Origin of the sequence: Synechococcus sp. W65.1, from assembly GCF_047461615.1 — a bacterium.
GTDB lineage: Bacteria > Cyanobacteriota > Cyanobacteriia > Thermostichales > Thermostichaceae > Thermostichus.
In genome coordinates, this window is record NZ_JANSHI010000017.1 from 1 (window position 1) to 46,082 (window position 46,082).

The 46,082-nt window shown below is 59.4% G+C and carries 45 protein-coding genes; 25 read left to right on the top strand and 20 right to left on the bottom strand.

The genetic code is table 11. The annotated features are described in order from the left end of the window. Nucleotides 1-62 precede the first annotated feature (62 nt). A complete protein-coding gene (purH, locus tag NW806_RS09485) occupies nucleotides 63-1,676 on the top strand; it encodes a bifunctional phosphoribosylaminoimidazolecarboxamide formyltransferase/IMP cyclohydrolase (protein ID WP_414410943.1) in 1,614 nt (537 codons plus the stop codon). 10 nt (nucleotides 1,677-1,686) lie between these two features. Here purH and NW806_RS09490 read toward each other — a convergent pair whose 3' ends face one another. The 4 genes from NW806_RS09490 to NW806_RS09505 all read right to left on the bottom strand — a co-directional run bounded on the left by NW806_RS09490 (nucleotide 1,687) and on the right by NW806_RS09505 (nucleotide 4,455). After that, the gene (locus tag NW806_RS09490; protein WP_414410916.1) at nucleotides 1,687-2,442 is read right to left on the bottom strand and encodes a transporter substrate-binding domain-containing protein; all 756 of its coding nucleotides are present in this window, start codon (nucleotides 2,440-2,442) and stop codon (nucleotides 1,687-1,689) included. 50 nt (nucleotides 2,443-2,492) lie between these two features. Then, nucleotides 2,493-2,849, bottom strand: a complete 357-nt coding sequence (rplT, locus tag NW806_RS09495; RefSeq protein ID WP_414404758.1) for a 50S ribosomal protein L20 — start codon at nucleotides 2,847-2,849, stop codon at nucleotides 2,493-2,495. Between the two features lie 80 nt (nucleotides 2,850-2,929). Further along, on the bottom strand, nucleotides 2,930-3,130 hold the full coding sequence (gene rpmI, locus NW806_RS09500; RefSeq protein WP_414395125.1) for a 50S ribosomal protein L35: 201 nt from the start codon (nucleotides 3,128-3,130) through the stop codon (nucleotides 2,930-2,932). 92 nt (nucleotides 3,131-3,222) lie between these two features. Continuing rightward, nucleotides 3,223-4,455 (bottom strand): class I SAM-dependent methyltransferase, encoded by a 1,233-nt coding sequence (locus tag NW806_RS09505; protein WP_414410917.1) that lies wholly within the window; start codon nucleotides 4,453-4,455, stop codon nucleotides 3,223-3,225. A 61-nt stretch (nucleotides 4,456-4,516) separates the two neighbouring features. On the opposite strand from NW806_RS09505, the gene glcD reads away from it, so the two are divergent. Then, nucleotides 4,517-6,007: a glycolate oxidase subunit GlcD gene (gene glcD, locus NW806_RS09510; protein WP_414410918.1), complete on the top strand. Its 1,491-nt coding sequence runs from the start codon at nucleotides 4,517-4,519 to the stop codon at nucleotides 6,005-6,007. Here glcD and NW806_RS09515 read toward each other — a convergent pair. The 3 genes from NW806_RS09515 to NW806_RS09525 all read right to left on the bottom strand — a co-directional run bounded on the left by NW806_RS09515 (nucleotide 6,004) and on the right by NW806_RS09525 (nucleotide 9,091). Next, nucleotides 6,004-7,869, bottom strand: coding sequence for an AAA family ATPase (locus tag NW806_RS09515; protein ID WP_414410919.1), 1,866 nt, complete (start codon nucleotides 7,867-7,869; stop codon nucleotides 6,004-6,006). The genes glcD and NW806_RS09515 overlap by 4 nt on opposite strands. A gap of 83 nt (nucleotides 7,870-7,952) precedes the next feature. Continuing rightward, the gene (locus NW806_RS09520) at nucleotides 7,953-8,501 is read right to left on the bottom strand and encodes a phycobiliprotein lyase (protein ID WP_414395120.1); all 549 of its coding nucleotides are present in this window, start codon (nucleotides 8,499-8,501) and stop codon (nucleotides 7,953-7,955) included. A gap of 47 nt (nucleotides 8,502-8,548) precedes the next feature. Then, entirely contained in the window at nucleotides 8,549-9,091 is a 543-nt protein-coding gene (locus NW806_RS09525; RefSeq protein ID WP_414410920.1) for an HNH endonuclease, read from the bottom strand. Between the two features lie 119 nt (nucleotides 9,092-9,210). Between NW806_RS09525 and NW806_RS09530 the strand changes: the two genes are divergently transcribed. Next, nucleotides 9,211-11,412: a glycoside hydrolase gene (locus NW806_RS09530; RefSeq protein WP_414410921.1), complete on the top strand. Its 2,202-nt coding sequence runs from the start codon at nucleotides 9,211-9,213 to the stop codon at nucleotides 11,410-11,412. Between the two features lie 17 nt (nucleotides 11,413-11,429). Next, nucleotides 11,430-12,380 carry a prolyl aminopeptidase gene (gene pip / locus NW806_RS09535; RefSeq protein WP_414410922.1) on the top strand — a complete coding sequence of 317 codons (951 nt, stop codon included), beginning with the start codon at nucleotides 11,430-11,432 and terminating at the stop codon, nucleotides 12,378-12,380. A gap of 42 nt (nucleotides 12,381-12,422) precedes the next feature. Here the strand turns inward: pip and NW806_RS09540 are convergent, their stop codons facing one another. The 6 genes from NW806_RS09540 to pstS form a co-directional block, all read right to left on the bottom strand. Next, on the bottom strand, nucleotides 12,423-12,599 hold the full coding sequence (locus NW806_RS09540) for a hypothetical protein (RefSeq protein ID WP_414410923.1): 177 nt from the start codon (nucleotides 12,597-12,599) through the stop codon (nucleotides 12,423-12,425). A 450-nt stretch (nucleotides 12,600-13,049) separates the two neighbouring features. Next, nucleotides 13,050-13,877: a TlyA family RNA methyltransferase gene (locus NW806_RS09545; protein WP_414410924.1), complete on the bottom strand. Its 828-nt coding sequence runs from the start codon at nucleotides 13,875-13,877 to the stop codon at nucleotides 13,050-13,052. 65 nt (nucleotides 13,878-13,942) lie between these two features. Continuing rightward, nucleotides 13,943-14,770 carry a phosphate ABC transporter ATP-binding protein PstB gene (gene pstB / locus NW806_RS09550; protein ID WP_414395110.1) on the bottom strand — a complete coding sequence of 276 codons (828 nt, stop codon included), beginning with the start codon at nucleotides 14,768-14,770 and terminating at the stop codon, nucleotides 13,943-13,945. A 34-nt stretch (nucleotides 14,771-14,804) separates the two neighbouring features. Next, complete coding sequence (pstA, locus tag NW806_RS09555; protein ID WP_414410925.1) at nucleotides 14,805-15,704, bottom strand: phosphate ABC transporter permease PstA; 900 nt, start codon at nucleotides 15,702-15,704, stop codon at nucleotides 14,805-14,807. 6 nt (nucleotides 15,705-15,710) lie between these two features. After that, entirely contained in the window at nucleotides 15,711-16,679 is a 969-nt protein-coding gene (gene pstC / locus NW806_RS09560; protein WP_414410926.1) for a phosphate ABC transporter permease subunit PstC, read from the bottom strand. Between the two features lie 24 nt (nucleotides 16,680-16,703). Then, entirely contained in the window at nucleotides 16,704-17,780 is a 1,077-nt protein-coding gene (gene pstS, locus NW806_RS09565; RefSeq protein ID WP_414410927.1) for a phosphate ABC transporter substrate-binding protein PstS, read from the bottom strand. Nucleotides 17,781-18,118: 338 nt separating this feature from the next. Here pstS and rplI point away from each other — a divergent pair, with 338 nt between their 5' ends. The 8 genes from rplI (at nucleotide 18,119) to glmS (ending at nucleotide 27,527) form a co-directional block, all read left to right on the top strand. Beyond that, nucleotides 18,119-18,580 (top strand): 50S ribosomal protein L9, encoded by a 462-nt coding sequence (gene rplI / locus NW806_RS09570; RefSeq protein WP_414346619.1) that lies wholly within the window; start codon nucleotides 18,119-18,121, stop codon nucleotides 18,578-18,580. Nucleotides 18,581-18,689: 109 nt separating this feature from the next. Then, complete coding sequence (gene dnaB / locus NW806_RS09575; protein WP_011430392.1) at nucleotides 18,690-20,465, top strand: replicative DNA helicase; 1,776 nt, start codon at nucleotides 18,690-18,692, stop codon at nucleotides 20,463-20,465. 142 nt (nucleotides 20,466-20,607) lie between these two features. Then, nucleotides 20,608-21,501, top strand: coding sequence for a universal stress protein (locus NW806_RS09580; protein WP_414404744.1), 894 nt, complete (start codon nucleotides 20,608-20,610; stop codon nucleotides 21,499-21,501). A gap of 23 nt (nucleotides 21,502-21,524) precedes the next feature. Continuing rightward, nucleotides 21,525-22,331, top strand: coding sequence for a nickel pincer cofactor biosynthesis protein LarB (gene larB / locus NW806_RS09585; protein WP_414395101.1), 807 nt, complete (start codon nucleotides 21,525-21,527; stop codon nucleotides 22,329-22,331). Between the two features lie 242 nt (nucleotides 22,332-22,573). Continuing rightward, nucleotides 22,574-23,386 (top strand): TerC family protein, encoded by an 813-nt coding sequence (locus NW806_RS09590; protein ID WP_414410928.1) that lies wholly within the window; start codon nucleotides 22,574-22,576, stop codon nucleotides 23,384-23,386. 256 nt (nucleotides 23,387-23,642) lie between these two features. Next, entirely contained in the window at nucleotides 23,643-24,380 is a 738-nt protein-coding gene (locus NW806_RS09595) for an ABC transporter ATP-binding protein (protein ID WP_414395097.1), read from the top strand. Further along, nucleotides 24,380-25,606 (top strand): MlaD family protein, encoded by a 1,227-nt coding sequence (locus tag NW806_RS09600; protein WP_414410944.1) that lies wholly within the window; start codon nucleotides 24,380-24,382, stop codon nucleotides 25,604-25,606. Before NW806_RS09595 ends, NW806_RS09600 begins: the two co-directional genes overlap by 1 nt. Before the next feature lie 73 nt (nucleotides 25,607-25,679). Next, nucleotides 25,680-27,527, top strand: a complete 1,848-nt coding sequence (glmS, locus tag NW806_RS09605) for a glutamine--fructose-6-phosphate transaminase (isomerizing) (RefSeq protein WP_414410929.1) — start codon at nucleotides 25,680-25,682, stop codon at nucleotides 27,525-27,527. A 23-nt stretch (nucleotides 27,528-27,550) separates the two neighbouring features. Here glmS and kaiC read toward each other — a convergent pair whose 3' ends face one another. Genes kaiC through NW806_RS09620 form a run of 3 tightly spaced genes read right to left on the bottom strand, consistent with a single transcriptional unit; the run spans nucleotide 27,551 to nucleotide 30,349 of the window. Next, nucleotides 27,551-29,140, bottom strand: coding sequence for a circadian clock protein KaiC (gene kaiC / locus NW806_RS09610; protein ID WP_414395094.1), 1,590 nt, complete (start codon nucleotides 29,138-29,140; stop codon nucleotides 27,551-27,553). A 16-nt stretch (nucleotides 29,141-29,156) separates the two neighbouring features. After that, a complete protein-coding gene (gene kaiB, locus NW806_RS09615) occupies nucleotides 29,157-29,459 on the bottom strand; it encodes a circadian clock protein KaiB (RefSeq protein WP_414395092.1) in 303 nt (100 codons plus the stop codon). 2 nt (nucleotides 29,460-29,461) lie between these two features. Next, a complete protein-coding gene (locus NW806_RS09620) occupies nucleotides 29,462-30,349 on the bottom strand; it encodes a circadian clock protein KaiA (RefSeq protein ID WP_414410930.1) in 888 nt (295 codons plus the stop codon). Nucleotides 30,350-30,527: 178 nt separating this feature from the next. On the opposite strand from NW806_RS09620, the gene NW806_RS09625 reads away from it, so the two are divergent. Genes NW806_RS09625 through NW806_RS09645 form a run of 5 tightly spaced genes read left to right on the top strand, consistent with a single transcriptional unit; the run spans nucleotide 30,528 to nucleotide 34,444 of the window. Beyond that, the gene (locus NW806_RS09625) at nucleotides 30,528-31,460 is read left to right on the top strand and encodes a nucleoside hydrolase (protein WP_414395089.1); all 933 of its coding nucleotides are present in this window, start codon (nucleotides 30,528-30,530) and stop codon (nucleotides 31,458-31,460) included. A gap of 15 nt (nucleotides 31,461-31,475) precedes the next feature. Next, complete coding sequence (gene pgsA, locus NW806_RS09630) at nucleotides 31,476-32,045, top strand: CDP-diacylglycerol--glycerol-3-phosphate 3-phosphatidyltransferase (protein ID WP_414410931.1); 570 nt, start codon at nucleotides 31,476-31,478, stop codon at nucleotides 32,043-32,045. Continuing rightward, nucleotides 32,002-32,529 carry a crossover junction endodeoxyribonuclease RuvC gene (gene ruvC, locus NW806_RS09635; protein ID WP_414410932.1) on the top strand — a complete coding sequence of 176 codons (528 nt, stop codon included), beginning with the start codon at nucleotides 32,002-32,004 and terminating at the stop codon, nucleotides 32,527-32,529. Before pgsA ends, ruvC begins: the two co-directional genes overlap by 44 nt. A gap of 53 nt (nucleotides 32,530-32,582) precedes the next feature. Continuing rightward, a complete protein-coding gene (locus NW806_RS09640; RefSeq protein WP_414395084.1) occupies nucleotides 32,583-33,230 on the top strand; it encodes an LON peptidase substrate-binding domain-containing protein in 648 nt (215 codons plus the stop codon). A 26-nt stretch (nucleotides 33,231-33,256) separates the two neighbouring features. Continuing rightward, nucleotides 33,257-34,444 carry a GNAT family N-acetyltransferase gene (locus tag NW806_RS09645; protein WP_414410933.1) on the top strand — a complete coding sequence of 396 codons (1,188 nt, stop codon included), beginning with the start codon at nucleotides 33,257-33,259 and terminating at the stop codon, nucleotides 34,442-34,444. Between the two features lie 4 nt (nucleotides 34,445-34,448). On the opposite strand, the gene NW806_RS09650 is transcribed toward NW806_RS09645, so the two are convergent. Beyond that, nucleotides 34,449-35,123: a response regulator transcription factor gene (locus NW806_RS09650; protein ID WP_414410934.1), complete on the bottom strand. Its 675-nt coding sequence runs from the start codon at nucleotides 35,121-35,123 to the stop codon at nucleotides 34,449-34,451. A gap of 158 nt (nucleotides 35,124-35,281) precedes the next feature. On the opposite strand from NW806_RS09650, the gene NW806_RS09655 reads away from it, so the two are divergent. After that, nucleotides 35,282-36,022 carry a rhomboid family intramembrane serine protease gene (locus NW806_RS09655; protein ID WP_414404733.1) on the top strand — a complete coding sequence of 247 codons (741 nt, stop codon included), beginning with the start codon at nucleotides 35,282-35,284 and terminating at the stop codon, nucleotides 36,020-36,022. Between the two features lie 43 nt (nucleotides 36,023-36,065). Next, nucleotides 36,066-36,629: a Uma2 family endonuclease gene (locus NW806_RS09660; protein WP_414410935.1), complete on the top strand. Its 564-nt coding sequence runs from the start codon at nucleotides 36,066-36,068 to the stop codon at nucleotides 36,627-36,629. A gap of 24 nt (nucleotides 36,630-36,653) precedes the next feature. On the opposite strand, the gene NW806_RS09665 is transcribed toward NW806_RS09660, so the two are convergent. Next, the gene (locus NW806_RS09665) at nucleotides 36,654-38,246 is read right to left on the bottom strand and encodes an NAD(P)H-quinone oxidoreductase subunit 4 (protein WP_414395156.1); all 1,593 of its coding nucleotides are present in this window, start codon (nucleotides 38,244-38,246) and stop codon (nucleotides 36,654-36,656) included. A gap of 332 nt (nucleotides 38,247-38,578) precedes the next feature. Here NW806_RS09665 and NW806_RS09670 point away from each other — a divergent pair, with 332 nt between their 5' ends. Further along, nucleotides 38,579-39,613, top strand: coding sequence for an adenosine deaminase (locus NW806_RS09670; RefSeq protein WP_414410936.1), 1,035 nt, complete (start codon nucleotides 38,579-38,581; stop codon nucleotides 39,611-39,613). Nucleotides 39,614-39,669: 56 nt separating this feature from the next. Then, nucleotides 39,670-39,948 carry a membrane protein insertion efficiency factor YidD gene (gene yidD, locus NW806_RS09675; RefSeq protein ID WP_414404731.1) on the top strand — a complete coding sequence of 93 codons (279 nt, stop codon included), beginning with the start codon at nucleotides 39,670-39,672 and terminating at the stop codon, nucleotides 39,946-39,948. Nucleotides 39,949-39,963: 15 nt separating this feature from the next. Here the strand turns inward: yidD and NW806_RS09680 are convergent, their stop codons facing one another. Then, nucleotides 39,964-40,338 (bottom strand): RidA family protein, encoded by a 375-nt coding sequence (locus NW806_RS09680; protein ID WP_414410937.1) that lies wholly within the window; start codon nucleotides 40,336-40,338, stop codon nucleotides 39,964-39,966. A 143-nt stretch (nucleotides 40,339-40,481) separates the two neighbouring features. On the opposite strand from NW806_RS09680, the gene NW806_RS09685 reads away from it, so the two are divergent. After that, nucleotides 40,482-40,850, top strand: coding sequence for a phenylpyruvate tautomerase MIF-related protein (locus NW806_RS09685; protein WP_414410938.1), 369 nt, complete (start codon nucleotides 40,482-40,484; stop codon nucleotides 40,848-40,850). Between the two features lie 50 nt (nucleotides 40,851-40,900). Here the strand turns inward: NW806_RS09685 and gshA are convergent, their stop codons facing one another. After that, complete coding sequence (gene gshA, locus NW806_RS09690; protein ID WP_414410939.1) at nucleotides 40,901-42,037, bottom strand: glutamate--cysteine ligase; 1,137 nt, start codon at nucleotides 42,035-42,037, stop codon at nucleotides 40,901-40,903. 95 nt (nucleotides 42,038-42,132) lie between these two features. On the opposite strand from gshA, the gene NW806_RS09695 reads away from it, so the two are divergent. The 3 genes from NW806_RS09695 to NW806_RS09705 all read left to right on the top strand — a co-directional run. Next, nucleotides 42,133-43,572 carry an NAD(P)/FAD-dependent oxidoreductase gene (locus tag NW806_RS09695; protein ID WP_414410940.1) on the top strand — a complete coding sequence of 480 codons (1,440 nt, stop codon included), beginning with the start codon at nucleotides 42,133-42,135 and terminating at the stop codon, nucleotides 43,570-43,572. Continuing rightward, nucleotides 43,569-44,858, top strand: coding sequence for a hypothetical protein (locus NW806_RS09700; protein WP_414410941.1), 1,290 nt, complete (start codon nucleotides 43,569-43,571; stop codon nucleotides 44,856-44,858). Before NW806_RS09695 ends, NW806_RS09700 begins: the two co-directional genes overlap by 4 nt. 142 nt (nucleotides 44,859-45,000) lie before the next feature. Beyond that, nucleotides 45,001-46,082 (top strand): hypothetical protein (locus NW806_RS09705; RefSeq protein WP_414410942.1); only part of this gene is annotated, 1,082 nt, incomplete at its 3' end.

Below are 46,082 nucleotides of genomic sequence, written 5' to 3' on the forward strand. Positions count from 1 at the left end.
TGGCAAGGGCGCTATCCTATGGCGTGGAATCCAGAGGCCACCAGCGTATCTACCGACAACCTATGCCTACTCAGCCCTTCCCCCCTTTGGCCCTCCTCAGTGTCTCTGATAAAACTGGCCTTATCCCCCTGGCTGAGGCGCTTGTCCAGGAGCACGGCTTTCAACTCCTCAGCAGCGGCGGTACGGCCAAGGTGCTCTCTGAAGCTGGGATCCCAGTTACCCCCATCTCGGCCCACACCGGTGCGCCGGAGATTCTGGGGGGACGGGTGAAAACGCTGCACCCCCGCATCTACGGCGGCATCTTGGCTCGCCTGGAGCGCCGCGAAGACCGGGCAGACTTGGAGGCGCTGGGGATCCCGCCCATCCAACTGGTGGTGGTCAACTTCTACCCCTTCGAGCAGACGGTGGCCCAACCCGGAGTGACTCTGGAGGAGGCTTTGGAGCAGATTGACATCGGCGGGCCGACGTTAGTGCGGGCAGCGGCCAAAAATTATCCCTATGTTACGGTGCTCACGGATCCCAGCCAGTACCCTCAGTATTTGCAACTGCTCTCTAGCTCCTCCAGCGAGGCGGAACGGCTGGCCTTTCGCTTCCAGTGTGCCCGCCGCGCCTTTGAGCGGGTCTTAGCTTACGACCGCGCCATCGTCAACTATCTGGCCCGCTCAGAGCTGTCCCAACCCTCTCAACCTCCAGCTTCTGCAGGCGCTGCTGAACAGGTTTTTCACCTGCAAGGGATCCCGTGGCAACGCCTGCGCTACGGGGAAAACCCCCACCAGGCTGCCACCTGGTATGTGGTGGATGCGGCTGCCCCTGGCTGGCATCGAGCCAAGCAGCTGCAGGGGAAAGAGCTAAGCTACAACAACCTGCTGGATCTGGAAGCGGCCCGCGCCCTAGCGGCAGAACTGAGCATAGGACTTGCCAACGGCTCTAAGCCAGCGGTAGCGGTGGTTGTCAAGCACAACAACCCCTGTGGGGTAGCCGTTCGCCCAACCCTAGCTGCCGCCCTGGAGGCTGCTTTGGCTGCCGATCCCGTTTCCGCCTTCGGGGGCATCGTTGCCCTCAACCAAACCTTGGATGCGGAGACCGCCCGGCGGCTGGCGGAGCCTTTTTTGGAGTGCGTGGTCGTCCCGGGCTGCACGCCTGAAGCGGCAGAGCAACTGGCGGCCAAAAAGAACTTGCGGCTTTTGGTTCTGCCGGACTTTGAGGTGGGGCCAGCCCAAACCATTCGCACCTTGGCCGGCGGCTTTCTGGTGCAAGAGGCCGACCGGCTGCAGGGATCCGTTCGCCAACCCTCCTGGCAGGTGGTGACCGAGCGCCAGCCTACCCCCGAGGAGTGGGCGGATCTGGAGTTTGCCTGGATAGTCTGCAAACACGTGAAATCCAACGCCATCGTCGTTGCTCGCCAGGGGCAAACCCTCGGCATTGGAGCAGGCCAGATGAACCGGGTGGGGGCCGTCGAGCTTGCCCTTCGCCAGGCCGGTCCACGGGCCGCGGGAGCGGTTTTGGCCAGCGACGGCTTTTTCCCCTTTGCCGACAGTGTCGAGGCGGCAGCCCGCGCTGGGATCCGCGCCATCATTCAGCCGGGAGGCAGCATCCGCGATGCCGACTCCATTGCCGCCGCCAATGCTGCGGGTATCGCCATGGTCTGCACTGGCATCCGTCACTTTTGGCACTGAGGTCAAGAGCTCAGGGCAGACCCCAGGCTCTGGCCCGCTCTGCCAGCCAGCCCTCGGCACGCAGGTTTTCTAGCTCGCGGCGCACCCGCAGCCGCAATTCAGCGTGCTCTAGCCCTTTGGGCATGGCAATCCCCAGCCCCACCGCCCCCAGGGGGGATCCCAAGAACTGAAACTGGGGGTGCTCCGCCAGCCACCCGGCCAGCACCGACCGGTCTGCTGTCCAGGCCTGCACCGATCCTTTCAAGAGCAACTCCGCCCCTTCCTGATAGGAATCCACCGGCACCAACTCGACCCCTGGAAGGTAGCGATTGAGGTGAGGAATAGCAGCAGATCCGCGCAGGACGGCAACGCGAGCGCCGCGTAGCTCCGACCAGCTTGTCCAGTTCTGGGAGCGGGCCACCACCAAGCTGGGGCCATCCTGATAGTAGGCAGAGGTAAACTCCACCTGGCGGGCCCGATCCGGCGTGATGCCAATCTGGGCAGCGGCCAGATCCACCTCCCCCGCGGCCACTGCCTGCAGCCGCTCCACGTTGGCCACCGGCACCAGCTCCACCGCCTCTCTTGACCCCAGGAGCCGGGATCCCAGCTCGCGGGCTAGCTCAATCTCAAACCCCTGCAGCCTGCCCTCGGGATCGCGAAAGCCCAGCGGCCTCAAGTTGTCTTTGACTGCAACTCGCAACTGTCCCGAACGGACAATCTCCGGCCAAGGGCGGGCGGCGGCAGGGCTCCCCCTTCCCAGGCAAGCCAAAGCTAAGCTGGCCGCCAAGCAAGATTTCTGGATTGCCGCGGCCAACGGAGACCAGGATCCCATTCCCCCTAGGAAGCGCGGGACTGGCGGGCTGCTTCCACCACCTGGGTAAAGGCCTCGGGATCCAGGAAAGCCAGGCGGGCCAGCATTTTGCGGTTGAGCTGGATATTGGCTTTTTTGAGGCCGTCGATGAACTCGCTGTAGCGCAGGCCCTGGGCGCGGGTGGCCGCATTGATGCGGGCAATCCAGAGGCGGCGGAAATCCCGCTTCTTGCGGCGGCGATCCCGGTAGGCGCTGCGCAGGGCTTTCATCACCTGCTGGTTAGCCGTGCGGAACAGCTTGGAGCCAGCTCCGCGGAAGCCTTTGGCCAGCTTGAGGATCTTCTTGCGACGCTTGCGGGCAACGTTGCCGCGTTTAACTCTCATAGCAGTAACCCAATACCGGCAAGTACACCTTGCAATTGACAAGCCCAAAGACTTTTGGCTGGGCCGCAACCGGTGAGGACCTAGTGGGCGTTGGGCAGCATCAGGCGCACGTTGGCCAGATCCTGTTTGCTCACCAGGGCCACGCCAGCCAACTTGCGTTTGCGGTTGCTGGTTTTGTGCTCGAGCAAGTGGTTGTGCCCCGCCCGGCGGCGCATAAACTTGCCGTTGCCGGTGAGGCGAAAGCGTTTTGCGGCGGCCTTGCGAGTTTTGATTTTGGGCATGGGAGTGAGCTGGAGCAAAGTCACAGCCTTCCAGCATAGGGTAGAAAGGCCTGGGGGAGCAAGTTTTCTCCGCGACTAAGTGGCGAGGGCGCTCAAAAACCGTTCTCTTGCGGCTCCAACAGCAGCACTTGCCAGCGCAGCAACTGCTGTAGCTGCGACCAGCTTAGGGGAGAGGCTAGGCTCTCTTGAATGGCTTGGACGGTGCGGATCCCGTCTACCTGCTGCAGGAAGGCAAAGGCCTCCTCGCTTAGGGAAATGGCCTCGTAGGCGTAGTTGAAAATGCTCCGCCCCGGCCACAGGCCCAGGCAGGGGCTGAGGTGGGCCACAGCTGAGGCCACAGCTTCTGGACTGGTCCATTCCCAGCGGGGGAGGGGGGGCCTGCCAAGAAACAGCTCGTAGTGGGCCACCACCGGGTCCAGCAGCTCAATCAAGCGGTAGCGCTCCAGCTCCGGCAGTTGAGCCGCCTGGGCCAGTAGGGCCTCGTCCTGGCCCAACACCCGTTCCAGCCGCCAGAACTCGGGGTTGGAAAAGCGCAGAAACTGCAGCCCTGAAGCCCGAATGAGCTCAAACAGGGTCTCAATGTTGTAGTCCACCTCCTGCGGGTGCAGGTACATGTCAGCAAAGCACTCGTCGTCCACGTTCTCGAGGGCCCAGCGGGCCTGTTCCTGCTGCTGGATGCGGTTGCTTGCTGGCAGGATCTCGAAAAGGCGGCGACCTACCTGGAGGCCCTTTTGCAGTTGCTCGGGGGAGGCGAGAGGTTGGTGTTCGGAGCCGGTGACCAAGAGGCGAATGGCCTTCTGCATCAGGCGAATCTCATGGCGGCCCAGCTCGCCGTAGACAAACAAATGCAGGATCCCGCCAGGAGCTAGTTTGCTCGCCAAAGCCTGCAGCCCCGCCACCGGGTCCGGCAAGTGGTGGAGCATGCCCACGCAGTTGATGAAGTCGAACTGCCCTGGCAGCCGGTCGATGTCGTAAACGTTGAGCTGGCAAAACTGCACTGGCGGCGCCTGGGAAGCCCGACAGCGAGCCTCGGCAATTTCAAGGGCGCGGCTACTTAGGTCAAAAGCCCAGATTTCGGCGTTGGGGTTCTGGTGGGCGATATACTCCGTCCCTACTCCGGAGCCGCAGCCGGCATCCAAGATGCGCACCTTGCGCCGGCCCGGATGGGATCCCGTGCAAAAGGCATAGGCCTGGGGCCAACTCCAGCGCCAGTTCCACCCCGGCGGGGGAACAGTGCCGATGGGCTGCGGTGGGAAAGGGTAGAGCTCGTAGAGCTGCCGCACGTGCTGGAGGATCTCTTCTGCACTGCGGGAGGAGGGCTGCATAGGCGCTGTCGGGTTAAGCTGGACCTCAAGACTCCGGAGACGATATCCCCCTGCAGTTTAAATGGTTGTCCGCTCCTCTCACCTTTTGCAAACCGGCCTGACTTTCGATTGGATCAAGCTGACGGCTGAGCTGAAAAAGGTTTTGGATCCCAAGCGGGTGATTAGCAAGCCGGAGGAGCTGCTGGTCTACGAATGCGACGGGCTGACCAGCTACCGGCAAAGGCCGGCTCTAGTGGTATTGCCGCGCACAACAGAAGAGGTGGCCCAAGTGGTAAAGCTGTGCAGCTGCTACGGGGTGCCCTTTGTGGCGCGGGGATCCGGCACTGGGCTATCGGGGGGAGCGCTGCCTGTGGAAAACAGCGTCGTCATCGCTACCACCCTGATGAAGCAAATCCTGGAAATTGACTTGGAGAACCGCTGCATGGTGGTGCAGCCGGGGGTGATTAACGCCTGGATTACCCAGGCAGTGGCTGCCCAAGGCTATTTCTATGCCCCGGATCCCTCTAGCCAGTCAGTTTGCTCCATCGGCGGCAATGTGGCGGAAAACTCCGGCGGCGTCCACTGCCTCAAATACGGTGTAACAGCCAATCACATTCTCGGCCTGACGGTGGTGCTGCCGGATGGGGAGGTGGTGCGCTGGGGGGGCAAGATCCCGGAGATGCCCGGCTACGACTGGGTGGGCCTGTTTGTCGGCTCCGAGGGCACCCTGGGGATTGCTACCGAGATTACCCTGCGCTTGCTCAAGGCGCCAGCCCAGGTGCAGGTTTTGCTGGCGGATTTTAACAGTGTCGAGGCAGCAGGAGCTGCCGTTTCCGACATCATCGCCGCCGGGATCATCCCTGCCGGCCTGGAGATCATGGACAACTTCAGCATCAACGCCGTTGAGGATGTGGTGCAGTCGGGCTGCTACCCACGGGATGCGGCGGCCATCTTGCTGGTGGAGGTGGACGGCCTGGAGCTGGAGGTGGAGGAAGCCAGCCAGCAGGTAAAGGACCTGTGCCTAAAAAACGGGGCGCGCCGGGTGCAAGTTGCCTCCAGCCCAGAAGAGCGGGCGCGTCTGTGGAAGGGGCGCAAGGCAGCCTTTGCCGCCATGGGCAAGCTCAGCCCCAACTACTACGTCCAAGATGGGGTGATCCCCCGCAGCCAGCTCGCCTATGTCCTGAAGGAAATCGAGCGCCTCAGCCGCGAGTACGGCTACCCGGTGGCCAACGTGTTTCATGCCGGCGACGGCAATCTGCACCCCTTAATCCTCTACGACGAGTCAGTGCCGGGATCCCTAGAGCAGGTGGAAAAATTGGGGGGCGAGATCCTCAAGCTCTGCGTGCGTCTGGGGGGCAGCATTTCTGGCGAGCACGGCATCGGTGCCGACAAGCGCTGCTACATGTCGGAGATGTTTACGCCCACAGACTTGGAGAGCATGCAGTGGGTGCGGCAGGTGTTCGACCCGCAGCGCCTCGCTAACCCTGACAAGATCTTTCCCACTCCCCGCACCTGCGGCGAGGCAGCCCACGCCCACCGGCAACCGGAATGGCAAGGGATCCCCGTTTTCTAGCTAACCTGTCGCTGCTGCTGCAGCTCGGCAAAGGCCTGGGCAAAGTCTTCCTGGCGGATGACCAGAGCCTTGGGATCCACCTCCTCAGAGGTGGCCCGGTGGCGGCGGATGGCAGCGATGGCGGCGCGGTTGCTCAATAGAGCAAGATCGGCCCCACTCCAGCCTTCCGTGCGCTCGGCCCACACCTCCAGATCCACATCTGGCCCTAGGGGCCGCCTGCGGTTGTGCACGGCCAGGATTTCCCGCCGTGCGGCGCGGTCCGGCAGTTCCACGCTTAGGTGCAGCTCCAGCCGGCCAGCGCGGGTGAGGGCGGGATCCAAACTGGCTTTGCGGTTGGTAGCAGCCACCACCAAGACTCCCTGGCTGGGGCGGATCCCATCCAGTTCGGCCAGCAGTTGCCCCAGGACGCGGTCGCTGACGCCGCTATCTCCGGAGTAACTGCCCCGCGCTGGCGCCAGGGTGTCGATCTCGTCGATGAAAATCACGCAAGGAGCGCACTGGCGGGCACGGGCAAAGAGTTCCCGCACCGCCTGCTCGGAGGATCCCACCCACTTGCTCAAGAGCTCTGGGCCGGAGACAGCAATGAAGTTGGCCTTGGCCTGGGAGGCGATGGCCTTGGCCAAGAGGGTTTTACCCGTGCCGGGCGGCCCGCTGAGGAGGATCCCTTTGGGCGCATGGGCCTGGGCCCGCTCGTAGAGCTCTGGGTGCAGCAGGGATCCCTCAATGGCCTCCTGCAGCACCTGCTTGGCCTGCTCCAGGCCGCCAATTTGATCCCAGCTCACCTGGGGCGACTCAACTTCCACTGAGCGCAACACCGCCGGCTTCACCTGTTGCAGAGCTTCCTGAAAGTCCGCTGCCGTTACTTTCAGGGATTCTGGGATAGGGGATTCCAGATCCGGCACCTGGCGCCGTAAGGCCGCATAGGCCGCCGCCTGGCACAGGCCGCGCAGATCTGCCCCCACAAAGCCCAGGGTTTGCTCTGCCAGGCTATCTAAATCCACATCCTCTGCTAGGGGCATGTTGCGAGTGTGAATGGCGAGAATTTCCCGCCGCCCCTCCCGACCCGGCACCTTGAAGACAATCTCGCGGTCAAAGCGCCCCGGTCGCCGCAGGGCCGGATCCAGGGCTTCGGGCCGGTTGGTAGCCGCTAGCACAACAATGCCTTTTTGGGCCACAAACCCGTCCATTAGCCCCAGCAGCTGGGCCACCAGGCGTTTTTCCACCTCCCCCTCAACGGTGCTGCGGTTGGGCACAAGGGCGTCGATTTCGTCGATAAACAGCAGGCAAGGGGCAGACTTAGCCGCTCTCTCAAACAGCTGCCGCAGGCGCGCCTCCGCCTCGCCGTAGTACTTGCCCACTAGCTCCGGGCCAACCACGGCAATGTAGTTCACCCCCAGACTCTCGGCCAGGGCGCGGGCCGTCAGGGTCTTGCCAGTGCCAGGGGGGCCAACCAACAACACCCCCCGCGGCGGCTCTAGCCCCAACTTGGCCAGTAGCTCGGGTCGCTTGAGGGGGATCTCCACCAGCTCCCGCAAGGCTTGGAGTTGCTCCTTGAGTCCCCCCACGTCCTTGAGGCGCAGCCCCGACCTCGACTCTGGGCGCTCAGCGGAGATTGGCCCACTAGCCTCGGGGGCTTCCTGGAAGCAGGTTGCAGCCATCCCCTGGAGCTTGCTGCTCCAGCCGGGATCCCCTGTCTGGAAGTGGCGGGGGATAGAACCAGAGCGAGGGATGGAGGTCGATAGAGGCCGGGTCTGGATGCGGATCTCGGTTCGCAGTTCTCCACTTTGCTTTTTCTCCTCCAGCTTTTGGGCCAGCTCGATCAACTGCTCTATGCCCTGGATAAAGTTGCTGAGATCCACCATAGCCGGGCTTTCCCCACCAGTTGACCTGCCAATGGACTCCTCCCCAGCCTTCCAGCCAACTCCCAAAAGGGGGAAGCTGGCGCCTAAGCCGCCGCTGGGCTGGGAGAGGGGCTGGGCGGGAGTTTGCGCACCTCAGAGCAGAAGGAAGCCATGCTAAAGCCGCCGAAGCGCTTGACAAGGCTAGTCCGCAGGCGCAGGTTGGGGCTGGCAAACCAAATGCGCTCCTCCGACTCAGTCATCTCGTACTCGGTGTAGAGGGTGAGGGCGCCATCGGCTCCCATCACGTAGGTACCGGCCACCGGCACTTTCTCGGCATAGCCTTGATCCCGCAACAGTTGCCCGCGCATGGGGTTGTCAGGATCAGGAATTGGGACCAGCACCACCTCGCCCTTGTACTCTTCGTTGTCCCAGTCCTGCTCCCCATTCCACTGGACTCTCGCCGCCCCCACAGCTCGCCGTGGATCTACCTTGAACAGTTCGCAAACCCGAATGACTTCCGGATCGGTTGCTGCCAGGGTAACAATTTGCAGCTGCGACCTTCCCCCTTCAGAGCGGCGAAAGGCCAGGTGATGGCTGGTGCGCTGACACATCCACTCGCCAGCGCTGAGGGCAAAAAACTCCATTACGGTCATCATGGCCGACGCGGATCCTCATCGATAGCAACCGGGATTTGCCGATTCTAGCTTGGGCTGTAGCCAGAGATTTGCTCTTGCCGAGTTTGCTGTTGCCGCCAGAACTGCTCTGCAAAGGCCACGGTCGGATGGAGGGGAGCTCGCGGCTTACTGCGCAGGATCATCCCTGCCTCTTCAGGGGTGCGGTCGCCCTTGCGCTGGTTGCAGCGCTCGCAGGCAGTCACCACATTGTCCCAGGTGTGGGAACCACCGCGGGAAAGAGGGATAACGTGGTCTAGGGTCAGGTTATGGGTGCTGCCGCAGTACTGGCAGGTGTAGTGATCCCGCCGCAGAACCTCGCGCCGAGTAACAGGAGGCACCCGCCAGGGCCGCTCTTTGCCCTTGATGGTGAGGCGAATGTGCTCAGGCACCTCGATGACCCGGCTGGGGGAGCGCACCTGCCACACCCGCACATCCATCATCCTCAGCGGCTCTGCTTTGCCTGTTAGCAGCAGTACAATCGCCCGCTTAATATTGACCCGGCTGATGGGCAAATAGTTTTGGGAGAAGACGACAATCGACTGTTCTAGAACGTTGGTGGCAGCAGTCATAGCCTGGCTTTTCCATCTGCCGCCATTGTCTTGGGAAATTGGGCCAATGGCAAGTTGGTTCTCTAGAGACCTGGACAGATGGGCTACTATCCGGGTGATGGTTGGAGCCCGTGCCTCCCATGACCCACCCGCTGTATGTTGCCCTGGTTTGGCACCAACACCAGCCCCTCTACAAAAGTCCGCTGGCAGGCAAATATCGCTTGCCCTGGGTGCGCCTGCACGGGATCAAAGACTACTTGGACTTGGTTTTGCTGCTGGAGCGCTATCCCCGCCTGCACCAAACGGTTAACCTGGTGCCTTCTCTGATTGTGCAAATTGAAGACTACGTGGCCGGCTCGGCCTTCGATCCCTATTTGGAACTGACCCTCTCCCCCGTTGAAAAGCTTACCCTAGAGCAGCGGCGCTTTATTGTCGAGCGCTTCTTCGACAGCCACTACCCCACCATGATTGAGCCCTACCCCCGCTATCGCCAACTCTACGAACAGCGGGAATCGCAGGGGATCAACTGGTGCCTACAGTACTGGACACCGCAAGACTTCAGCGACCTCCTGGCCTGGCACAATCTGTCCTGGTTTGATCCCCTCTTCCACGAAGATCCCGAGATCGAGGGCTGGATCAAGATGGGATCTGGCTTTACCCTTTCGGATCGGCAGCGGATCTACGCCAAGCAGCAGCAGATCCTAGCCGCCATCCTGCCCCAGCACGCCAAGTTGCAAAGTAGCGGCCAACTGGAGCTGACCACCAGCCCCTACACCCACCCCATCTTGCCTCTATTGGTGAGCGAGCGCTCGGCGCGGGTGGCTCGGCCTGGCCTGCCCCTGCCCCGCTACCCCTTCCACTGGGAGCAGGATGTCCACAGCCAGCTGGAGCGGGCCAAGCAGATCTACCGGGAGCGCTTTGGCCGCGAGCCGCGGGGGTTGTGGCCTTCCGAACAGGCGGTCAGCCCCGCTATCGTGCCTATCGTGCGCAAGCAGGGCTTTGAGTGGATCATCTCTGACGAGGGAGTGCTGGGCTGGAGCCTGGGCCAGCCCTTTCACCGCGACGGTCAGGGCCATGTCCTCGAGCCGGAAAAGCTCTACCGCCCCTACCGTCTGGAGAGCGAGGCAGGGGATCTGGCCATTGTCTTTCGGGATCACCGCCTTTCCGATCTCATTGGCTTTAGCTACAGCGCCATGCCTGCCGACGCTGCCGCCAAGGATCTCATCGGACACTTGGAGAACATCCGCAACCGCCTGCCTCCCGAACAGCCTTGGCTGGTCACCATTGCTCTGGATGGGGAAAATTGCTGGGAGTACTACCCCCAAGATGGCCGGCCCTTCTTGGAAAACCTCTACGCCCGCCTCAGCCAGCACCCCGCGCTGCGCCTAGTGACGGTCTCGGAGTTTTTGGAGCAGTTTCCCCCCACCGAGTTTCTGCCCGCAGAACAACTGCACAGCGGCTCCTGGATTGAGGCCGACTTGACCACCTGGATTGGGGATCCCGTCAAAAACCGCGCCTGGGAGCTCTTAGCCCAGGCCCGTCAGGTGATTCAAGATCACCCCCGCGCCAACCCCCAAGCCTGGGAAGCTCTGTGGGCCGCCGAGGGATCCGATTGGTTCTGGTGGTTTGGGGCAGGGCATTCTTCCGCCCACGACGCCGTTTTCGACCAGCTGTTTCGGGAACACCTGCAGGCAATCTACGTCGCCCTGGGGGAGGCGGTGCCGGCGGTGCTGCAGTTTCCCCTCGAGGATCACGACGGCCTAGGGGATCGGCTGCCGCAGGGGTTTATCCATCCCGCCATCAACGGCCGTCCCAGCGAACGGGAGTGGAGCCAGGCCGGGCGGGTGGAGATTAGCGCCGCCAGGGGTACCATGCACCGCAACAGCGCCGTCCGCCGCCTCTGGTATGGCTTCGATCACTTCCACCTCTATCTGCGGCTGGATTTTAACTCGGTGGTGCAGCGGCCCAAGCAATTGCTGGTGCTCTGGTTTTATCCCAACTGCATTACCCTTAACAGCCCCATCCCCCTGCAGGGACTGCCCGCCGAAGCCCCTCTTAACTACCTCTACCGCCACTTGTTGAGGCTGTCGCTGCCGCCCCCCAGTCAACGCCCGGCGGAGGTAGAGGCTCAACTTCTCCAAGCAGGGGAGTACCACACCTGGCACTCCCTCAGCCATCAGGTCAAGGCCGTGGTAGATACCTCCCTGGAGGTGGCCATTCCCTGGAGCAATTTGGGCGCCCAGCCAGGGCAGGAGCTGCAGTTTGCCATTGTGGCTGCTGACGGCGAGACCTTTCTGGAAGGGATCCCGCCCAAGGCCACCATTGCCCTGCGCAGACCCTAGCAAGAAGTATCCCGCCTATGCAGCGCGAGCTTTACCCTCCCATCGAGCCCTACGACCAGGGCTTTCTGCCCGTCTCTTCCCTGCACACCCTCTACTACGAGCAGTGCGGCAACCCAGAGGGCAAGCCAGTGGTGTTTTTACACGGGGGGCCAGGGGGTGGGATCGAGCCCCTCTACCGGCAGTACTTTGATCCCCGCCGCTGGCGGGTGGTGCTGTTTGATCAACGCGGCTGCGGCCGGAGCCGCCCCTACGCCGAGCTGCGGGAGAACACCACCTGGGATTTGGTAGCCGATATTGAGAAGCTGCGCCAGCACTTGGGCATTGAGCGCTGGTTTGTCTTCGGAGGGAGCTGGGGCAGCGCCCTCGCCTTGGCCTATGGCCAGACCCACCCCAACTCCTGCCTGGGCTTTATCCTGCGCGGTATTTTCCTGCTGCGCTCCTTCGAGATCCGCTGGTTTTACCAGGAGGGGGCCAGCTACCTTTTCCCCGATGCCTGGCAACACTACCTCGAGCCCATTCCCCCCGAGGAACGGGGTGACCTGCTGGCAGCCTACTACCGCCGCCTTAACGACCCCAATCCGCAGGTGCGCCTGAAGGCAGCCCGTGCCTGGGCCATCTGGGAGGCCAGCACCAGCAAGCTTATCCCTAGCCCTGAACTCATCGAGCGCTTTGGCCAGGAGAGCTTTGCTGAGGCCCTCGCCCGCCTCGAGTGCCATTACTTCATCCACCGCGGTTTTTTGGAGACAGAGGATCAACTCCTCAAGGGGGTAGAGCGCCTGCGCCACCTGCCAGCCGTCATCGTCCAGGGGCGCTACGACGTCGTCTGCCCTCCCCTTTCCGCCTGGGAGCTACATCAGGCCTGGCCAGAGGCAGAGTTTCACCTGATCCCCGACGCTGGCCATTCCATTACCGAGCCCGGGATCCGCACCGCCCTCCTGGCGGCCACCGATCGCTTTGCCCAGCTCTAAGAACGGCTGCAAAGAGGGCCTGCCGTTGCCTAGCAGCAAGCCTCAGCCTGACTCAAACTGAAGGGCTTCAGGATCTACGTAGTAGCAGCGGGCATTGTCCGCACAAATGAGCGCCCAGCCGTTGCAGTTAGCATCGACTAGGATGTACTCCGATTGCGGGATAAAATGACCCTGGTGGTTGCGCGTCTCCTCCCTAATCCAGACCGTCTGATAGTTCATCCCAACGTCCCTCCAACTCCTCCTCAAAAAGACTCAAGAACAGGACTTAACCTTGCTGCAAGCAGTGGCAAAGCTAGGCAAAAACTAGAGGTAACAAACCCAACCTCTCCTCGAGGTTCAGTAACCGAGCGCTCGAGGGTAGGTTAGCTAGGCAATACCTTTAACTGGGTAAGAGAAGTCTAGCACTGCCTCTATGAGAAGAGCGTTAAGAGTTACAGACTAAGGCAAAAAGCTCTGGATTTTCGTAAACTCTTGTTGCAAAATTGGCTCGAGCCCGCTTAGGCTTCTTCAAATGACCCGTGGTGAATCCTGCAACCCATTGAGGCGGCGATTCCCTCCCTCCGTCAAGTTGGATTTGACACCAGCAATCTGCTACCAGCCTGCCCCTGTTTTTTTCAGTTCCAGCGCCGCCAAGGTCAAGTCTACCCCGGGTTTTAGCTCAGCGCGGAGCTACGGGCATAGAGCTGCTCTTGCCCGCTCGCTCATCTGCTGAAGTGCACCGAGGTCGGGGAGAGGGATCCCTTCCCCTTCAGCAAGCCATAGCCAGTACTCGATGTTGCCGGCAGGGCCAGTGATAGGCGACCACGTATAGCCCTGCACCCGCCAACCGCGACTCACTGCCGCCTGCATCACCGTCTGGAGCACGCGAGCGTGGATAGCCGGATCCCGCACTACCCCCCTTTTGCCCACCTGGCCTCGGCCCGCCTCAAACTGCGGCTTGACTAGCAGCAAGGCTTCCCGCGGCGAGCGCAACAGCTTCCACAGAGGATCCAACACCTTAGTCAGGGAAATAAAGGAGAGATCCACCACTGCCAGATCCGGCCAGTTGGGAGTGGGCACCTCGGTTCCGTAGAGATCGGCTGGCTGAAGATAGCGCAAGTTAGTTCGTTCCTTAAGGATTACCCGCGGGTCAGTTCGCAAAGACCAGGCCAATTGGCCATAGCCCACATCCACCCCATAGACCCGCTGCGCCCCTCGTTGCAGGAGGCAATCGGTGAAGCCCCCAGTGGAGATGCCAGCATCCAAACAGATGCGACCCTGGACTTGAATGGGAAAAGCTTGCAGTGCCCCCTGGAGCTTTTCTCCTCCTCGCGAGACAAAAGCAGACTTGGCCTGGATGTGGACTACAGGATCTCCGCTTACCCACGTCCCGGCTTTTTCCGCCCGTACTCCGTTGAGGAAGACTTCTCCCGCCAAGATAGCCCGCTGCGCCTGCTGGCGCGAAGAAAAATACCCTCGCTCCACCAGCCAGGTATCCAGGCGGACTCGCTCGGCCATGCACTAGCCACTGGCCTTCCACTCCATCAAGATAGACGACCGGGATCCCTTCTGTCAGCCGCGACTTAGCCAAAGCGCCCGCTCACATACTCTTCCGTCTCGCGGTTGGCGGGAGAGTTGAAGATCTTCTCGGTGCGGTCAAACTCTACCATTCTTCCGTAGCGGATCCCTCTCTCGTCAAGTTCAGTGTTGAAGAAGGCAGTGAAGTCGGACACGCGAGCTGCCTGCTGCATGTTGTGGGTGACGATGATGATCGTGTAGCGACGGCCCAATTCCTTAAGCAGCTCCTCAATGCGCAGCGTAGAAATAGGATCCAGCGAGGAGCAAGGCTCGTCCATTAGAATTACCTCCGGCTGAATGGCCAGGGTGCGGGCAATGCAGAGGCGCTGCTGTTGTCCCCCGGAGAGGGAAAGGGCGCTCATCCTCAACTTATCTTTCACCTCATCCCAGAGAACGGCCTGGCGCAGTGCCCGCTCCACGAGCTCGTCCAGATCCCCCTGGTAGCCATTAATCCGGGGCCCAAAGGCAATGTTGTCGTAGATGGATTTGGGGAAGGGGTTGGGCTTCTGAAACACTAGGCCAACCCGCCGCCGCACCTCAGAGGGATCCACATCCGGGTCGTAGATGTTTTTCCCGTGGAAGATAACGGAGCCTTCTACCCTTGCCCCTGGGATTAAGTCATTCATGCGGTTGAAGCAGCGCAAAATAGTGCTCTTGCCGCAACCTGAGGGGCCAATGAAGGCTGTGATGTGATTTTTCGGGATCTTCAGAGAAACCTGCTTAACCGCCAGGTGGGAGCCGTAGTAGACGCTCAGATCCCGCGTCTCTAGTTCAACCTCCAACCGGGTGGATTGCTCAGGAGAGCCCGACTTGTCAGAGAGTGGAGAGCGCATAGGAGTGTTGAAAAAGATAACGTCGCTGCAAGGCTTAGATAGTGATGGCTTCTTGGCGACGACTCACAAGGAGTCGGAAACTGACGGTGGTGATCAGGGCCAAAATCACCAGAGCCAAAGCCCCTCCCCAGGCAAGCTTCTGCTGGTTTTCAAAGGGGACAAGGGCAAAGTTGTAGATCAACACAGCCAGCGAGGCCACTGGCTTCAACAAACCGCTGGGCCAGAGAAAGCTAAACAAAGCCGTGAAGATCAAGGGCGCCGTCTCACCAGCAGCGCGGGCAATGGCCAACGTCACCCCCGTCAGGATCACCGGCAGAGCCGCTGGCAACACCACGCGAAACACCGTCTGCACTCGCGAAGCCCCCAACGCATAGGCAGCAGCCCGCGTATCGGCCGGCACCAGGCGCAGCGCCTCTTCACAGGACAAAATGATGATAGGCAGGGTCAGCACCGATAGAGCCATCCCGCCGGCAAGGGCCGAGAAGGTTTTGGTGGAAAGCACCAGCACCCCATAGGCAAACACCCCGGCAATGATGGAGGGAACCCCCGTCAACACCTTGATAATGAAGCGCAGAAAGGAGGCCGCGGGGCTGTTTTTGCCAAACTCCGAGAGATAGATGGCTGCGAATAGACCAATGGGGAATGTGATAGAGATAGCAATCGACACCACAATAATCGTCCCCAGCACCGCATTGCCAAATCCGCCCACCTGATCGCCCGGAGGAGGGGGAAGCTGGGTCAGCGTCTGCCAGCTCAGGCGCTCGATGCCCCTGGTGAAAACGTAGTAGAGGATGAGAGCCAGCACAAAAATGGCGAAGATGCTGGAGGTAGCTGTCAGCGCTGTCATTCCTACATCCAAGAAGATGCGCTGCCAGGGCTTCGCTCTGCGCTTAAACAAATTGCCTTGCTCTACCGCCTGCACTTGCGCCGTCATGTTCCTCTACTCCCGCGAAGCTGTTAGCGCGAACTTAACACGGCGTATCATCAGCTCCGCCGCAATGTTAACCACCAGAGTGATGGCTAACAGAATCAAGGCCACATACATAAGTGCTGCAACCTGCTCGGGGCCCGCTTCCGCAAACTCGTTGGCCAATAGGGCTGGGATGTTGCTGGCAGGAGCCAGAAGCGAGATGCTAATGCCGCGGGCATTCCCAATCAGCATCGCTACTGCCATCGTCTCCCCTAGGGCGCGTCCCAAACCCAAAACCACCGCTCCCAGGAGGCCACCAATTGCTGCCGGCAGCACGACACCAAAGATGGCTTCCCAGCGAGTGGCTCCCATCGCATAGGCAGCCGCCCGCAACTCTGGCGGAACGGACACCAGCACTTCCCTGGCGATGGCAGTAATGATGGGGATGATCATGATCCCCAAGACAACCCCCGCTGTCAGCATCCCAGGCCCTACTGGTGGTGTGCTGAAAATGGGCAGCCAGTTGAAGTGCTGGAACAAAAACATCTGTACAGGGCGGAAGAAGGGGATGAAGATAAACAACCCCCAAATGCCGTAGACCACACTGGGAATGGCTGCCAGCAGCTCCACCACGATGATCAAGGCTGTGCGCAAAGGCTTGGGCAAAAAGTCCTCGCTCAAAAAGATGGAGATGCCAAAGCTTAAGGGAACGCCCACGATCAGAGCAATCAGAGAAGTTACCAGTGTGCCGTAGATCTGGGGCCAAGCACCGTAGTTGTTCACAACAGGATCCCAGGTGGTGCCCCAGAAAAAGCCCAGCCCGAACTTCCGAATGGCAGGTAGCGCCTGAATCCCAATCTCCAGGGCAATCCACAACAGTAGGAAAGCCGAGAAAAAGACGGCGATCCGCGTTGCCCAAATAAATAGCCAGTCGCGCCAGCGCTGGAAGACGGGCCGGGGCCGAAATAGAGAACTGCTCTCCGAAAAGGTAGTGGTCATCTGCTGGGTAGGGGGTACAAACCTCTACGGAGTGATGCTTTCCAGGGCAGCCAGAGCTTTCTTCCGCGTTTCCTCTGGCAAGGGCACATAGCCCAACGGCTCCGCAAAGGATTGCCCTTCGGTGAGGCCGTAGCGAAGAAACTCTTTGACAGCCTTGGAGGTTTCAGCTTTGGGATAGGCTTTGTAAGCCAAGATCCACGTGTAGCCCACAATGGGGTAGGAGTCTTCCCCTGCGGGATCTGGGTCAACCCCCAGCAGCCGCTCGTCGAGCTTGATTCTCGCCAGCGCTGCCTGCTCCGTCTCAACTTTGGGGGTGACGAACTTGCCTGCCCGGTTTTCCAGGCGAGCGATATTTAGGTTGTTGAGCTTAGCAAAGCCGTACTCCACATAGCCGATTGAGCCAGGAATCTGCTTGATTTGTTCAGAAACGCCTTCGTTACCGCGAGCTCCCACGCCAGTTGGCCAGTTCACGGAAGAGCCACGGCCCACTTTTTGCCGCCATTCGGGGCTAATGGCGTTGAGGTGGGTGGTAAAGATGTCGGTGGTGCCACTGCCATCAGAGCGGTGCACAACAGTAATCGGCAGATCTGGGAAAGTCACGCCTGGGTTAAGGCCAGCCAGCAGCGGATCGTTCCAGTTCTTGATCTTGCCCAGGAAGATATTGACCAGCGCCAGGCGAGAGAGGCGAATTTCAGGACCTACGCCGGGGACGTTATAGGCTGCCACCACTGCCCCGCCCACCATAGGCACGGCCACCATGCCCTTGGGAGGTTTGGCTTCACCCTCAACCTGGCTAATCTCCTCAGGACGCGGCACGCTATCGGTGGCGCCGAAGTCGACAGTGCGGGCCACAAATTGCCGACGGCCAGCGCCGCTTCCCACCGATTGGTAGTTGACTTGGATGTTGGGGTTTTTCTTGCCAAATTCTTGGGCCCACTTTTGGTAGAGGGGGGCCGGGAAGGTAGCTCCAGCGCCGTTGATTATCGTCTTCTGCTGGGCAAACGCTCGCTGCCAGCCGGCCTGACTTGCCGCAAAACCAGCAGCAACTGCCGACAAGGACTTGAGGAAAGAACGACGACTCAAGGAATGCGACATCAACATACAGAAGATCTCTCCACTGAAGAGCGTGTCCTAGCCCAGGTCAAAAAGCTGCAACTGCGAAACCTAACTCCAAGAGTTCAGTCCACCGGGCCGAAGAAAGCACAGGATCTCGTTGAGACCCCAACCCTTGCAACTCAGCCGTTAAATGTAACGTAAGGTCAACCCTTTTTTGGTTAACAAGAGGTTAAATTCAGGTTATTTCTAGGCCCAGCAGCCGAGGTCGCGACTGTCGGGCTTAATCAGGGTAGAGACCCCAGGGGGAGGCTGGGGCTGGGCTGACATTGGTCGGGGGAATGCCTAGAATAGAAGGCTGTCAAGAGAGTGGGTGCCTTCCTCCTATGGCAAAAGATGTGCAGGTGATGCTGCGCCAGGCGGTTCCTGGGCTCGGCAAGCCGGGAGAGGTGGTGAGTGTCAGGCCGGGCTATGCCCGCAACTACCTTTTCCCGCGGCAGATGGCGGTGCGGCTTACGCCTGGACTTCTCAAGGAGCAGCAGATGCGGCGGGAGCAGGAAGCAGCCCGCAAGCTGGCTGAGAAGCAACAGGCGGAAAACTACAAAAAGGCTTTGGAGACGATTGGCCGTTTTGTCATCCGCAAGAAGGTGGGCGAAAAAGACCTGCTCTTTGGACAGGTAACTGCCAGCGATATTGCCGAGGTGGTGCTGGCTACCAGTGGCCTCGATATTGACCGCCGTAACGTCTTGCTCAATGAGGAGATTAGGAAAACTGGGGTTTACCTGGTGCAGGTGAAGTTACACCCCGAGGTTACTGCTACGCTACGCATTCAGGTCACGCCTGAGTAGAAAAGAGGTTCTGGTTCAGACGGCTATGCCCACTTGGCCCGCTGCGCTAGGGTGTGCAGCCTAGCAGTCGGAGAGCGGGGAAAGCTTGGTTTTTCTACCCTGGCTGGTGGTGATTAGCGATTACGACCTGACCGGTGGGGATCGGCTTCCGCCTCAGAACATAGAAGCGGAGGAGGAGATCTTGGGCGGCATCCTCCTTGACCCTGAGGCGATGGCGCGGGTGGCGGAGCTCTTGCGGCCTGAGATGTTCTACCTCTCCGCCCACCAGGAGATCTACCGGGCTGCTCTGCAGTTGTACAGCCAGGGCCAGCCCACTGACCTGACCACTGTTTCTGCCTGGTTAGCAGATCACCAGCTCTTGGAGCGAGTGGGAGGAACGGCGGCAATTCGCCGCCTAGTGGAGCAGACGGTTAGCAGTGTCAACATCGACCAGTATGCCCGTCTGGTGGTGGACAAATACATGCGCCGCCGGCTGATTCAAGTCAGCAACACCTTGGCGCGTCTGGCCTACGACACTAGCCAGCCTCTCCCTCAGCTCCTGGATCGAGCCGAGCAAGAGGTGTTCAGCCTCACCCAGGAACGGGTGCAGCGCAGCCTTGTTCCAGCCTCGGAAGTTTTGGTAAACATCTTCTCAGAGTTGGAGGAGAGGTTCCAGAGCGGGGCTCAGATCCCTGGGATCCCGACCAAATTCATTGACCTCGACAACCTGACCCAGGGCTTGCAGCGGTCGGATTTGGTCATCCTAGCCGGCCGTCCCTCGATGGGAAAGACCAGCCTGGCTCTTAACATTGCCCAAAATGTGGCTGCCTACGTCAAGCAACCGGTGGCCATCTTCAGCCTGGAGATGTCGCGGGAGCAACTGGTGCAGCGGCTCTTGGCCAGCGAGGCGCGCATTGATAGTAGCCGTCTGCGATCCGGGCGCATCAGCGAGAATGAGTGGCAACGCCTGGGGCAGGCGATTGGCTTTTTGTCGCAACTGCCTTTGTTTATCGACGACACGCCCAACTGCACGGTTACAGAAATTCGCTCTAAGGCGCGGCGTCTGCAGGTGGAGCAAGGAGGGACGTTGGGGTTGGTGTTGATCGACTACTTGCAGCTCATCCAGGGATCTGAGTCCGACAACCGGGTGCAGGAATTGTCGCGCATTACCCGCGGCCTCAAGGCGCTAGCCAAAGAGCTGATGGTGCCGGTGCTGGTGCTATCTCAGCTCAGCCGGGCAGTGGAGTCGCGCTCAGACAAGCGTCCGCAACTGGCAGATTTGCGGGAGTCGGGTTGTCTAGCCGGCGATACCCGCGTGAGGGACGTGGATCGCGGCAAGATCTGGCGGCTGGAGCAACTGGCAGCCCTGCCGCCTTCAGCAGAACTGCCGCGCCTGCTTAGCCTCAATGGGCGCGGGCGGCTGGTGCCCCAACAGCCAGTGAGGGTATTTTGCAGTGGGCGGCAGCCCACATGTCTTCTAAAAACCCGCCTCAACTTTTCCATTCGTGCCACTGGCAACCACCCCTTCCTAACTCGGGACGGCTGGAAAACCCTCGACGAGCTGCAACTGGAGGAGGAGGTGGCGGTGGTGGTGCAGGAGGGGTTGATCTGGGATCCCGTCGTCTTCATTAGCGAGCCGGGGGAGCCGCAACCGGTTTACGACATCGAGATGCCCCGCCACCACAACTTTGTGGCCAACGGCCTGCTGGTGCACAACAGCATCGAGCAGGATGCCGACGTGGTGATGATGATCTACCGGCCCGAGTACTACGATCCCAACACCAGCGATCGCGGAATTGCGGAGGTAATTGTTGCCAAACACCGCAACGGCCCCACGGGCACGGTGCGCCTTTTGTTTGAAAGCCAGTACACCCAGTTTCGCAACTTGGCGGATCCCTATCGGTGAGCGAAAGCCGCAGCAGAAAAAGCCGCAGCAGAAGTAGATCGGGACTCCTTTCAAGGACAGGTCCGGGGTGCGAGGTGTTAGCCTGAGATTGCCCCCCTAGGGCAGGTCGCTGTTGCTGGCTACCCCCTCTGCCTAAAGCCATATGTTCAAAAGCCTGTTGATCGCCACCGATTGCCGCGATGGACTGCAGCGTTTTGGCAAATGCCTAGAAGAGCTTTACCTGAATGGGATTGAGCGCGTTGCTTTTGTGCATAGCGTTGCCCGGCAGGACGACGACATTGGCCTTCCCGAAGACCTCACCCCCAAAGTGCAGGCGCAACAGGCTCGCTTACAAGAGGTGTTGAGCGCCGTTCCTGCAGGGCTGGAAGTCGAAGTCTTGGTGCAGGCGGGCAAGGCGGTGGATCTGATTTTAAGAGGGATCCAAACCTGCAGCTCCGACTTGCTAATCACAGGCATGGGGATCCACAATCTGCTCACCGAAAAACTGTTTGGAAGCACCACCTTGGAGCTGCTGCCGAAGCTGACCATCCCGGTAATGGTGATGCGTCCGCAACTCATCGCCGCCTTTACTCTGGAAGAATTGCGCCTTCGCAGCCGCCACCTATTTCGCTCTCTCCTAGTGCCTTTTGACTTTGAGGAGCCCCGCCGGCAGCTCCTCAGCCGTCTTGGCCAACTGCTGCCAGGAACTTCCCAGTGTCAGGCCATTACGCTGCTCTATGTGGTGGATCCCAGCGCCCGCCGCAACCAGGGATCGCCGGCAGAAGAGCTCAAGCGCAGGGCCGAGGCCGACTTGGCCCGGCTAGTCGAACCGCTGGTCGAGCAGGTAAAACCGGTGCAGTTGCGGGCTTTGGTGCGGGTGGGATCCCCGCTTCAGGAAATCCTAGCCACCGCTGCTGAGGAGGACATGACCGCCATTGCCACCGCCTCCCCACGGGTGGGGACCTTTTGGGAGTGGTCAATCCGTAGCCTCACCGGCGAGATTCTACGGCAAAGTTGGCATCCGGTGTTGTTTTTCCCGCGCGGTTCCTTGGCGTAGTAGAGCTGCCCAACCCCCCTTCTATGCCGCTTGACCAAACCTTGAAGGAACTGTTCCAGGCGGTGGCTCAGGGGAAGCTCTCTCCCGAGCAGGCCCTGCAAGCCTGTCGCTTCCTGCCTTTTGAGGCGGTAGGAGACTTCGCCCGGGTGGATCACCATCGCCTTCTGCGCACCGGCTTTCCCGAAGCCGTGTGGGGGCCGGGCAAAACTCCCGAGCAGATTGCCCAGATTCTGGAGCGGCTGCACCGCCAGGGATCCCTAGCTTTGGCCACCCGCGTCGATCCCTCGGTCTATGCCCAAGTTCGCTGCCGCTTGCCCCAGGCCCAGTATTCTCCTGTAGCGCGCTTGTGCTGGATCCCTCCCCAAAAGGTGCATAGCTATCCCGGCCAGATTAGCGTGATCTCCGCTGGCACTGCCGACGTGCCGGTGGCTGAAGAGGCCGCTCTCACCGCCGAGCTCTCCGGGTTTCAGGTCAACCGCCTCTGGGATGTGGGAGTGGCCGGGATCCACCGCCTGCTGCACCACCGCGCCGCTCTGGAAGCCGATGTGCTCATTGTAGTGGCAGGCATGGAGGGAGCCTTGGCCAGCGTGGTGGCGGGCCTGGCAGACTGTCCGGTAATCGCTGTGCCCACCAGCGTTGGCTACGGGGCCAGCTTCCAGGGCTTGGCTGCCCTACTGACCATGCTCAACTCCTGTGCGGCGGGAGTGGGAGTAGTGAACATCGACAACGGCTTTGGGGCGGCCATTTTGGCAGGCCAGATCCTGCGCTGTGGACAGCGGCTAGCGACGCGATTGCCTTCGCCTGCAACCCCTGGAGATAGGGAAGGTTAAGAAATGTAAAACGATCCTGAGCTGGACAAGCTATACTCGGGCCATAGCTATGCTGGAGCTTTGAATTTCTCCGCTGGGAGGAAGCTGAGGGGTCGAGCCTTTCTCCAGCTACCCTTCTTGGGGCACTTCCTCAACGACCACAAAAATCTTCCGAAAGGGGGGTTATGGACGTAGGATAGCAGTCTGGGGTTGGCTGCACGGGACGAACGACTCTTTGACCGGAGCACAGGAAGCTCGCTGCTATGTCAATCAAGGCAATAGACACCGCTGTGGCTCTTGTTCAAGGGATAATTCAGTCCTTTAGTTGGGCGGATCTCTTTTTGGTGGTGGCTCTGGTGTTTTTGGAAGCAGCCCTCTCTGCCGATAACGCTGTCGCCTTGGCTGCTTTGGTCAAGCATTTGCCCACCCCCCAGCAGCAGAACCGGGCTTTGCGCTGGGGCATCGTCGGCGCCTATGGCTTTCGTATTGCCATCGTGTTTGCAGCGGTGTGGTTGGTCGAGTACCCGCCCGCGCGATTCTTGGGGGCCTGCTACCTGCTCTGGCTGGCCTGGCAACATTTTCGCGGGGAAGAAGAAGGCCCAGCACAGGACATCACTCGCCAGGCCAATTTTTGGCAAACGCTGGTCATGGTGGAGCTCACCGACCTTGTGTTTTCCTTCGACAGCATTGCTGCTTCCGTGGCCGTCTCCCGCAAGGCGTGGGTGATCATCCTTGGCGGCATCCTCGGCATTACCCTGATGCGCTACATGGCCTCTTTGTTCTTGCGCTGGCTGGATGAGTTTTCCCGCCTGGAAGATGCTGCCTTTGCCATCATCGCCCTAGTGGGAAGCCTCATGCTGCTGGAGGTGTTCTTCCCCCAGATCGAGATCCCGGACTGGGGAATGGTGGTGGCTGTGTTCCCTGTGTTTGTCTGGGGCTTCTCCCAGCGCCGCAGTCCTTCTCCCCCAGCCGTGGCCCAGCCAGATTCGGCTCTGCCCCGTTTAACAGAGGAGATCCCTGCCAGCTTAGCCGCTCTTGCTGAAGTGGAGTCTGCCGCCGAGCTACAGTTGGACTAAATCGCCAGCAGGTTGTCCGGGCAGGGGAAGGGCCTTGTAGACTAGCAGTGGAGGCAAGCCACCGGAGGAACGTACCCTGATTCCGCAGTTTTGCCGGAAGTGGTGGACAAAGTGCTGCCAGCAAGCCATTGCCACAAGCAAGGACAACCACCAGAAGCCCCCAGCAGGGGTAGAGGGTGGACACTCTCCAGCCAAGGTAGACGAGCCGATCCCTCTGGTAGAGCTGCGGCAGGTCTCTAAGCGCTTTGGGGCTACGGTGGTGCTGGATCGGATTGACCTCAAAGTGTACCGGGGCGATGCCCTAGGACTGGTGGGGCCTTCCGGTACTGGCAAGTCGACCCTGTTGCGCATCATCGCGGGCCTAACGGAGCCCGACGCTGGCGAAGTGCTCTGGTGCGGTATTCCTTTGCCAGAGATTCAGGCCGGCCACCGCACTCCTCCTTTGCGGCTGGGCATGGTATTTCAGCAAGCGGCTCTATTCGACTCCCTAACGGTGGAGGAAAACGTCGGTTTTTTGCTCTACGAGCACTCGCGGCTGCCGCGAGCCCGCATTCGGGAACTGGTGGCGGCCAAGCTGGAGGCGGTGGGGCTGGCGGGTAAGGAGAACAGCCTGCCGGAAGAGCTCTCTGGGGGGATGCGCAAACGGGCTAGCTTTGCCCGCGCCATCATAGAGGATCCCTCTCTGCCCCAAGACGAGCCGCAACTGCTGCTTTACGACGAGCCCACAGCGGGCCTGGATCCCATTGCTTCCACCGTAATCGAAGACCTCATCCGGGATCTGCAACAGGTGAAAAAAGCTTGCGAGAGCTACATCGTCGTAACCCACCAGCACAGCACCATCTACCGTGCCACCGACCGCGTTGTGCTCTTGGCCCAGGGGCGGGTGCAGTGGGAGGGATCCGTGCAAGAGATTGAGACGAGCGACAACCCCTTTGTGCGGCAATTCTTCAGCGGTAGTGTAGAAGGGCCAATTCAAGTGGCAGGGCAGGTGTGATGCGTTCGCGAGCCATCCGAGAAGGGGCAGTGGGCCTGTTGATCTTGGCGGGGGTTCTGATCTTTGCCGGGCTGTTTCTGTGGATCTACAACCTGCGCTTTGGCAGCCGCGGCTTTCGGTTTACCGTTACCTATCCCGGCGTGGCCGGCCTGGCGGAGGGCTCTAGCGTGCGGCTGCGGGGGGTAGCTGTGGGCCGGGTGGAGCGCATCGTGCCTCAGGCAGCTCAGGTGGAGGTCCAGGTGGCCATCGACCAGCCCTTGATCATCCCTCGCGATGCTCTGTTTATTACCCAGCAAACAGGGTTGGTGGGGGAGACGGTGGTGGACATCTTGCCTAGGGGGAGTGTCGAGGGGGCAGTGGGATCCCCCCTAGCTGCCGATTGCGACCGCAGCCAAATCATCTGCGATGGCGATGTGGTGGAGGGCACACCGGGGGTGGATTTTGGCCAGTTGCTGATTCGCCTGGAGCGGTTGCTTGCACGGGTTGACGATGATGAGGTTTTTAGCACCCTTAACGCCACCCTAGAAGGGATCACCCGCGCTGCCGACAGCGTGGCCAACCTCTCGGAAACCCTGGAAGAGCGGGTGGCAGCCCTGCGCACGGAAGATCTGGACTTGTTGGAATTTACCAAGGCGGCTAGAGCAGTGAGCCAAACTGCCACAAGTCTCCAGGAGGCTGCCGACCAGTTCACGGCCCTGCTTCTAGAAAATCGCGCCTCGCTCCAGGCCGCCCTAGAGAATATCCAGCAGGTGAGCGCCGATCTGGAGGCGATGTCGAGCGCGGTTCGCCCGCTGCTTACCGATCCGCAACTGCAGGAGGAGGTGCGCCAGATCCTAGTAGGGGCACGAGTAACGGCGGAGAACACGGCCAAGGCCACTGAGGATCTGCGGCAGCTTGCGGCTGCCCTAAGCGACCCGGGCACCCTAGCAACCTTGCGCCAAACCCTGGACTCCGCCCGCATCTCCTTTCAGAACGTGCAAAAGATCACGGCTGACATCGACGAGCTTACCGGGGATCCCCAGTTTCGCCGCGCCCTGCGAGAGCTGGTGTTGGGGCTGAGCAACTTGGTTTCCAGCGCCCCTTCCAACAACGGGATTCAGCCCGCTGCTGCCCAAGTCGCGCCCGTTTCTTTTACCCTCGCCCCTATGGGGCAGCAGCCGGTTCCCCAAGAGGAAGCCAAGATCCCTGCCGAGATCCGCTCCCCTAGCAGCGGCAAAAGCCATTGAAGGGATCCCGAAGCTGGGGTAGGCTTTGCGGGTATAGGACGCCGCGCCGTTGACCAGGGTTGAGGTGTGAGGAATGTGTGGCATTGTCGGCTATGTGGGCTTTCAGTGGGCTGCCCCCATTCTGGTGGAGGGCCTACGCACCTTGGAGTATCGCGGCTATGACTCCGCAGGCATTGCCACCGTGGATCCAGAAGAAGGCTTGAGGATCGTGCGGGCCACCGGCAAGCTGCACAACCTGGTGGTGAAACTCACTACAAACATGCCCACAGCCAAGGTGGGGATTGGGCATACCCGCTGGGCCACTCACGGCGGCATTAGCGAAGAAAATGCCCATCCCCACTGCGACGTCCAGGGGCGCGTCGTGGTTATTCAAAACGGCATTGTGGAGAACTACCTGGAGCTAAAGGAAGAGCTGCTGCGGCGAGGGGTTACCTTTCGCTCCCAAACCGATACCGAAGTCATTGCCCAACTGCTCGGCCTCTACGTCGAGGAGCTGGGATCCTTTGAGGTGGCCTTTGGCAAAGTGATGGGACGGCTGCGGGGAGGAAATGCCGTGGTGGCTTTGGATCGGGAGGCGCCGGATCGGCTGATGGCCGCCCGCCTGGGCAATGCCGGGGCTGTGGTGATTGGGGAGGGGGAAGGGGAAAATTTTGTGGCCTCAGATCTGCCCGCCATCATCCGCCACACCCGCAGGGTGGTGTTTCTGGAAGATGGAGAGATGGCCATCCTCACCGACTCCAGCGTGCGCTATCAGCGCATTACCGGCGAGGAGCTGCGCAAAACCCCCCTTACAGTGGCCTGGGATCCGGTCTCGGCGGCCAAGGGCGGCTACAAGCACTTCATGCAAAAAGAGATCCACGAGCAGCCGCGCACCATCACCGAGACGCTGCGGGGGCGGGTGGATCTGGAAGCAGGCCGGGTGAACTTGGAGGGGCTGGCCCTGACAGAAGTGCAACTGGCTCAGGTGGAGCAGATCCACGCTGTGGCCTGCGGCACTGCCTGGCACGCCTGCCTGGTGCTCAAGTACTTCATTGAGAGCCTGGCCCGCACCCCGGTGCAGGTGGACTACGCTTCCGAGTTTCGCTACCGCCAGCCGGTGCTGCGTCCCCACAGCCTGCTTTTGGCTCTTACTCAATCCGGGGAGACGGTGGATACGCTGGCAGCCATGAGCGAGGCCCGCAGCCAAGGGATCCCCACCCTAGCCATCGTCAACGCCATCGGATCCCAGGCCACCCGCCTGGCGGATGCGGGGGTTATCTACATCCACGCCGGGCCGGAGATCGCCGTGGCTTCCACCAAGGTCTTTACCGGCATGTTGGTGGCAGGGTACCTGCTGGCCCTGCAACTTGCCCAGGCCAAAGGGATCCTCAGCCCAGCCCAGATCCGCTCCCACCTGCAAGCTTTGATCGAGCTGCCAGCCAAGATCAGCCTCTTGTTGAAAGACGCCGCCCTCTACGACCACCTGGCGGAACAGTACCACCATGTCACCGACATGCTCTACCTGGGCCGCTGGGTCAATGCCCCCATTGCTCTAGAGGGGGCGCTAAAGATGAAAGAAGTGAGCTACATCCATGCCGAGGGCTACCCAGCAGGGGAGATGAAGCACGGCCCCATTGCTCTCATCGACGAGCGCATGCCAGTGGTGTGCATTGCCACCCGCGATCCTGTCTACGAAAAAATGCTCTCCAACATCGAGCAGGTGCGGGCGCGGGGCGGGCGGGTCATTGCTCTAATTAACCCGGAAGATACCCAGGTGCGGGAGAAAGCCGACCACGTCATCGAGGTGCCCAGCACCACTCCTCTGCTGTCAGCGGTTTTGAACGTCATCCCCTTGCAGTTGTTTGCCTATGCCATGGCCCTCCGCCGGGGAGCCGACGTGGATCAGCCGCGTAACTTGGCCAAGTCGGTTACGGTTGAATGAGCAGCGTTTGGTGAACCTTTCACCTAATCTAGGTTTTGCACAATTCGGGAAAGCTCACTTCTCTCGTCCACACTGATTCGGGTCGGGGATCCGCTGATAATCCGCTCGTAGCCGCGGAAGGAATCGCGAATTTCAATGCCCGAGTTGGAGATGACGTACTCGCGGATGCCCTTGTCGTGCCAAGATCCCCGCATCTTAAAGACGTTGAGGGCCCGCGCCATCTCGCCCCGAATCTCCACGTACTGCAGCAGAATAATTGTGTCGGTAATGGTGGAGATGTGGGACTCAGTGATGGAGTGGGATCCCATGAATTGGTCAGTAGTGTTGGTGAAAAAGCCAGTGATCTCCTCCTGCTTGGCTAGGCTAGTTACACCAATAACAAACTGCCGAAAAGCATCTTGGCTTACGCCCCGCGCCAGCGCCGAGAGGGAGTCAATGGCCATGCGGGAAGGTTTGAAGGCCATCATCTCCGCTTTGATCCGCTGCAGATGGTCTTCCAGACCAGCAGACTCGGGGTAGGCGCAGATGATCTTGAGGAGGCCCTGCCGTTCAAACCCCTCTAGGTCGATGCCCCAGGAAGAGGCATTGCGGGCAAGCTGCGCCCGCGACTCTTCATAGGCAAAGAGAAGGCAGCGCTCCCCATTCAGGCAGCCCCGCTCGAGGAACTTGCTCACTAGCGAAGTCTTGCCAGTTCCCGTGGCGCCGGTGGCCAGGATAATTGAGTCCTTGAAGAAGCCACCGCCACACATTTCGTCCAGCTTCTCAATTCCAGAAGAGATGCGCACATTGGAAGAGCGCTGAGTAAGTTGCATCGCCCCCAAGGGGAAGATGCTGATCCCCTCGTTGGTGATGGTAAAGGGATATTCGCCCTTCATGTGGGTGGTGCCGCGCAGCTTCAAGATCTCGATGGTGCGCCGCCGTTTTTCTCCTTCCAGGATGTTGCGCAGGATTACCACGTTGTCGGAGACAAATTCCTCCACCCCGTAGCGAGCAATTGGGCCGTACTCGTCCGTGCGCTCCGTGGTCATGACGGTGGTGACGTTGGCCTGCTTGAGGCGGGCCGTCAAGCGGAAGAGCTCCCGCCGCACCACGCCGGCAGGGTCGTACTGCTGAAAGATGGCGGTCACCGAGTCGATGGCAACCCGCTTGGCCTTGTATTTGCGAATGGCGTACTGGATGCGTTCGATGAGGCCAGACAAATCGAAGTTGCCGCTGACCTCGTAGCCCTCCGGGTCTGGAGAAGCATCCAAGATAAAGAGCTGACCTTTGTCGATGAGGGCCTGCAGATCCCAGCCAAAGCTGGAGGCGTTGCGGATAATGTCGGCAGGGGTTTCCTCAAAGGTAACGAAGATTCCCGGCTCTTGGTACTTGACGATGCCGTTGTAGATAAATTGCAAGGCAAACAGGGTCTTGCCCGTACCCGAGGTGCCGCTGACCAGGGTGGCGCGCCCCAGGGGCAGGCCGCCGTGGCTGATGTCTTCAAAACCTTCGATGCCCGTTTGCTTCTTGGGGATCCCGCGCAGCTCTGGGCTGCCGTTGCGGCGGCTAAGGATCTCCTCGGCAGCATTCTCCTGCAGGTTTTCCGGCCCAGAAGGTTCCAATGGCTGGCTCATCCTGCTCTCTCTCCTCTTAATCCTCTTCGTCCGCTTCTTTGCAGAGTAGATCTAGGCCGATGAGCACCTTCTCGCGGTTGGACAAGTCGCCAATGATCTTCCGTACCGGCGGCGGCAAAACCTTGGTCAGGGTTGGTGTCGCCAAGATCTTATCCTCCTCTGCCAGTTGCGGGCTCTTCAAGACATCGATTACCTTCAGGCTGTAGACGCCGCCGAACTCCTTTTCTAGGATCTCTTGCAAGGTGTTGAGGGCGCGCAGAGAACTGGGCGTATTGCCCGCCACATAGAGCTTGAGGACATAGGCTTTGCGACTGGACATGGCTAGGGATCTCTTGGAGCAGGTTTGGGAAGGGAGCGGCGGTACATTTCACTGAGGTGAGCCATCACGTCGATGAGGGTGAGGCGGTAATCCAGCAGGATCTCTTCGCTGCGACCCTCCAGCTTCAGTTGTTTGGCAAAATCCTCCATCAGGTTCATGTGCAGCTCCAAGAGTTGGGCAGCACTGATGTCGGCAAAAAAGGCAAGCGCCACCAGCTCGTCAATGCGGGCATTGACCGTCTCAGGAGATTGGAAATAGTCCAAGACAATGGCCTGGTAAAGATTGCGCAGCCGCCGCATGAGGGCCTGTTGCTCCTCAGGGGGCAGGTGGCGATAAAACAGGGCTGGATCCCGATGGTAGTACACCCCGGCATAGCCCAGCCGCTCCCGCAGCTTTTCTGCCAGCCGCTGCTGTTGCCGGTAACTGTCCTCAGGGTGGGGGAGGGCTGGGGGCAAGCTGCAGATGGGAGAAACCTGGAGAAAGAAGGCAATGGCCCGACTAACAAGCAGCTCCAAGGTGGAAGGGGAAGTCGGGGTCGGGGGGCAAAGCAGCTCTTGGGGCGAGACAAGGCGAACCAGGGTAGCGTTGTGGTAGAAAAATTGCTCTCGCTTCAGCAAAGCTCTGGCCTCTGGAGAAAGGGGAGGCGCGGCGGAGAGGCTGGCAGCTTTTTCTGGTTGGAGCTCGGCCGCCTCTGCAACCATAGCCACCACGGCTGGCAACAGCAGCCCCTGCTTGCAGAGCTGTTGGCCTAGCGCCTCCAGCGTGGGTAGCCGCTCCAGGGCTACCAAGAGCACCAGGCAGTCTGGATGGCTTTCTTCCTGTTGCAGGGCTTCCAGGAGAGTCTGGGGATCCTGGAAAACCTCAGTTACAAAACGGTCTGGCGGCAGCAAAACCTCTAGCGCCAGCTGCTTTCCTCCAGCCGGCTCCCAGGCGAGCAAAAAGCAAACGTGCAGCGGATAGGCGCTGGTCTCCAACAGGATATAACGATAAGAACTGTCTCTAATCTTAAACTTCCTAAACTGCCTGGAATCTGCCTCGCGCTCAAGAAGCCTACACTGGGGGTGCCCCATGCTGCCTTTGATTATCGACTGTGACCCTGGCCAAGACGACGCTGTAGCCCTGCTGCTGGCGCTGGCCTCGCCTGAGCTAGAGGTGCTGGGCATTACCACGGTAGCCGGCAACGTCTCTTTGGAGAAGACTAGCCGCAACGCCCGGCAGATCTGCGAGTTGGCCGGCCGCCCGCAGGTGGGAGTTTATGCCGGCTGTCCCCGCCCGCTGTTGCGCCCCCTGGAAACCGCGGAGGAGGTGCACGGCAAAAGCGGGATCGACGGGGCCAATTTGCCAGAGCCGCAGATGCCGCTGGGATCCCAGCACGCGGTGCAGTTTCTCATGGAGACCCTTAGGGGGGCGCAGCAGCCCGTAACCTTGGCGTTGTTGGGCCCGATGACCAACCTGGCGGTGGCCCTAGTGCAGCAGCCCCAGATTGTGGAGCGCATCGGGCGGCTGGTGTTTATGGGAGGATCCGCTTTTGAGGGCAATGTCACGCCGGCTGCCGAGTTCAACATCCTCACTGATCCCCACGCCGCCCAGATTGTCCTCAGTGCCGGGATCCCCGAAGTCGTCATGCTCGGCCTAAATGTTACCGGACAAGTCCTCAGCACCCCAGAGCGGATCGAGCGCATCCGCGCCCTGGGCACTCGCGTTGGGCAAACGGTGGCCGACATGCTTACCTTCTACGGCAAGTTTGATGTCCGGCGCTACGGCCTGCCAGGAGGGCCCTTGCACGATCCCTGTGTCATTGCTTACCTCCTGCAGCCGCAGTTGTTTGAGCTCAAACCCTGCTATGTAGAGGTGGATACCGTCAGCCCGCTCAACCTGGGCCGGACGGTGGTGGATCGCTGGGGCCTCAGCGGTCGCCCGGCCAACGTGCAGGTGGCTTTTGGGGTGGATGCAGAAGGGTTCTACCGCCTGCTCACTGAGCGCTTGGGCCGCTATCGCTAGCTAAAGAGGAAAACAATGAGCCAGACCCCCCCAGCTCCCTTTGGCAAACCGGCGTGGCTAAACCTGCCCACGGCTTTTACCCTGTTGCGCCTAGTAGGGATCCCCTTCATCCTGGGGGGACTGAGCCTGAGATCCCCAGAGGGGGAAAGACTGGCCCTCTGGGCGTTTCTAGGGGCAGCGGCAACCGATTGGCTGGATGGCTACCTGGCCCGCCGCTACGGGCTGGTCACCGACCTCGGCAAGGTTTTGGATCCCTTGGTGGATAAGCTGCTGGTGCTGGCGCCGCTGCTGGGCCTGGTGGAGCTGGGGCGGATCCCGGCCTGGGGGGCTTTCCTGTTGGTGGGGCGAGAGCTAGCCATCGCTGGCTGGCGGGCCAACCAAAGTCAGGTTCACAGCGCCAATTTCTGGGGCAAAGCCAAGACGGCAGTCCAAATCCTGGCCATTGCCCTGCTCATCCTCAATTGGCCGGGTGGGATCCCCTGTTTTTGGGTGGCGGTGGCCCTTACCCTGATTTCGGGGCTAATCTACTTGCGCAGCAACCATGCCGCCGCAACCTCTTCCCCCGCAAAGGACTCCCTGGCCTGACAACCTTCCCGAGCAGCGCATCCTCGGCCTCGACCCCGGCTTGGGGACGGTGGGCTTTGGCTGCATTCTGGCCAGATCCGATGGTCTCCAGTCTCTGGACTACGGCATCATCAGCACGCCCGGGGAGCAGCCCATCCACGAACGGCTGCAGATTCTCTACGAGGATTTGAGGGAGCTCCTGCGGCAGCTGCAGCCTCACCAGGTGGCCCTGGAAAAGCTCTTTTTCTACAAGATGAGCAACACCATCCCCATTGCCCAGGCGCGGGGGGTGATTTTGCTCGTCTTGGCCCAGCATCAGCTAGTGCCGGTGGAGTTTACCCCCGCCCAGGTGAAGCAAAGCCTAACAGGCTATGGCCGCGCCGACAAACAGGCCGTACAGGCTGCCGTGGCCCGCGAGCTCAACCTGCCCTGCTTACCCCGTCCCGACGACGCTGCCGATGCCCTAGCCCTTGCCATCACCCTCTGGCACCACCGCTTTGCCTAGGGCTTTTTCGGGATCGCTAAACTAGACTCAGGAGCGCAAAATACAAAAGCCTTATGCCTTCCTCTTCTGTGGATGTTTGCGAGCTGCCCCTATTTCCCTTGCCAGAGGTGGTGTTGTTTCCAGGCCGTCCCCTGCCGCTGCACATTTTTGAGTACCGCTATCGCATGATGCTCAACACCATCCTGGAGACGGATCGGCGCTTTGGGGTGCTGATGTTCGATCCCCAAAAGGGATCCCCTGTCCAAGTGGGCTGCTGTGCAGAGGTGGTGCAGGTGCAAAGGCTGCCGGACGACCGCATGGATATTATGACCGTGGGACGGCAGCGCTTCCGCGTGCTGGACTACGTGCGGGAAAAGCCTTTCCGGATTGGGCTGGTGGAGTGGATTGAGGACGAGCCCCCCCAGGGCGATCTTCAAGACTTGGTCGCTCAGGTTTCTACTCTGCTCCAAGAGGTGGTGCGCCTCTCCAGCAAGCTGATGGAACGGGAGGCGGCACTGCCAGACTCGTTGCCCACCGACCCTGTAGAGCTATCCTACTGGGTTGCTAGCCACTTCCATGGAGCCCCTCGCGATCAGCAGGCGCTATTGGAAATGGTCAGCACTGAAGCTCGGCTGCGGCGGGAAGCCGAGATCCTCGAGTCCGCCTGCAAGCACTTGGCTGCCCGCACTGCCCTCAAGGATCTCTTTTCCAAGAGTTCTTGAAGTTGCCCAAAAAGCAGAGCAGGTCAATGTCAACGGGCTTGCAAGTGCGCTGGTGTCACGATATCCGCCAGATCCCTGCCTCTAGTTGGCACGCTCTGCAAACGGAGCGCACCTCTCCCTTTTTGGAATACGAGTGGCTATACAGCTTAGAGGCTTCCGGCTGTGCCGGCCGCAACACGGGTTGGCTGCCTTGTCACCTGCTTGTGGAGGCGGGGGGACAGCTGATTGCGGCGGCTCCCTTGTATTTGAAAAGCCACAGCCAGGGAGAATTTGTCTTCGACCAGGAGTGGGCTGCTGTGGCCGCCCGACTGGGGGAACGCTACTACCCTAAGCTCATCGGCATGGCTCCCTTTACGCCGGCCACCGGCTATCGCCCTCTTGTCCACCCCGACTACTCAGAGGCAGAGGTGTGGCCCTTGATGTTGGCCGCCATCGATCGCTTCTGCCAAGATAACGATATTTCCGTGTTCAGCCTGCTCTACGTGGATTTGGAGTGGCGATCCCAGCTAGAAGCCGACGGATTCACCCCCCGAATTACCCACAACTACCAGTGGCACAATCCTGGCTACCGCTCTTACGAAGACTTTTTGAGCCAGTTCAACGCCAACCAGCGGCGCAATATCAAGCGAGAGCGGGCCGCCATGGAAAAAAGCGGCATAGAACTCAAGGTCTACACCGGTGAGGAAATCACGCCGCGTCTACTTTCTCTCATGTACGACTTCTACAGCAACACCTGCGCTCAGTTTTGGAACTGGAGCAAATACCTTAACCGCCGCTTTTTTGAATCCCTCTATCCCAACTACCGGCAGCGACTGGTGCTAGTAGCCGGAGAGCGAGATTCAGAAGTGATAGGAATGTCTTTTTGTGTCCGCAAAGGGGATCGCCTCTTTGGGCGCTACTGGGGCTGCCGGGAAGAGGTGAAGTTCTTGCACTTTAACGTGTGCTACTACGAGCCCATTGCCCTGGCCATCCGGGAGGGGATCCGCAACTTCGATCCCGGAGCCGGGGGATCCCATAAAATCCGACGGGGATTCCCAGCTACACCAGTGTATAGCTACCACCGCTTCTATCGTCCACGGCTAGGGCAGGTTTTGGTGCCCTATTTAAACCGCGTCAATCCCCTCGTGTTGGCCGAGCTGGAGAGAGTCAATCAGAACGAGGTCCCCTTTCGAGAAGACATTCTGCCTTCTTTGTCTACCCTCACTCGAGGCTAAACAACTACCACTGGATAAGCTTTCTCTGGACTGCCGCCATGCACATGGCAACGCGAGCATTGATCTCATCTTCCGACCCAAAGATATCAAGCTTTTCTTTGAGTCTTTGAATACAGTTTTGTACGGTCTTTTTGCTCGTGTGGATGCGGTCAGCAATGGCCTGGTCAGTAAGGGCCTCCTTGCAGAGTAAGTTTAAGACTTCAATTTCCCGCTCCGTCAACTTCGTTAGGCCGCGCAACTCTCGCGGCATGCGCAATTCCCCGTTGAGAGCACTTTTGGCCCCTTCCAGGAAGACGCTGCGCCGCTCCATTTTGTTGACGGCGGCAAATCCGCCCTGGTGCTTGCTGATTAGGCCCACCAGGGGAGTTAGCAGCAGGGGCTCGCTGGAATAAACCATCACGTTCAGGGTGGGGTAGTTCTCGAAAATATGGCGCAACAACTCTAGGCCCGGCTCAGCAGACTGCTCGCCGCTGGTTTGACCGTAGAGCAAGTCGACCACCACCAGGTCTGGCTGCTCCCGCTGCAACCGCCGGATGGCGTCCATCGGATTGGAAACAGCAATGCACTGGGCATCGGCTGCAATCCGCTGTAGCCACTCGCAATTGTTTTGGGCGACCTCGGGATGATCCTCGACCACCAAAAACTTAAGCGGGGCAGTTCGGCTCTCAACCTCAGACATCAATCCTCTCCTCAAATCCACTGTCAGCTGTGAGGGACAGCAAGCACACCCCTGCCGTCTAGGGATCCTACCAGCCAGCTACCCTAGGGTAGCCTCAAGCTGGGTCGGGGAAGACATATCGAGCTAGGCTAGAGGGCGATGTCAACCGGATTCTAACCGTGGTACCCCTCCAAGATCGCAACCCCACTACCCGCCCGGCCTATGTTACCTATGCCCTGGTCCTCATCAACATCCTGGTTTTTGTGTATGAGCTTACCCTATCCCCGCAAGAACTGGTGGCCTTTTTCCGAGAGTGGGCAGTGGTGCCAGCGGAACTAACGGCCAGCTTCCGAGGCGAGATCACCTCTTCGCTGCGCCCCGAATGGGTAACTCTATTCACCTCACAATTTTTGCATGGGGGCTTCCTGCATCTTGGCGGCAACATGCTCTTTTTGTGGGTCTTCGGCAACAACGTCGAGGATCGCCTGGGCCATGTGCGCTACCTCATTTTTTACCTAACTTGTGGAGCCTTGGCCGCCCTAACTCAGTGGTTTTTCGATATGGAGTCCGCCATCCCTTCGCTGGGGGCAAGTGGGGCTATTGCGGGGGTGTTGGGAGCCTACATCCTGCGGTTTCCCCAGGCTGAGATCCTGACTTTGGTGCCCCTGGGCCTTTTTACCACAACCGTCTATGTTCCCGCCTGGGTGTTTTTGGGCTTTTGGTTTGTGCAACAGGCATTTTATGGCATTGCTAGCCTGCAGACTCCTATCAATATTGGCATGGAGGGGGGAGGGATCGCCTACTGGGCCCATGCCGGAGGTTTTGTGTTTGGTCTCATCTTGGGGCCCTTGATGGGGCTGTTTGCTGGCAAAAGCCCCTATGACCGCCAGCAGCAGCACTACCCAGACTTAGATCTGTAGCTCTGACTGTCAGATTCCAAAGGCAACTTGCGAGGAAAAAAGCATGGTCAGTCTACCTGCCAAGTCTTTAACTCTGGAGGAGTTTCTACACCAGCCGGAAACTGAGCCTCCTAGCGAGTTCATGGAAGGAGAAATTACCCAAAAACCGATACCACAAGCAAAACATAGACGTCTCCAACTAAAACTGGGCAGCTTCATCAACGAGCTGTTGGAGCCTCCTCAACTAGGGATGGCCTTTCCAGAGCTACGCTGCACCTTCGCCGGATATGCAATTGTGCCCGACATTTCTGTGATCGTCTGGGAGCGGATTCCTGTGGATGAAGACGGCACTATTCAAAACCTCATACCTTTCTGCCCTGATTGGGCGATCGAGATCCTCTCTCCCGATCAAAACCAAGTGAAGCTGGTCAAAAAAATCTTGATCGGCTTGGCCCACGGCTGCCAAATGGGGTGGATCGTAGCTCCCGAAGAAAGGGTTGTTTTTGTCTACCCTGCCGGGCAACAGCCGACAGTGCATGAGGATCCCCAAGAGGTTATCCCCGTTCCCGCCTTTGCCCAAGGGATCCAACTGAGCATCGAGACATTGTTTGGCTGGCTGCAGGTTTAGGCTGGCAAAAGGCAGCTACCTCCTTCAACGGCTGTTGGAGAGAGCAGGAGCTTGGGCAACTGTCCCACTGGCCTGGGGCAGTTCCTGCCGCAGCAGGGCCACCAAGGCATTCGTGGACTGGTCGTAGAGGCTAGTTACCAGCTTGGGGTAAAGCCCAATGCCGATGACAGGGATGAGCAGACAGGCGATGATGAACACCTCTCGCGGCTCGGCATCCACCAATTCTTCGTGTTCGGTGAGCTCTTTGTTTTCCGGGCCAAAGAAGATCTGGCGCAGCATCGACAGCAGGTAGATGGGAGTCAGAATCACCCCAACGGCGGCTAGGAAAACTACCACCAGCCGGAAGGGAAGGGAGTAGGCATCGCTGGTAGCCATGCCGACAAAGACCATCAGCTCAGCCACAAAGCCGCTCATGCCGGGCAGCGCCAGAGAGGCCAACGAGCAGGCGGTGAACATCGAGAAAATCTTGGGCATCTTTAAGCCAACGCCGCCCATTTCCTCCAGCTCCAGGGTATGAGTGCGGTCGTAGGTGGCCCCCACCAAGAAGAAGAGGCTGGCCCCAATGAGCCCGTGGGAGATCATCTGCAGCATGGCGCCACTCATGCCGATCTCCGTTAGGGATCCGATGCCGATGAGGACGAAGCCCATGTGGCTGATGGAGGAGTAAGCGATCTTCCGCTTCAAGTTGCGCTGGGCAAAGGAAGTGAGGGCAGCAAAGATGATGTTCACCACCCCCAGCACGATCAAGACGGGTGCAAAGTAAAGGTGGGCATCCGGCAGCATGCCCGCGTTCATGCGCATCAGGGCATAGCCCCCCATCTTGAGCAGGATCCCGGCCAGCAACATGTGAACGGGTGCCGTGGCTTCGCCGTGGGCATCGGGCAGCCAGGTGTGCAAGGGGAAAATGGGCAACTTCACCCCATAGGCAATGAGGAAAGCTCCGTAGAGCAGCAACTGGAAGTTCAGTGGATAGCTTTTGCTAGCCAAATCCGTCATGTCAAAGCTGACGGGATCCCCGTAGAAGGCCATAGCCAAGCCCGCCACCAGGATAAACAAGGAGCTGAGGGCGGTGTAGAGAATGAACTTGGTAGCCGCATAGAGGCGGTTAGGTCCCCCCCAGATGGAGAGGAGCAAATACACCGGGATCAGCTCCAGCTCCCACATCAGGAAAAACAGCAGCATGTCCTGCACGGCGAACACCCCAATCTGGCCGCCGTACATAGCCAACATGAGAAAGTAAAACAGGCGCGGCTTAAGGGTAACCGGCCAAGCGGCCAAGATGGCGAGGGTGGTTACAAAGGCCGTGAGCAGGATCAGCGGCATGGAAAGGCCATCGGCCCCAACTGACCAGCTCAAGCCCACTTGGGGCACCCAGGTGTAGCGCTCCAGCAGTTGCAAGCCCGTCTGGCTGGGGTCGTAGCCCACATAGAATCCAGCCAGCAGGATGAGCAGGTCAGTAACCGCAACAAACAGGGCAAACCAGCGGATCCGCTCCGCCAACTTTTGGGCATAGGCCCGGGTGGTGGGATCCCCCGCCGGCGCCGGGATCACCGGAATGAAGAGGGCGGCCACCACCGGATAGACAATGACTGTGGTCAGCCAGGGAAACTCGTGCAAGCTGGGCAGCGCCATGAAGATAACCTCGTTACGCTAAGTTCGTGCCACACCCTTCCAGGAAGATTGCTGTCGGCTACAGCCAACAGCCCTTCATCAGTATCTCTGCTCAGTAAACCTCCAGGACTATCTTACTCAAGGCTCCTTCGCTCTTCGTCGCCGGGGATGCTCCAACCGGTGCCCCTCCCAAGCCTCACTGCCTGATCCCTGGTTGGCCAACCCTGCACAATTGGGCCTGGACAAGGCCACTGCTGCTGGATAACAATAGGCAGAAACAGTACTTAACAACCAAGCCAAGTCTGCCTCAGGGGTGGCTCCGGGCGAAGCTTCAAGGTATGGCACTGCATGCGGAGTTGCACCGCCACCTAGGCGGTTCGGTTGTTCCCAGGATTTTGTGGCGCTACCTGCATCGCCACGGGTCTCCCCTGGCAGAACGCTTTCCCGACTACGCTGAGTTTGAGGAGTTCTACACCCGCCCCCGCAACACCCTGGAAGAGTACCTAGAGCTGCACACCCTGGTGGAGCAGGTGCAAACTCTAGAGAGCTTACCCTATTTCGTCTACCGCCTGATCCGGGGGGCCTATGTCTTTGAAGACCTGGCCTATCTGGAAATTCGCTACACCCCCTACCTACGCACGGATCCTAGGCTGGACGAGGCCGATCGCCTCAAGCAGATGCGGCAAGTCATTGAGATAGTGGGGCAGGCCTGCCAGCAGCGAGAATATCCCATCATCACTACCCAGATCGTGTGTTTGCACTCCCGCCTGCCCAGCCACATCAACCGCGCCATGGTCGAGGCGGCTGCTGAGTCGGAGTATGTCAGTGGCATTGACCTGGCCGGGGGAGATAAGGCCTACGGCGAGCGGATGGACGAGTGGATTGAGCTCTTCAAGTACGCCCTGGCCCGTGGCCTCAAAACTACTGCCCACCTCTATGAGACGCTGGATGGCTGTTATCCAGAGCTGTTGCCCTATGTCTTGCGGATTGGTCATGGCATTCAGATCCCTCTCCACTACCCAGAGCTGCTGCCAGAGCTGGCGCGGCGGGGCCAATGCCTGGAGGTCTGTCCTACCACTTACCTGAAGACAGGTACGCTGCCCAGCTTGGAGCCCCTTAAACTGGTCTTTGACCGCTGCTTTGAGGCAGGGGTGGATATCGCCATCTGCACCGACAACGCCGGCTTGCACAATGTGCGTCTGCCGTTTGAGTACGAGAACCTACTGACCCACGACATCATCGATTTCGATCAGCTTAAGCGGTGTCAGGAGGCGGCTTTTCGCCACGCTTTTGCCTGGCCTTACAAAGAATACCCAGCTCTGCTGTTGTCGGAGCTCCAGCGGTCGGCATCGGCTTCCTTAGTGGCTTTGTAGAACCTAGGTAGCCTGTAAGCCAAGGTTTAACGCCGCCGTTAGGTAAGGGTTTGCTCATGCGGGAACAATCGGATCTCTTGACCCGTAGCCTCATCGCCCTGATCCGAGGCTACCAGGTGGCCATTTCCCCTCTGCTACCGCCTGCCTGCCGCTACTACCCCACTTGCTCCCAGTACATGCTGGAAGCGGTGCGGCGCTATGGGGCCATCCGAGGGGGTTGGCTAGGGATCCGCCGCCTCTGCCGCTGCCATCCTTGGCACCCAGGGGGCTACGATCCAGTGCCTGACTTGCCGGGATCTGCAGCCGACGAAAACTGTCGCCCCAGCCGCAACTGAACGCTTCAGTTGCTGTTATCGGTAGCAGGCTACCGCCTCGATTTCCACCAAAGCATTGAGGGGCAGACAGGCCACCTGGATACAGGAGCGGGCTGGTGCGGGCTCGGTGGCGAAGAACTCTCGATAAACCTCGTTCATGGCGGCAAAGTCTTTCATATCCGCCAAAAAGACCGTGGTTTTTACCACATTGGCTAGGCACGTTCCCCCCGCTTCCAGCACCGCCTTTAGGTTTAGCAGCGCCTGCCGAGTTTGCGAGGCAACATCTTCTCCCACCAACCTGCCGGTTTTGGGATCCAAGCCCAACTGGCCAGCAGTAAACAGGAAAGGCCCGGAAGCGACAACGCCCTGGCTGTAAGGACCTACAGGGGCAGGAGCAGCCTCGGTTCGCACCTCCCGGGGACCTGCCCCGGCTTGAGGCTTAGAACTGACCGGCTTCCTCTGCTCCATGGGGATTGGCGGAACTCTGCAGCTAACCTACCACAGCTGGATCCCCGGCAATGGCAAGATCTACTCGTCGGCCAAAAGAAGCACCTATGCCCTTAATTAAGTTGCAAACGCCGCTGCAGCCTGAACCTGCCGCTGTGGAGGAGCTGCTCAAGTCGCTCTCTGCCGCTCTGGCCAAACAGGTGAGCAAGCCGGAAGCCTACGTGATGACCGCCTTTGAAGGAGGGATCCCGATGACCTTTGGCGGCAGTGCGGATCCCTGCTGCTACGCGGATCCCTGCTGCTACGTGGAAATCAAAAGCGTGGGTCAATTTTCCGCCGAGCAAACCCGGGCCATGAGTGAGTTTTTTTGCAGCGCCATCGAGGCAGCTTTGGGGATCCCGAAGAAGAGGATTTTCATCGAGTTCACCGAGGCCAAGGGCTACCTCTGGGGATGGAATGGCACAACCTTTGGATGAAATGCCGCCCAAGAAAACTGAAACGAGGAACGGCTGCCGTTGGCAAGAACCTAACCAACAAGCTGGCAGAGGGTTTTCTGTCTTTCTCGATCCTGGTCCTCTAGCTCTTGGATGGCCTGTTGGTACACCTGGGCAGGGGTGGATCCCTGGCTGACCTGCTGCAGCCAGCGCTGGGCCTCGTTGCCCCGCTGGAGCAGAGTTTGCAGGGGAGCCAAGAAGCAGCCCAGCCCCTGGGGTTGGCCAATGCGCCAGGCTTCGGCCAGCAGCTCTTCAATCCACTCCTGGGCTGAGCGTTCGCGGCCGGTGCGCCAATCGATCAGCCGGGCTTGCAAGGACTCGCGGGCGGCAGCTTGCTCGTTAGCCTCGCAAAGGCTCTCCAGCTCCGCAGGGGTAAAGGGCCCCTGCAAGGGATCCAGAACCTCCGGCTGGGATAGCAATTGCCAGAGGCGGGCCTCCACCAAGGCAGCAATGGCCAGGACCATCACTGGGTCCGCCACCAGGTCGCAGATGCGCAGCTCCACCCGGTTGAGATGGTAGGGCCGCTCCGGACCATTAGGCCGCACAGAAGCCCAGAGGTGGCGCACATTCTGCATCGTGCCCAGGGCCAGTTGCTCCTGCATCCAGGCGATGTAATGGGCGTGATCCCGGAAGAAGGGCACCTGAGCTGGCGTTTTGGGAAACACCTGCCAACGGCTGGAATGATAGCCCGTTACTTGGCCGTCCAGGAAAGGGGAAGAAGCGCTCAGGGCCAAGTAAAGAGGGGCTTCCGCCCGCAGCAGACGACAGGCGAGGAAAATGGCCTCGCTATCCGGCAGGCCAACATTGATGTGGATGCTGGCAGTTACCACCCGCGTGCCATAGGTGCGCTCGATGTAGTCGTGGTAGGGGTTGCCCGGATCCGAGCGCTCAAAGTGGTCGCTGCCGCCCAAAGCCAGGGTGCTCCCCGGCAAGAGGGTGTAAGGGCCCAGGCGGCGCAAAAACTGCCGCAGTTGCAGGCGGGGCCGAAGGAGGGCACAGAGCAGATCTTCGTAGCGGCGAAGGGGTGGGGTGATGTACTCTACGTTGCGCCGATCCGGTTCTCGCATAAACCCCGGCAAGGCCTGGCAGATGCGATCCGACAGCCCCACCACTTCCCCGGCAGCGGTGCCGGTGTACATTTCTACCTCAAAGCCTTTGGTCAACAGCACAGGCCAGCCTCCAGCCGCAGCCTCCTCTGCCCATTTTCCCAGGGTTTCGCAGGTACTACAATGTCGGCAAGGCTTGAAGGCGAGCGCAAGGCCAGATGCGGGATCCCATCTATATCCTGGGGGCAGGGCCGGCGGGCATGGCGGCTGCCTATCGCTTGACCCAGCTAGGCTTCCCCGTGGTGGTAGTGGAACGAGAAGAGGGAGTCGGGGGCTTGGCCAAAAGCATTCGCTACCAGGGGTTCATTCTTGACTATGGCCCGCACCGGTTTTTTACCAAGATCCCAGCGGTGCTGGAGTTGTGGAACCAGGTTTTGGGATCCGAACAAGTAACTGTCCGGCGGCTTACCCGCATCTACTACCGCAAGCAATATTTTCAGTACCCCATTCAAGCTTGGGAAGTCCTGCGCAAAGTGGGGTGGTGGGAAAGCCTGCGCATTGTCCTTTCCTATCTTTGGGCACAACTCATTCCGCGGCCAGCTCCCCGCAACTTTGCCGATTGGGTCAAGGGCAAATTTGGCGCTCGACTCTTTCAGATTTTCTTTGAAGGCTATACAGAAAAGCTTTGGGGGATCCCTTGCACCGAGATCAGTGCTGATTGGGCTGCCCAGCGCATCAAAGGTCTCAGTCTTGGAGAGGCCATACGAAAAGCATTGGGGTGGAATCGAGGTTTGGTGAAATCTCTAATCGATCAGTTTCAGTTTCCTCGGCTGGGATCCGGCCAGCTCTACGAAAAAATGCAGGAGTTTTTGCTGGCCGAAGGTCAAAAAGTTTGGCTAAATACAGAGGTCATTGCCCTTAGGCATGAGGGATCCCGGATTGTCAAGCTGCAATTGCGCAATCTTCAGGATGGAAGTGAAACATGGGTCTCCCCCTCCCACGTCATCTCCTCGATCCCTCTGACAGTTTTGGTGCAGAGCCTACAGGAGTTGCCTCCTCCAGAGGTACTGCAGGCAGCCCGCAACCTCAAGTTTCGCAACACCGTTTTGGTTTATCTGATTGTGGAGGGATCCCAGCTTTTCCCCGATAACTGGCTGTATATCAACGACCCAACAGTGCAGGTCGGTCGGGTAACCAACTTCGCCAATTGGTCGCCGGCTATGCTCCCCAACCGAGAACAAACCCCCTTGTGCTGTGAGTATTGGTGCAACTTTGGGGATCCCTTGTGGCAAGCTCCCGAGGAGCAATTGCTGGCTTTGGCCGAGAGGGAGCTACGCCAAATTGGCCTGCTGCAAGGCCAGAAGATCTCTGGCGGCTTTGTGGTGCGCCTACCCCGCACCTATCCTATCTACACCGGCAGCTACAAAGAAGACTTGGCCATCTTGCGAAGGTACCTCGGCCAGTTTGAAAACTTGCAACTGGTGGGCCGCTATGGCTCGTTTAAGTACAACAACCAGGATCACAGCCTGCTGATGGGCCTATTGGCGGCCGAAAACGTTCTCCGCCCCGGCAGCCACGATCTCTGGCAGGTGAACTCCGACAGCGATTACCAAGAAGAGATCAAAGTGCCACCCGCACCCGCGAAGGTCCGACGATGAGCTTCTCGCTTGGCCCTCTTTTGCGGCAAAGCTGGCAGCGTCTTGCCCCTTTCTCTATCCAGGTTTTGCTGCCAAGCTTAGCCTTGACAGGGCTGGAGATCTTCTTGATCTCCCTCTGGAGCAAGGGGGATGACTATGCTTCTATCTTCAAGGGTTTAACCCAGTGGGATAGCCACTGGTATCTAGGGATTGTGCGGCGGGGCTATCAGTTTGTGGGCTTTGACAAGATCGCCTACGAGCAGAGCAATGTGGCTTTCTTTCCGGGCTATCCTCTGGCGGTGGCCATCATGAGCCGCCTGTTAGGAGTTGAGCCGGAGCTGGGGCTTTATCTTACTGCCCAGCTCTTTTGCTGGCTGATGTGGATTTACCTTTTCCTGTTTTACCGCCGCTGGCAGATCCCCACTCTTTGGCAGGTTTTGGCAAGTCTAATAATCTTGGTTTATCCTAGTAGCTTCTACTTGGTAGTAGGTTACAGCGAGTCTCTGTTCGTAGCCAGCCTGCTAGGTTTTTTCTACTGGTCAATGGACTTGAACTCTCTCCGGTCGGCACTTTTGGCTGGGGCCCACGGCTTGGCGATGAGTGCCACTCGCATTGTGGGCCTGCCGGTGGCGTTGCTTCCTCTGCTGCGCCTGGGGGAGGGATCCCGCCGTTGGTTTTGGACAGCCGGCGCCGCTGTTTTGGCCTTGTTGGGCGGGCTGAGTTTTTTCCTCTACTGTCAGCTCCGCTTTGGCCGTTGGGATCTCTACATCGAAATGCAGCGCTACTTTGGCCCCAGTTCTTTCAGCTACTTGGCTATTATTCAACCTCGTACTTATGCCCCCTTCTTTTCTAGTCGCTATTGGCAGTCCTTGTTTTCCCTTTCCGAGGCTTTGGGGGATGGGATATGGGCAATTTCCATCAGTCAACTGTTTGTTCCCCTCACGCTGGGATCCCTAGTTGTTACAGGCTTGCTGGATGGGTTGAGTGTCCTGGTGGGCAAGAGCCGGTGCTGGCAAGAGCGACTGGGGTTTCACCTAGCCGCCTGGGCCATGTTCTCCATTTCCGTGGCTGGCATGAGTGCTGTGGCCCAGAGAAGTATGATCCGCTACTGCCTGCCAGTCCACATCCTGCAGGTGCTGACCTGGCTGCATGGGGTTAAATACACCAATTTCAGCTTCATCCCGCAACAGGTGCGTCCCTATCTTGGCAGTGTCCTGAGGCTGGGCTACTGGATCTTGGCTTTAGTCTTCTTTGCCCTGAATCAAGTCCTCACCTGGCGCTACGTCCAGCATCTCTGGGTGGCTTGATTGAACTTCCGTAGTCAAGAAGGAGAATGCGCCAATGAGTTTGCGCCCTTGCCACCTGTTGCAACAGATTTGCAGACTTTTAGTTGGCTTTTCTGCTCGGATTTTTTTGCTGGGCCTAGCGCTGACTGTTTTGCAAGTGTTAATGATATACCTTTGGACAAAACACAGCGACTATGCTTCTGCCTTTACAGCCCTGAGCCAGCGCGATAGCTACTGGTACCTGAGCATTGTGCGGCGGGGCTATCAGTTTGTGGGCTTTGACAAGATTGCCTACGAGCAGAGCAACGTAGCTTTTTTCCCCGGCTATCCCCTGGCAGTGGCCGCAATCAGTCACCTTGTGGGAGTTGACCCTGAACTGGGGCTCTACCTCACCGCCCAGCTCTTTTGCTGGCTGATGTGGGTTTACCTTTTCCTGCTTTACCGCAGGTGGCAAATTCCCCCCCTCTGGCAAATTTTGGCCAGTTTGCTCATCTTCTTCTATCCCACCAGCTTTTACCTGGTCGTGGGCTACAGCGAATCTTTGTTTATGGCCAGCCTACTGGGTTTTCTCTACTGGTCAATTCACGGGGGCCGTCCCCTGCTGATGCTCCTGGCTGGGATCCACGGCTTGGTGATGAGTGCTACTCGGATTGTCGGCTTGCCGGTGGCGCTGCTCCCTTTTTTGAATCTCCTGAAAGCGGGGGAGAGAACCCAAGCCCGCCGTTGGTTTTGGACGAGTATGGCAGCGAGCTTGGCTCTGTTGGGTGGCCTGGGCTTTTTTCTCTACTGTCAGCTCCGCTTCGGACGCTGGGATCTCTACCTGGAAATGCAGCGTTACTTTACCGGCGTGAAAGCCAATTATCAAGCTATTTTCCAAGCTCGCACATATGTCCTTTCCGCCGAACGCTGGCAAAGCTTACTCTCTCTTTCTGCACCGATGAAAGACCCTGGGCTGTGGGCTGACGCTCTTAGCCAACTGTTTGTGTCTGCCACCCTGGGATCCCTGCTTGTTACAGGTTTAATGGATGCGGCAGGAGTTATGGCAGGTAGAAGCCAGTGTTGGCGGGAGCGGCTGGGATTTCATCTGGCTGCCTGGGCCATGTTCTACATTGCCGTAGCCGGCATGAGTCCCCTGGGCCAGCGAAGCATGAGCCGCTACTGCTTGCCAGTTCACATCGTGCAGGTATTGGCGTTGGTGCATTGGGCTAAGTACACCGATTTTAGCTTCATCCCCGAACGGATCCG

What these genes read in the sequence shown, in the direction of transcription:
- purH (WP_414410943.1), top strand. Translation starts at nt 63, where the DNA reads ATGCCTACTCAGCCCTTCCCCCCTTTGGCCCTCCTCAGTGTCTCTGAT.
- rplT (WP_414404758.1), bottom strand. Translation starts at nt 2,849, where the DNA reads ATGAGAGTTAAACGCGGCAACGTTGCCCGCAAGCGTCGCAAGAAGATC.
- rpmI (WP_414395125.1), bottom strand. Translation starts at nt 3,130, where the DNA reads ATGCCCAAAATCAAAACTCGCAAGGCCGCCGCAAAACGCTTTCGCCTC.
- NW806_RS09505 (WP_414410917.1), bottom strand. Translation starts at nt 4,455, where the DNA reads ATGCAGCCCTCCTCCCGCAGTGCAGAAGAGATCCTCCAGCACGTGCGG.
- glcD (WP_414410918.1), top strand. Translation starts at nt 4,517, where the DNA reads ATGGTTGTCCGCTCCTCTCACCTTTTGCAAACCGGCCTGACTTTCGAT.
- NW806_RS09515 (WP_414410919.1), bottom strand. Translation starts at nt 7,869, where the DNA reads ATGGTGGATCTCAGCAACTTTATCCAGGGCATAGAGCAGTTGATCGAG.
- NW806_RS09520 (WP_414395120.1), bottom strand. Translation starts at nt 8,501, where the DNA reads ATGACCGTAATGGAGTTTTTTGCCCTCAGCGCTGGCGAGTGGATGTGT.
- NW806_RS09525 (WP_414410920.1), bottom strand. Translation starts at nt 9,091, where the DNA reads ATGACTGCTGCCACCAACGTTCTAGAACAGTCGATTGTCGTCTTCTCC.
- NW806_RS09530 (WP_414410921.1), top strand. Translation starts at nt 9,211, where the DNA reads ATGACCCACCCGCTGTATGTTGCCCTGGTTTGGCACCAACACCAGCCC.
- pip (WP_414410922.1), top strand. Translation starts at nt 11,430, where the DNA reads ATGCAGCGCGAGCTTTACCCTCCCATCGAGCCCTACGACCAGGGCTTT.
- NW806_RS09540 (WP_414410923.1), bottom strand. Translation starts at nt 12,599, where the DNA reads ATGAACTATCAGACGGTCTGGATTAGGGAGGAGACGCGCAACCACCAG.
- NW806_RS09545 (WP_414410924.1), bottom strand. Translation starts at nt 13,877, where the DNA reads ATGGCCGAGCGAGTCCGCCTGGATACCTGGCTGGTGGAGCGAGGGTAT.
- pstB (WP_414395110.1), bottom strand. Translation starts at nt 14,770, where the DNA reads ATGCGCTCTCCACTCTCTGACAAGTCGGGCTCTCCTGAGCAATCCACC.
- pstA (WP_414410925.1), bottom strand. Translation starts at nt 15,704, where the DNA reads ATGACGGCGCAAGTGCAGGCGGTAGAGCAAGGCAATTTGTTTAAGCGC.
- pstC (WP_414410926.1), bottom strand. Translation starts at nt 16,679, where the DNA reads ATGACCACTACCTTTTCGGAGAGCAGTTCTCTATTTCGGCCCCGGCCC.
- pstS (WP_414410927.1), bottom strand. Translation starts at nt 17,780, where the DNA reads ATGTTGATGTCGCATTCCTTGAGTCGTCGTTCTTTCCTCAAGTCCTTG.
- rplI (WP_414346619.1), top strand. Translation starts at nt 18,119, where the DNA reads ATGGCAAAAGATGTGCAGGTGATGCTGCGCCAGGCGGTTCCTGGGCTC.
- NW806_RS09580 (WP_414404744.1), top strand. Translation starts at nt 20,608, where the DNA reads ATGTTCAAAAGCCTGTTGATCGCCACCGATTGCCGCGATGGACTGCAG.
- larB (WP_414395101.1), top strand. Translation starts at nt 21,525, where the DNA reads ATGCCGCTTGACCAAACCTTGAAGGAACTGTTCCAGGCGGTGGCTCAG.
- NW806_RS09590 (WP_414410928.1), top strand. Translation starts at nt 22,574, where the DNA reads ATGTCAATCAAGGCAATAGACACCGCTGTGGCTCTTGTTCAAGGGATA.
- NW806_RS09600 (WP_414410944.1), top strand. Translation starts at nt 24,380, where the DNA reads ATGCGTTCGCGAGCCATCCGAGAAGGGGCAGTGGGCCTGTTGATCTTG.
- glmS (WP_414410929.1), top strand. Translation starts at nt 25,680, where the DNA reads ATGTGTGGCATTGTCGGCTATGTGGGCTTTCAGTGGGCTGCCCCCATT.
- kaiC (WP_414395094.1), bottom strand. Translation starts at nt 29,140, where the DNA reads ATGAGCCAGCCATTGGAACCTTCTGGGCCGGAAAACCTGCAGGAGAAT.
- kaiB (WP_414395092.1), bottom strand. Translation starts at nt 29,459, where the DNA reads ATGTCCAGTCGCAAAGCCTATGTCCTCAAGCTCTATGTGGCGGGCAAT.
- NW806_RS09625 (WP_414395089.1), top strand. Translation starts at nt 30,528, where the DNA reads ATGCTGCCTTTGATTATCGACTGTGACCCTGGCCAAGACGACGCTGTA.
- pgsA (WP_414410931.1), top strand. Translation starts at nt 31,476, where the DNA reads ATGAGCCAGACCCCCCCAGCTCCCTTTGGCAAACCGGCGTGGCTAAAC.
- ruvC (WP_414410932.1), top strand. Translation starts at nt 32,002, where the DNA reads ATGCCGCCGCAACCTCTTCCCCCGCAAAGGACTCCCTGGCCTGACAAC.
- NW806_RS09640 (WP_414395084.1), top strand. Translation starts at nt 32,583, where the DNA reads ATGCCTTCCTCTTCTGTGGATGTTTGCGAGCTGCCCCTATTTCCCTTG.
- NW806_RS09645 (WP_414410933.1), top strand. Translation starts at nt 33,257, where the DNA reads ATGTCAACGGGCTTGCAAGTGCGCTGGTGTCACGATATCCGCCAGATC.
- NW806_RS09650 (WP_414410934.1), bottom strand. Translation starts at nt 35,123, where the DNA reads ATGTCTGAGGTTGAGAGCCGAACTGCCCCGCTTAAGTTTTTGGTGGTC.
- NW806_RS09660 (WP_414410935.1), top strand. Translation starts at nt 36,066, where the DNA reads ATGGTCAGTCTACCTGCCAAGTCTTTAACTCTGGAGGAGTTTCTACAC.
- NW806_RS09670 (WP_414410936.1), top strand. Translation starts at nt 38,579, where the DNA reads ATGGCACTGCATGCGGAGTTGCACCGCCACCTAGGCGGTTCGGTTGTT.
- yidD (WP_414404731.1), top strand. Translation starts at nt 39,670, where the DNA reads ATGCGGGAACAATCGGATCTCTTGACCCGTAGCCTCATCGCCCTGATC.
- NW806_RS09685 (WP_414410938.1), top strand. Translation starts at nt 40,482, where the DNA reads ATGCCCTTAATTAAGTTGCAAACGCCGCTGCAGCCTGAACCTGCCGCT.
- NW806_RS09695 (WP_414410940.1), top strand. Translation starts at nt 42,133, where the DNA reads ATGCGGGATCCCATCTATATCCTGGGGGCAGGGCCGGCGGGCATGGCG.
- NW806_RS09700 (WP_414410941.1), top strand. Translation starts at nt 43,569, where the DNA reads ATGAGCTTCTCGCTTGGCCCTCTTTTGCGGCAAAGCTGGCAGCGTCTT.